A 54,965-nucleotide genomic window follows, 5' to 3' on the forward strand; every position below is an offset into this window, starting at 1 on the left:
GCTCCGCAGGACGGCTATGTCCTCGGACTGAAATTCTTCACGGCAGGCGCAGTCGTCGGCGCCGGGGCGCCCATCCTGGACATCGTCCCGGACAACGAAACTCTGGTGTTGTTTGCCAAGGTCAATCCGCTGGATATCGACGTCGTGCATGAAGGGCTGCCGGCGCAAGTGCGGCTCATCGCGTACAAGCAGCGCATCGTTCCGACGCTCCCCGGGCTCGTGACGCAGGTCTCTGCCGATGCAGTGACGGATGACAACTCGAAAGGCCAGTTCTATACGGCGCGAATTGAAGTGAAACCGGAGGAGCTGTCGCGGATACCCGGCGTGAAGCTTTATCCCGGCATGCCGATCGAAGCGGTCATATTGACTGGTGAACGAACATTGCTGGACTACCTGCTGCGGCCTCTGCTGGACAGCTTCAGCCACTCGTTCCGCGAGCAGTGAAATAGAGGACCAGCGGGCGGCGCCTGGAGGCGCCCCTCGATCCATGCTCTCGCACTCACCTTAACCGCACGCCGACAGTTCACCTCTGCGGAGGGATTATCGAACCTGACTTCAATGAGTGGGTTGCTGGCCTCACCGTGCCGATCTATCAGGCCGCGCCGTAGCAGGTTCTCACTCGGCTTTCTTCCGTGCGATGCTCGCGGCAAACGCCTTCATCAGGTCCGCATCCACCGCCTCGCCTGGCGCGTCCGCGGCGAGATGCTCGAACCAGCGCGCAAAGCCCTCGTAGATCTGGCTGGCGGGATGATCGGGGCCGAGGAAGCCTGATATCTCCCGCATCTCCGCGACCCAGCGATAGGCTTTTGGAAGCATGTCCGGCAGCGCGACTTCGAGCCGGGCCAGAATCGCGGGCTGGCTCAGCGCCAGCTCCTCGCGCAGCGCATCCGCCGCGCCCGCTTTCGTGGCCGCGACCACCATGGCCGAGCCGATACCGGCGAGACCCTTGACGATGCCGGCGTAGGACATCTTCAAAGCCGACGCCGCGCCGACCGGACCCGCGACGATCCGCACGTCGAGGCCGAAATCCCTGAGCACCGCGAGGTCCCTGGCGTGCTCGCCGGACATGTAGAAGGCCGGGCTCTTGCCGCCCGGCTGCGGCGGGAAACCGATGATGCCGCCATCGACGAACGGCGCCTGCGCCGAGCCGATGATCTCCTCGATTCGTTGCACGGTATCGACATTGACGGCGTTGCAATCGACCACGACCGGCTTCTTCTCGCGCCTGACGATCAGCCCGGCCAGCCGTTCGGCCAAAGCCACCGCTTCGCCCGGCGGCACGATCGAGAGAATGATGTCGGCGTCTGCGATCGCGTCGTCCTCGACGCCGACCATGCCGGCGTCAGCGGCGCGTTTGCGCGTCGCTTCACTCCGCCCTTTCAATGACGTCAGCACGCGCGCGCCGTTTTCGCCGAGGCGGCGGGCCACGGCGCTTCCCATGGCACCGGGGGCGAGGATCGCAATAGTCTTGGACATCATGCACTCCAGGTCGAACTCCGAGCGACGCACTCGATTCAACTGGAGACTAGCAGAGGATGCGAACGCCCGCGTGACCGGCGGCCATCCCGCAGAGGAATGGCCCTACTCCACCTTCGCAGGCTGGGGCTGGAGCGTGGACGCATTGGCGATGCGCGCGGCATTCGCCATGCCCGCAAGCGCCGCCGCCTTCTTCGGGTCGGGCGCCGAGCCCGGCTGCACCACGCCGGCCGACATGATCAGCGTCGCGGCGTCCTCGGCGGTGAGGTCGACCTCGATGATCTTGCTCTTGGGCACGTAGAAGAAGAACCCGGTGGTCGGGTTCGGCGAGCACGGCAGGAACACCGAGACGTGCTCCTCCTGGCCCGGCAGGCTGCGGGCGATGTCCTCGTTCGGCGATTGCGAGATCAGCACGATCGACCACATGCCAGGCGAGGGAAACTCGACCAGGCCGACTTTCCGGAAGCTCGAGCCCTTGCCGGAGAACAGCGTCTCGAACACCTGCTTCAGGCCGCGGTAGATGGCGCGCACCGCCGGGATCCGGCCGAGGAAGGTCTCGCCGACATCGACCAGGGTCCGGCCGATCAGATTGGCGGCGAGGAAGCCGACCAGTGTCAGCGTGAAGAATGCGACAACCAGTCCCCAGCCGGGAACGACGTAGGGCAGATAGGTTTCGGGCCGATAGGCCAGCGGCACGAACGGCCGCACCACGCCGTCGACCCAGGTGACGAACCACCAGACCAGATACAGGGTAATCGCGATCGGCCCCGTCACGACGAGGCCGGTCAGGAAATAGTTGCGGAAGCGGCCCATCAGGCCGGTATGCGGTTCCGGCGCGGGATCAAGCGGCGCAGGCGCGTCGTCGCGGGGGGTCATTCGGGTTCCAGGTCGGTCGCTACACTCAAGCTAGGGTCTTCTAGCAGGTTTTGGAAGACCACGAAGCGAGCGCCCCTTGTCCCTTCTGCCTATTCCACGGTCACCGACTTGGCGAGGTTGCGCGGCTGGTCGACGTCGGTGCCCATGATGACAGCCGTGTGATAGGCGAGCAGTTGCACGGGAACGGCGTAGACCATGGGCGTGAACGCCGCCGCCATATCGGGCATGACGATGGTCACGAGCGACTCGACAGTTGCCTCCTCCGCGCCCTTGGCGTCCGTCATCAGGATGATGTTGCCGCCGCGGGCGGCCACCTCCTGCATGTTGGAGACGGTCTTCTCGAACACGCGGTCATAGGGCGCGATCACGACGACCGGCATGGTCTCGTCGATCAGCGCGATCGGCCCGTGCTTGAGCTCGCCGGCGGCGTAGCCCTCGGCGTGGATGTAGGAGATCTCCTTCAGCTTCAGCGCGCCTTCGAGCGCGAGCGGGAAGCTGGTGCCGCGGCCGAGATAGAGCACGTCGCGCGATTTGGCGATCTCACGCGCGAGCTTCTCGATCTGGAGCTCGGTGGTGAGCGCATCCGACATCAAACGCGGAATCTCGACGAGGCCATGAACGAGCTTGGTCTCGTCCTCGTCGGACAGTTCGCCGCGGGCCTTGCCGGCCGCGATCGCAAGGTTTGCCAGCACCATGAGCTGGCAGGTGAAGGCCTTGGTCGAGGCGACGCCGATCTCGGGGCCGGCCAGCGTCTGCAGCACGGTCTCGCTCTCGCGCGCGATCGTGGAGGTCGGCACGTTGACGACGGCGACCGTGTGCACGCCCGCGGCCTTGGCATAGCGCAGCGCGGCCAACGTGTCGGCGGTCTCGCCGGACTGCGAGATGAAGATGGCGAGATCGCCCTTGCGCAGGGGCGCTTCGCGGTAGCGGAATTCGGAGGCGACATCGACCTCGACCGGCACGCGCGCAAAACGCTCGAACCAGTACTTTGCGACGAAGCCGGCATAGCTCGCGGTGCCGCAGGCGGTGATGTTGATGCGCTGGATATCCTTGAAGTCGAACGGCAGCTTGACCGGCAGCGAGACGCGCTCGGTCGCCATGTCGACATAGCGCGCCAGCGTATGGCCGACCACTTCCGGCTGCTCGTGGATCTCCTTCGCCATGAAGTGGCGGTAATTGGCCTTGTCGACCAGCGAAGTCGAGGCGGCGTGCTTGATCTTGTCGCGCTGGACGGCGTTTCCGTCCTTGTCGAAGATGGTGGCGCTGTTGCGGGTCAGCACGACCCAGTCGCCGTCCTCGAGATAGCTGATCGTGTCGGTGAACGGGCCGAGCGCGATGGCGTCGGAGCCGAGATACATCTCGCCGTCGCCGTAGCCGATCGCCAGCGGCGGGCCGTTGCGGGCGCCGATCATGAGGTCGGCGTCGCCGGCGAAGATGAAGCCGAGCGCGAAGGCGCCGCGCAAGCGCGCCAGCGCCAGCTTCACCGCTTCGACGGGCTTGTTGCCGCGCGTGAGCAGATCGTCGACGAGATGCAGTACGATCTCAGTGTCGGTCTCGGTGTGGAACACCGTGCCGTTCTTCTCGAGCTCCTCGCGCAGCTCGCGGAAATTCTCGATGATGCCGTTGTGGACGACGGCGACGCGCTCGGTCGCGTGCGGATGGGCGTTGTTGACGGTCGGCTTGCCGTGGGTGGCCCAGCGGGTGTGACCGATGCCGGTCGTGCCCTTCAGAGGCTCCGCTTCGAGCCGCTTCTCCAAATTCTTCAGCTTGCCCTCGGCGCGGCGGCGCTCGAGATGCTTGCCTTCGAGCGTGGCGACGCCCGCGGAGTCGTAACCGCGATATTCAAGACGTTTGAGCGAATCCACCAATTGCTCTGCAACCGGCTCGCGCCCGAGAATGCCGACAATCCCGCACATGCGGATCAATATCCCCCAAATCGTCGAAAAATCGCCTAAACGACACGCTCGGTTTTTAGCGAAGTTCCCAACGAACCAGATACTCAATAATTATTGCTGATTGAGACAGCACCTCGTCGCGCGACGCTTCGACTGCGTCGAATTGGCCGGCTTTAAACCGCGCGCGTTAACTTGTTGTCAACAAGTTTGGCCAACGATTCCGGGCCAGGAGACCAAGGCCATGAAGAGCTCGTCCGACCGCAAAGGTCTGTCATCGACGTCCGTGCGCGCGAGCGAAACCACCGGCACCCACCTTGCGCATTGGCCGCCGCCCCAGCGCGGCAAGGAAAGCAAGCCGGTCTTCGTCAAGCACGTGCAAGGCGAACCGGCCAAGCGCGCAAAACCGCGCGGCTGGCGGCTGACCCGCGCCATCTTCTCCGAATTCGCCGACGACGAATAGCTACCGCCTCACCACTTCAGCACCAGGGCGAAGACGAGGAAAACGACGAACGCCCAAAACGCCAGTCCGGTGACCAGTGAGGCGATTTCGCTTGGGCGGGGATCGCCGACCTGTTCCAGCACCCATCGTCCCGGCGGCATGATGACGCGCTTGACGAGAAATGAGATCACATCGTCGATGTCCTCGTCGTCCATCAGTGCGCCGCCCTAACAACACCGATCAGGGACCGACACGCAGCCGCTCACTTCTCCGGCTTCTTGCCGCCCGTCTTCATCTCCCGATAGCGCGCAGCGCCGCCTTCCCGGATGGTCTGCTGGTTGCGCTCCAGCGCCATGGCATCGTCGGGCACGTCCTTCGTGATCACCGAGCCGGAGCCGATATAGGCGCCGTTGCCGATTTTCACCGGGGCGACGAGTGAGGAATTGGTACCGACGAAGGCGCCCTGCCCGATGATCGTCTTGTGCTTCTTGAAGCCGTCGTAGTTGCAGGTGATGGTGCCGGCGCCGATGTTGGAATTGGCGCCGACGGTGGCATCGCCAATGTAGGAGAGATGGTTGACCTTGACGCCGGCCTCCAGCGTCGCGGCCTTGGTCTCCACGAAATTGCCGATCCGCGCGCCGTCGCCGAGCGAGGTGCCGGGCCTCAAGCGCGCATAGGGACCGATCGAGACGTTCTTGCCGAGCGTGGTCTGCACGATGTGCGAAAAGGAATGGATCACGGTGCCGTCCGCGATCGACACGCCCGGGCCGATCACCACGAACGGTTCGATGGTGACGTCCTTGCCGAACACGGTATCGGCAGACAGATAGACGGTCTCGGGCGCGATCAGTGTGACGCCCGCCTCCATCGCCGTTTTCCGCAACCGCGCCTGCATCACGCTTTCGGCCTCGGCGAGTTGCGCCTTGGTGTTGATGCCGCGCACCTCGTCCTCGCTGGTTTCGATCACCACGGCGTTCCATCCCTTGTCGCTGATAATGCCGACCGCGTCGGTCAGATAATATTCGCCCTTGGAATTCGCATTGCCGATCTTGCCCAGAATTTCGAGCGCGCGGCGCCCGTCGATCGCCATGACGCCGGCATTGCACAGATCGATCTTGCGCTCCTCGGCGCTGGCATCGGCCTGCTCGCGGATCGCGACCAGGCGGTCGCCCTCGACGATGAAACGGCCATAGCCGGTGGGATCGGCAGCGCGGAAACCGAGCGCGGCGATCGCCGCACCGTTCGCGAGCGGCGCGCGCAGCCGCGCGAAGGTCTCCGCCGAGATCAGCGGCGTGTCGCCGAAGGCAATGAGCAGATCGTCAACGCCCCGCGCGATCGCCTCGCGCGCCGCCAGCACCGCATGCGCGGTGCCGAGCCGCTCGCTCTGCACGAAAGTGAGCGCGTCGGGGCGGATGCGCCTCGCCTCGTCCGCCACCGCCTGATGGTCGGGACCGATCACGACGGCGAGCGAGGTGCCGGTTCCCTCGGGGGCGGCGGCGAGCACATGCGCAAGCAGGCTCTGGTGTGCGACGGGATGCAGCACTTTCGGCAGGTGTGAGCGCATGCGCGTGCCTTCGCCGGCGGCGAGCACGATCGTGAGGCTGGAACGGGCGGTCATCAAGATCCTGTCAAAATACGGCCGAATCGATTGGCGCGGCAGGCCGATGCCGTCATGAGCTACCCCGTCTTGCTACCCCCGCAAATGCCCGGAATTCAAGTGCGACAGGGTTTTCCTGTTAATGTTCCCTGATTGATTCGGGGAAGCTGTTCGGGGCTGGGCACTTAACGTTCATGGCAAAGGATTCCGACCCACTGGCGGATGCGTTCGGCGAAAAGGAGACCGGCGGGCTGTTCTCCGGGCTTGTAGCCGAGGAAAGCGCGCAGGATCGCCGCGCCACGATGTGGCGGCTGGGCTCGTGGGGCGTGGCCGCCGTCGGCGCCGTCGTGCTGGCCGTGATGGCCAACCAGGCCCAGCTCGGCTGGCGGCGCGACCAGGTTGCGTCGTCCGATCTGTCGCGCCAGGCCGACCGGCTCCAGATGCTGACCAAGGAGAGCCAGAACGAGGCCCGGCGCCTCGCCTCCGCCATCGAGACGCTGAACACCGATCGCGACCGGCTCTATTCGCGCGTCACCGTGCTGGAGCAGGGCATGGATTCCGTCACCGGCGCCATCGCCAAGCAGAGTGCGGCAACACCGCAGGCGTCCGCCGTGAAGCCGCAGGACGCACCAGGTTTGGTCGGGCCACCGGCACCCAGCGTCGCACCGGTCGCCTCGACGCCGGCGCCAGTCAACGACAAGCCGCGCACCGAGGCTGCAAAAGACCCCTCGAAGGATTCCGCCAAGGAGCAGTTGGCCCCGCAGACTGCTGCCGCGGCCTCGCTGGTGTCGCAGTCGCCGTTGACAAATTCGCCTCTGCCGACGCTGCCGCTGGTGCCCTCCAAGTCGATCATGGCGCCGCCCGATCCGGCCGCATCGAAACTGATGCAGCCCGAGACCAATGCGAAGGCCATTGAGAAGACGACCGAGGGGGCCGTTGAGAAGAAGCCCGAGCCAGCGCCCGCCCCCACCGACGTCGCAGCGGTAGCAGCCAAGCCTGAGACGACTGAAAACGAGTCACCGGCGATCGCAGTCCAGCAGACGCGCTTTGCGATCGACCTCGGCGGCGCCAACTCGATCGACGGCCTGCGCGCGCTCTGGCGCGGCCTGACCAAGTCCAATCCGGAAGTCGCAGCGCTTCGTCCGATCATCATGATCAAGGAAGGCAACAACGGTTTCGGCATGCAGCTTCGCTTGGGGGCCGGCCCCCTGATCAACGCCGCTGCCGCCGCAAAGCTCTGCGCGGGCCTCGCCGAGAACGACCGCCATTGCGAGACCACCGTGTTCGACGGCCAGCGGCTGTCGATGCGCGGCGGAACAGACAAGGGGCAGGAGAAGGGACAGGAGAAGTCCCAGGACAGGGTTCAGGAGAAGAACGCCGAGAAGACCCAGGACTCGACACCGCAAGCCGAGACTGCGCCGGTACCTGCGCCGACTGCAAAACCGGACAAGCGCCGCCGCAGCTACTCCTCAAAGCGCTCCTCAAAGCGCGAGGAGCCCGCGCCTGCACCACCTCCGGCACAGCCGCCGGCCGCACAGGCAAAGCCGGAGACGGCATCGGCGGGATCGACGTTGTCATCGTTCTTCAGGCGGTAGCGGTAGCGGTAGCGCTTGCGGCTCACCCGGATCGAAGCGCCCCCACCTGAATGCGCGATGAATGCCTGCGTCGTCTTGCGCGCGCAGATGGCCCCAATTTTCGCTCAGCCAGAGCAACCGCCCGCCGATTGCCAAGTTATCCCGGTCGTGAACCGGAGCAGCCGACGCGCAATCGTTCGTGCTCGTCTCCATGACCAAGGGAGATACATACGTGAAGAAATTCATCATCGCGGCGGCCGCGCTTCTGGCCGCATCTTCGGCGTTCGCGCAAACAACCAAATCGCCGGGTGCGTCGAGCAACGCGCCGGGTCAGCAGATGCAGAACACGACGAAGCCGTCGACCGGCCCCGGTGCCTCGGAATATACACCTGGTCACCAGACCAATACCACCGCCGGACCCGGCCATTCGGAAAGCGCACCCGGACAGAAGACGCGCCACACCACGGGCTCGAGCACCAGCAAGAAGTAAGCCGCCAAGCCACGCATCTGCGACAGCCGGCGCCCTGAACAATGCCGCGCCGGCTGTCCCTCGTCTCAACCATCACAACACCAATATCGTCGGGCAAATCCGCAGGAAACCTGCACCTCCCCTGTTGCCCCCTCCCGTCATCTCGACCATATTGCGCCCATGACAAAAAAGCCCTTCCGCCTCACGCCCTACCAGGTGCAGTTCCTGATCGTCGTCGGCTTCGTATCCGTCGGCTATGCGATCTATCTTCGCTATCTCGGCATCGAGAACTCGACCGTCGGGCTCGCCTGCGATGCCGGCTTGCAGACGCTGATGTGCAAGGCGCGCTCGGTCTCGACCGTGCTGTTCAAGAATTCGGTGTTCGGAATCACCGCACTGGTGGTTGCGACGCTGAACCTGATGCGGCCGTCGATCGTGCTGCTCACCGTCGGCATCATCGCCGCCGGGCTCGGCATCGTGCTCTACAACGTCGTGCTGTCGGGCCTTGCGATCGGCCTGTTCATTCTTGGATTTGCTCGGCCCGCGCCCGCCACAGCGTGAGCGCGAACAGCAAATAGATCGCGCAGGTCCACAGCGACTGCCAGTTCTCGCGGCCCTCGTTGAAGAGCACAAAGACGGCCGACAGCGTCAGCACGCCCGCGAACACCGCTTCCGCGATCGGACGCTGGCCGATCTGGGGCCGGTTCAACATCAGCAGCGCAAACGGTACCACCGCCATCGTCAACGCGGCGTAGGGGAAATCCTTGTAGCGCGGGTCGAACACGAAACCCAGCGCGGTCTGCGCTGCGATCACCGCGGTCACCGCCAGCGTCAGGCCGAGCACGGCGGTGAGCTTCGACCATTTGCGGCCCTCACGCGGGCCGAGGAGATCGAGGAAGGTCGGAAGGCTGCGGCCGATCACCATCGCCTGCGCGCAGAAGATCGGTGACAGAATGCCGGCGAGCAGCAGCGCGCCCCACAGCAGCCAGCCGCCGATGCCGTAGCTCTCATAGTACATCTTGTCGGCGCCGACCCCGAGCAGGCTGCCCGCTGACGTCGCCGAGATGGCGACGCCGAGCCAGGCCGAGAAGCGCGGCGTCCACGGCCGCCGGCGCAGCGTCAGGCCGGCGACCGCGAACACCAGCACGCAGAGGCCCATGCCCGCGCCCATGTACCATTTCCAGTACGGGAAATTGCTGATCGGCTGCCCCGGCGGATATTTCAGGTTCCGGCGTACGGAGTCATAGAGCCCCCAATAGCCACCGACGGTGCCCTCCAGCTTGCGTTTCCACGGCTGGTCGTAGGACTCGATCAGGTTGACGCGGAACTTGTTCGCTTTCGCCAGGCCCAGGATTTCCGAGACGACGCGCGCCTGGTTGGTACGCGACGGCAGCGCGCCCTCGCGCATGCGCCCTTCGCTCGGCCAGCCGGTCTCGCCGATCAGGATTTCCTTGCCGGGGAACGCCACGGCCATGCGCTCGCGGATCGCCTCGACATGGCTTGCCGCGAATTTCGCGCGGACCGGAACGTCTTCCCAATAGGGCAGGATATGGATCGTGACGAAGTCGACGGCGTCATAGACCTCGCGATTCCTGAGCCAGTACTCCCAGACGTCGGCATAGGTGACGGGCACGCTGACCTGCGCCTTCACCGAGCGGATGATGGAGACGAGGTCGGCCGTCGTCATCTCGCCGCGCAGCAGCACCTCGTTGCCGACGACGAGCGAGGTGATGAGGTCGGGGAATTGCTTGGTGAGGCGGACAGCGAGCGCGACCTGCTCGAAATTCTTGCTGCGGTTGCTGGAGAGCCAGATGCCCTGGAGCACCTTCAGCCCGCCGACCCTGGCGGCGATCGCCGGTACCTGGTCGAGCCCGTTCTCCATCGAATAGGTGCGGACGCAGCCGGTGATCTCCTTGAGCTGGCGCAGGTCCTGCTCGATCTGGTCGGCCTCGATATGGGTCCATGCGTCCAGCGGCGATTGCTCGCCGCGGAACGGCGCGTAGGACACGCATTGGACCTTTTCGGCGGGATCGATCGGTGCGCGTGCGAGCGTGATCGGCGTCGCCAACCACCACCACACGGCAGCAATCGCGCCCAGTGAAACGAGCAGAAGCGCCAGTGGCGTACGAAGAGAAATCGGTTCCGTCCTCCGCGAAGGGTCAGTCGATTACCTGCTCGCACGCCATCTGCCAAGGGGTGATGACCGCGCGGATCCGCTCCTCCCCCAAAAGGAATTTGGCTGCGGCCGTTCGACAGAGGCCTAGGATCGTGACTTTGCTGGACAAAATTCGAAATTCAGGTCATGGACTCGGAAAGACTTTTCCGCCGCATTGGAGACCCATTTGGACGCCATCACCGGCGCGTCCGCGGGATCCGGACGCGGACGGTCAGCGGATATATTGGGGAATTCATGCGGCAACGGGTGTTCGAGTCACGAAATGCGGTCCTGCGGCTGTTCGCCGCCACCTTGGCCGTTTCCTCCCTGGTCCTCCTGATCGGTATCGCCGGCGCCTCCGCCCAGAGCGGCACCCCCGCCCCGGACCAGGGCAAGGCCGCCGCCCAGCCCGCCGACGCTGCCGCCAAGGACGCCGCCCAGAACCAGCGCCGCACCGACGAGTTCGCCGAGGCTGCCCAGGTCATCAACGGCCCGGCCGGCAACCCCGAATGCGTTTGGCTCGGCCGGCGCGTGGTGCGCTTGATGTGGCGGGATGACCTCGATACCGCGTTCCGCCATCTCGACCTCTACGACCGCTTCGGCTGCCCCGGCGGCCACATCCAGGCTGCGTTCCGCTGCCTGACCCGGTTTGGCGGCCAGATCGATCCCAAGGTTGCCGAGACCCTGGACAGCCGCGTGCACGCCTGCTGGATCAATCCGGCATCGCAGCCGCAGCAGGCGGCAGCGAGCGCCTCGCAAGCCCCGGCGGCGCCGACCACCGGCAACTCGCAGCCGCAGCCGGCCGCGAGCCCCTCGCCTGCGGCAAGCCCGACACCGGCGCCCCAGAAATAACCTCGGGTCGTTTCAGCCGCCGTTCAGGAACGATCGGCCATAGACACGGTTGGCACTGCCGCACATTCCGAAACCGGTCACGCCCTCATAAGGTCATGAGGCCATGACAGTTGAGAAACCGCGCGGCAGAGGTATGCTCCATTTGCCGCGGACTTGGTCGGATCTCGGGGTCGGATCCGCTTCCCTGCCCCCTCAGCCCCTTTTGGTTTAGCCGCGATGCGCGTTGTCGCCGCCGTTCTGTTGCTCGTGTCCGCGCTCCACGCCGGCCTCTGGGGAGTCCTGCGCGACAAGGAACCCGCGCCGGACTTCAAGGGCCTATTGCCGAGCCTTTCGTATACGCCGTTCGAACCGGGACATGTCATCGACACCAACGTCGATCCCGACAAGATTCGCGCCGATATGAAAAAGCTCTCGACCCTCACGCGGGCCATCCGGTCTTACTCCGCGACGGAAGGCAACGAGTTGGTGCCGCCGATCGCCGCCGAGTTCGGTCTCAAGGTCACGGTCGGCGCGTGGATCGACAAGGACGAGGATCGCAACAAGCGGGAGATCACGGCCGCCATCGAGCTTGCCCGCAAGAACAGCAACGTGAACGGCATCGTGGTCGGCAATGAGGTGATCTTCCGCGGCGAGCAGAAGGTCGACGACCTCATCGACAAGATCAAGAAGGTCAAGGGCGCGGTCCGCGTGCCCGTGACCACCGGTGAGATCTGGAACATCTGGCGCGACAATCCCGACCTCGGCTCCAACGTCGACTTCATCGCCGCCCACGTGCTGCCTTACTGGGAAAACTTCCGCTCGGACCAGGCGGTCGACCAGGCCGTGGACCGCTACAATCTGTTGCGTAACCTGTTCCCCGGCAAGCGCATCGTGATCGCCGAATTCGGCTGGCCGAGCGCGGGCTACAATCTGCGCAATGCAGACCCCGGGCAGTTCCAGCAGGCGCTGACTCTGCGCAACTTCGTCAGCCGCGCCGAGGCCCTCGGCATGGAATACAACATCGTCGAGGCCATCGATCAGCCCTGGAAATTCTTCGAAGGCGGCGTCGGTCCGTACTGGGGCATCCTCAACGCCAACCGCGAGCCCAAATTCGCCTGGACCGGGCCGGTGGAGAATCTCGACTACTGGAAGCTGATGGGTGTAGCGCTGCTGGTCGGCGTCCTGCTGTCGCTGCCGATCCTGCGGCTGGAGCAGCCGACCGCGAAGCAGGCGTTCCTGCTGTCGGCCACCGCCAACGGAGTCGGCGCCTGGGCCGCGACCGTGTTCGCGTTCTGGAACGGCCACTATTTCATCTTCGGCTCGGCCTTCGCGCTGACGCTCGGCATGATCCTCCTTGTTCCCCTCGTGCTGATCGCGATGGCGCGCATCGACGAGATTGCGGCGGTAGCTTTGGGCCGGCCGCCGCAGCGGCTGCTCTCCAAGGGCAAGCCGGTCGAGAACGTGCCCGAGAATTACTACCCGAAGGTCTCGATCCACATCCCGGCTTATTTCGAGCCGGTCGAGATGCTCAAGCAGACGCTCGATGCGCTGTCGCGGCTGAACTATCCGAACTACGAATGCGTCGTCATCATCAACAACACGCCCGATCCCGCCTTCTGGCAGCCGATCCAGGACCATTGCCGCGCGCTCGGTGAACGCTTCAAGTTCATCAACGCCGAGAAGGTGCAGGGCTTCAAGGCCGGCGCGCTGCGCATCGCGATGGACCGCACCGCGGCCGACGCCGAGATCATCGGCATCCTCGATGCCGACTATGTCGTCGATCCCGACTGGCTCAAGGACCTCGTGCCGGCCTTTGCCGACCCGCGCGTCGGCCTCGTGCAGGCGCCGCAGGAGCATCGCGACGGCGACCTGTCGATCATGCACTACATCATGAACGGCGAATATGCCGGCTTCTTCGACATCGGCATGGTCCAGCGCAACGAGCTCAACGCCGTCATCGTGCACGGCACGATGTGCCTGATCCGCCGCGCCGCGATGGACATGGCCGGCGGCTGGTCGTCCGACACGATCTGCGAAGATTCGGATCTCGGCCTTGCGATCCAGGAGCTCGGCTGGACCACCCACTACACCAACCACCGCTACGGCCAGGGCCTGCTCCCCGACACCTACGAAGCCTTCAAGAAGCAGCGGCACCGCTGGGCCTATGGCGGCCTCCAGATCGTCAAGAAGCACTGGCGCCAATTCCTCCCCGGCCGCAGCCGGCTGACGCCCGACCAGAAGCGCGAATACGGTCTCGGCTGGCTGAACTGGCTGGGGGCCGAAAGCCTCGGCGTGGTCGTGGCGCTGCTCAACCTCGTCTGGGTGCCAATCGTCGCCTTTGCCGACATCGCCATTCCCGACAAGATTTTGACACTGCCGATCATCGGCGCCTTCATCGTCTCGCTGGCGCACTTCCTGTCGATGTACCGCCTGCGCGTCGCGATCAAACCCGGCCAGATGCTGGGCGCGATGATCGCGGCGATGAGCGTGCAATGGACGGTGTCGCGCGCGGTCGCGCAAGGACTGATCACCGAGCACATCGCGTTCGCGCGCACCTCCAAGGGTGGCCTTAGCCGGATGTCGATCGAGTTCCAGGCGTTCTGGGAGGCCGTGATCGGCACCCTGCTCCTGATCGGCGCCGGCGTGCTGGTCGCCTCCAACTCTTTCCGCCAGATCACCGAGATCTACATCTTCGCCGGCGTGCTGGTGCTGCAGAGCCTGCCGTTCCTGGCGGCGGTCGCGATCGCCATCCTCGAGCTCAGCCGCATCAACTCGTTCCAGTTCTGGCGCGACAGCGCGATCCGCTCCGCCGAGCTGATCGGCCTTCGCCCCGTCGCCCTGCCGACCCACGCCGGTACGCCGCAGCCGGTGCCGAACGAGGTGCGGCGGGAGACGAAGTGATCAGCCTCTGCGCCAGCCTTTGACCTCGTGATTAAAAGTCACGTGGTCTTTGGCGTGGACGACGGCCCGCCAATCGGGTTGAGAATTCCGCCCTAAGCTGCGGATGCCACGAGCAAATCCCCGCTCCTGCCACGAGTTTCGGCAACCACCCCCGCTATTGACCTCCGCAGCCACTCCCCCTACACAGCGCGGGCCGACAGCATGATCCGGAAACAGCCGGTTTTCCCCGCGACGCAAGTTTGAGCGCAGCGGCAAGACATGCTTCTCGAATGTCCGAAGTCGATGGCGACTCTTCAAAGCCATCAGCGGCCATGGGAGCGCGTAGCTCAGCCGGTAGAGCACGTGACTTTTAATCACGGGGTCCTGGGTTCGAGCCCCAGCGCGCTCACCAAAGCCAGGCACTCAGAACTTAGTGCAAGAACTCTACGGTCAATCCCCGTCCCCTCGCATCTGCGACGCGCGGCGGCCGGCTAAGCGCTATCGGCGAGAGTGCGCCAGTGGTGAACCCGCGGGCCAGATAGCGCGGACATAGTCCCAAGCGATTTTTCTTGCCCTATCCTCAGCTCTCCGGCGCGGCCACCGTCGCCGGCGCACTCAGCGGAGCGCCCCCCACCGAAACCGGCCCCACCGATGTCGACGGCCGAACCACCATCCGCTTGCGCATCGCGGCGGAGAGTCCATAGCGGGCGTTCGCCTTTCGAATGGAGGACGTGACGTCCGACATCATCACGTTTTGCAGCGAGTCGACCTTCGCGATGAGCGTGGACAGCTGTGACGATATCTTCCTCACATCGACCCGTTCGTCCGTGATGCTTTGGCGCAGAGACAGGAGCACCATCGAATCCTGCTGATGCAGAGCCGCATTTTGCTGCAAGGCGTCATTGCTCTCCTGGAGCGAGGCCGTATGTTGCTGCTGGGCCGACTGGATGTCCTTCAGGGCAGCGATAACCGGATCCGGCTTTGGCACGGGAGCGTCCCGGCGCGGAAGCAGTTCAGCCAGGCTGCCGACGGCCCTGGACGAGAAATCAGATGGCAATGTGGAGATGGCCGCCGCGCCGTTGATGGCTAGCGCACACACCGACAATGCCAGGACCCGGCTGGACCGCTTGAGCGGTGCCGTAGCTTCCACGGCTGCCGGTTCAGGCGCTGCGGCGAGCGCGAGTGCTGCGGGGTCGAGTTCTTCGACGAGGCCCTGTTGTTCGACGAGGCCCTGCGCTTCGGATGTCGTGGTCATCTGCATTGACCTCAATGAGCGGGCAAAAGGAGGCCATCGCCGGAACGTCCTCGCGACGCCTCCTTTACGCAGCACTCACTTACGCAACTGCCTAAAATTGTGAGCTTTTTGGCTTAATTCCACGTTAGCGACGCGGCCACCCGGCCACCCCGGCCGAATACGGGGTCCATGCGGTGGAACAGCCCTACAAGGCCGCAGACAGCTCCTTCAAAAGGTGTAAGATTCAGGAAAACAGGGAGGAACGGCATGTTTGAAATCAGCGGTTTCGACACGGCAGGCGTCGTCAGCCTCAAGCGGGATTCACTTGCGGCCGCCCTCAAGAAGGCCAGAGAGCTGATCGAGGACGGCTGCTGGGACGTTCAGATCGTCGATCCCGCCGGCCGGGTCTACACCTCGTTCGAGGAGCAGGCCGCTTAGGCCGCCCCGCCTCCGGCGGCGATCCAAATGAAAACCCCGGCGCCTGGTAGGCAGCGCCGGGGTGTTTTCAAAATATCAATCAGTAAGGCAATGCGGCGTTCATAGCAGCGGCCGCGGCGATCGAATGTGAACTGGTTCACACGGCGCCGCCGATCTTTCGACATCGCTATGGCTGTCCGTCCCGGCCGACATTGGACGAGACGTTATTGGGCCAGCGCTGCGTTGCTTTGGGATCGCTGACACGCGCGCGGTGCACCTCGGCGCTTGCCGCGCCGTTGCCAATCAACCGGTTTGGGCGCACGCTCTCGCCATGCGCGCAGACGCCGCACAGGGACATCGCGACAAGGATGGCGGCATCAGCAAGAAGCACGGCAACACGCTGGTCGGCACCTTGCGCAAGATCTATGGAAAGGGTTTGCGGCCGGGTATCCGGATACGACCCCGCTCAGTGAGGTCTTGCTTCAATTGAACGAGACGTCGCTGAGCCAGTTGCGCCGCGATCACGACACCGGGCATCTCGGGCACAAGATCGACCACGCTGCGAAGTAGCGGACGTCACTGGTCCAACTTCAGGTCGTCGAAAACCAACTCCGCCGATAGCCTCGGCGACGCGGGGTCTGACAGGCTGCGCTGTCGCCTCACCGCACTTACCGTTTGAGCCCCCGCAGTCCACGCGCTAGCATGAGCCTTTTTACGGAGGCTCATTTTGAAACCGATCATTTTTATCGCGGCCGTCGCATTGCTTGCCGCAACTCCCGCCCGCGCGCAGGCGCTGGTCGATCCCAGCAAGGTTGCTCCCGAATATCGCGAGGCGGCCGAGAAGCGCCGGGCCGAGCAGATCCGGCAGCGCGAATGCGGGCTGAAGGCGGATCTCGAGAAGGTGCTGCCGAGGGATCGCACCGCCTATCTCAATCACTGCCTGGACACGCTGGCGGCCAAGCAGTAGCGCCAGGACAATCTCGAGCGCACATCCTCAGCGTCGCTGCTGCCCTCCCTTTGTCGCAGGGTCGGCCTGCTGCTTGAATCTCACGCGCGGATTTATGTCGCAATACGTGTTCCAGCGGCCGGATGCCGATGCTAGACATTGCTCTCTGGTCTGGTATGAACAGTCGCCGGAATAGCCGAGCTGCCCGCCAAAGACACACCACGGATAGTCGCGTTCTGCGTTCGCCGCGAGCGTAGATCCCAGGAAGATCAATAAGGCTACAATTGTCGTTCGCATCTCGATGCTCCATGCATGGCGCGTGTCAAGCAAGGCCTTGGCGCGGGCCGAAGGTAATGGCAGGTCCGGACCTTGGTTCCTGCGGGAAGCCACAGCTCGCCAGGCGCTGAACTCCTCCGAAGAGGCGGCGCTACGACGCAGCTCGATTGAGCATCCTGAGGAACATCCTTTTGCAGGCCCTGTTAGCCACACACAATCAATAGGAGCCTTGGTATGCGAAAGACAATCTTGTCGTTGCTGACGTGCGCTGTGCTGGCAGGTGGATCCGTGGGGCTTGCTTACGCCCAGGGCGCGGGCGGAGCAGGTGCTGGGTCTGGCGCCGGTACGGGCGCCAGTGCAGGAAACGGAGCTGGCCCCGGCGGAACGGGCGCATCCGCAGGCACGGGTGGCATGGGCAGCTCGAGCGGAACGTCAGGAACCGGAACAGGAGCATCGTCCGGCACCGGCAGCGGTTCAGCCGGCGGCCCTCAGAAGGGTGCAATTCGGCCCGGCAAGAGCGATGATCCCACCCGGCGGTAACGCGCGGCACATAAGGGCCCCGGTGGCGCGAGCCGACGGGCCCCGCTCCGCACGTCCAAATAGACGTCCGAACGTTCGTCCCAACTGACGGCCTGGACTCAATGGCGAACGTTCAACCTTTCTTCAGGACCTCCGAATTAACGTGACGATCCATTTCCATCAGTCATTGTCGATCGCGCATGAGCTTCGTCCAGATTCAGTGCACGCGGTGCAAGGGCGTGTTTCGCGATCGCGCCGGGCGGGTGCAGGACGGCTATTCCAGGCAATGTCCGAGCTGAGAGGTGGTGCTGTTCTTCGCCGAGGACTCGCAGCATCCCTTCCTCAAGCGCGCGATGCGCGATGCGCGCAGGGTCCGCAAGCAGCAGCACGAGGCCGAGGCGGCAAGGCGTCTCGTGCCGGAGCCGCGCGCGGCAAGGTCGAAGTCGTTCGCCGGGCGGTCGCCATCAGCGGGGCGAGAGGAGTAGCTCAGCTCCGCCGCTGTTTCCTCGGAAACAGGCGATCGCGGATGTAGCGCGAGGTCGGCGTCAGGCGAATGCCGCGCGGCTTCTGCCAGGCGGCGCGGTCGATCTCCTTCTTGTCGCCGATCGCAAGCCTGCCTTTGGCGCCCTTGGCGATGAAGATCGCGTCGCTCATCTTGCGGCCGGAGCGCTTGTTCCTGGCCGTCACTTCCTTCCAAAGGCTGATCCTGCCGAGCTTCAGCTTGGGCAGCTCCTCCTTGATCTCCCGCCGCAGGCAATCCCTCTCGGTCTCGCGCGGACGCTTGCGGCCGCCCGGGAACATCCACAGGCCGTCCGACCGGCGTCTGACCAACAATACCTTGCCGCGCTTCGCTGCAACCAGCTTGGAAGACTTCGCCATTTACGATCGTTGGCTCGAAAACAGAATCTCGCCTATCGTAACTTGTCTAGCTCAATAGACAAGTTCGGCAAGGACGTTGACCACAGCCCCGGCGGGAGGCTCAGCCTTTGCTCGCCCCTGCCGCCGCCCGGTCCTCGGTCCTGATCCAGGCCATCATCATCTCCCAGGCCACCGACAGGATGATCGGTCCGATGAACAGGCCGACGATGCCGTGGGCGAGCGTGCCGCCGATCACGCCGACGAAGATCACGATGGTGGGCGTCGTCAGGCCGCGGCCCATCACCAGCGGCTTCAACATGGTGTCGATGAAGCCGACCAGGACGAGAAATACGGTGAGCAGCAGCGCCGTGGTGACGTCCTTGGCGGTCCAGATCCAGATGATGACCGGCAGCAGGACCAGGAAGGCGCCGATCTGGACGATCGAGAGCAGCAGCACGATGAAGGCAAGCAGGCCCGCGCTCGGCACGGCGGCGAGCTTGAAGCCGATGCCGGCCAGCAGCGCCTGCACGATCGCGACGCCGATCACGCCCTGCGCCACGGCGCGGATGGTCGCGCCCGCAAGCCCCAGGAAATGCTCGGTCTGCTCCGGCACGATCCGGAACAGGAAGCCGCGGCCGGCCTCGACCAGCCGCGGCCCGTGCGGAAACAGGAAGCCGGCCACGAACACCGAGACCAGAAACTGGAGGGTGCCGACGCCGGCATCGCCCGCGAGCGACAACAGCGGTCCCGCCAGCGGTTGGAGATACGGCGCCACCTCGCGCAGCACCGCGCGGATGTTGGTGTAGGCCTGGTCCCAGAGGTCGAACAGCCAGGGGCCGACCAGCGGCCACGATTTGAGCTGCTCCGGCGCCGATTGGAGCGCCAGGTCGCCGGTGCCGAGCTGATGCGCCAGCTCGCGCACGCCGTCGACGGCACTGAGGCCAAGCCAGGTCGCGGGGCCGATGACGATACCGAGCGTGATCAGGGTGAGGATCGCGGCTGCGGTCTTCGGCCGTCCGCCGAGGATTCTGGCGACCCAGCTGAACACCGGGTAGAACGCCACAGCGAGCACGCCGCTCCAGGCCAGGATCGGCACGAACGGGCGGATGATCAGGAAGGTCCAGATGATCAGCAGGCCGAGCAGGCCGACGCGGATGACGAGCTGGATGATGTCCTCGCCCGTCAGGAGCTGACGGAGACTTTTCACGGGCACGGCTTTCCTTGCGGCATTGACGCGGGTTCCGGCACTTGCGCCGCTCAGCGTTATTGCCAGCCCCGCATCCGGCGTCAAGACGACGGGCCCCTCGCCGCCCTCCGGGGATGAGGCTCGCTTCGGCCCAAGGCGCATTTCGCGGGGGCGAATCCGGCTGCCGGATCAAGGGCGCGCTTGCACCAGCGGGCGGCACGACCTGGACTGACGGGCGCTGCTTGCCGCCCGCGCGCCGGGATTGGCTAACGGCGATTAACCGGATTTCCGCAGGGCCATTTACGCGGCTGCAAAGGCTCGCACCTACGCTTCTCACAACGCATCCAAGAACACTGAAGTGCAATGGCCAACAGCATCTGGACCACCGAAGAATTCACCTGCACCGGTTGCAGCATGAACTACACCGCGACACGCGAAGAGCACAGCGAAGCGCACACCGGCAGCTTCAAATGCAGCATCTGCAGCAGCGTCGTGCACGAATGGTCCGGCAAGCACCACTTCTTCGGCTGGCAGGCGGTGAAGACAAAGCCGCCGGTGTTCGGCAGGCGCTGGGCGGGTGTGGAATATTAGACTGCCTCCGCTCCGTCATTGCGAGCGCAGCGAAGCAATCCAGAGCCTTGCCGCGGAGACAGTCTGGATTGCTTCGCTGCGCTCGCAATGACAGTCTGTTAGAGCAATCGCTTGACGCGCCAATGTGCTCCTGGCGCACACAGACCCGCTACTCCGATCATTGCTGCCTGCGCGAGCTGCGGCTTCTGCTACGTTGCGACACCAGCTAAACTCTCCCTCCCCCGCAACTGAAGCCGATACGCAATGACCGCTCCTTTCGTTCCCCAGATCGCCCTGTACCGCAACTGGCTTGCCGAGCAGCGCGGCCTGTCCTTCTCGAATTACGAGGAGATGCGGCAATGGTCGGTGCGCGATCTCGATGCATTCTGGCGCAGCATCTGGGACTATTACGATCTGCAATCGCCGACGGCGTTTGAGGCCGTGATCACCGAGCGCAAGATGCCCGGCGCGGTGTGGTTTCCCGGCGCGCAGGTGAACTACGCACGGCAGGTGTTTCGGCATGTCGACGCGGCGCATGCCGCCGGGCTGCCCGCGATCATCAGTTGCGGCGAGGACGGCAAGCTCAGCGAGACGAGCTGGCCGGAGCTGCAGCGCAAGGCGGCCGCGCTCGCGCTGCATCTGAAGGACAACGGCATCAAGCCCGGCGACCGCGTCGCGGCCTACCTGCCCAACATTCCCGAGACCATCATCGCATTCCTGGCGGCCGCCAGCATCGGCGCGGTCTGGAGCGTGTGCGCGCCCGACATGGCCGCGCCCGCTGTGATCGACCGCTTCAAGCAGATCGAGCCAAAAGTGCTGATCGCCTGCGACGCCGTCACCTATGCCGGCCGCAAGCACGATCGCAAGGACGTCGTCGCGGAGCTGCGGCGATCGCTGCCGACGGTCGAGCATGTCATCCTGCACAGCGAGGCCGCGCTCGCAGTACCGGACGCCCGGCTCGCCGACATCGTCGCAAGGACGGGCGCTGCGATCGACGCGTTCGAGCCGATGTGGCTGCCGTTCGATCATCCGCTCTGGATCGTCTATTCCAGCGGCACCACCGGCCTGCCGAAACCGATCGTGCACGGCCATGGCGGCATCGTCATCGTGGTGCTGGCCCTGCTCGGCCTGCACAACGATCTCGGCTGCTCCTATCATGAGAATTCGTTCGGCGAGCGCTATCACTGGTACTCATCGACCGGCTGGATCATGTGGAATAGCCAGGTCGGCGGCCTGCTCAGCGGCACCACCTGCTGCATCTTCGACGGCAGTCCCGGCGGCGCCAGGGACAAGCCGGACTGGACCACGCTGTGGCGCTTCGTGGCGCAGTCGAAATCAACCTTCTTCGGCGCGGGCGCGGCGTTCTTCGCCAATTGCGCCAAGGCCGAGATCGATCTTCGAGCCGCCGGCGATCTCTCGCGCCTGCGCTGCCTTGGCTCCACCGGCTCGCCGCTCAGCGCCGACACGCAAGCCTGGTTCAATGACCGCTTCGCACGCCTGTCGAAAATCAACGGCAGCACGGCGCAGGCCGACATCTGGTGGGCGAACATCTCCGGCGGCACCGATTTCGCCGGGGCCTTCATCGGGGGTAACAGAGAATTGCCGCAGACGCCGGGCGCGATGCAATGCCGCTCGCTGGGAGCCGCCGTGGAAGCCTTCGACGAACAGGGCCATGCCGTGATCGACGAGGTGGGCGAACTGGTCTGCACCGAGCCGATGCCGTCGATGCCGCTCTACTTCTGGAACGACAAGGACGGTGCACGCTATCGCGCCAGCTATTTCGAGACCTATCCGGACAATTTCGACGGCAGCGGCCGCGGGCCGGTGTGGCGGCACGGCGACTGGCTCAAGGTCAATCCGGACGGCTCCTGCATCATCTACGGCCGCAGCGATGCCACCATCAACCGCCACGGCCTGCGCATGGGCACCAGCGAGCTCTATTCCGCGATCGAGGCCTTGCCGGAGGTGCTCGATAGCCTCGTCGTCGACCTCGAATATCTCGGCCGCGACAGCTACATGCCGCTGTTCGTGGTGCTGCGCGAGGGCGTTACCCTCGACGGCGCGATGCAGGCGAAGATCAACAAGGCGATCGAAGCCGGTCTCTCCCGCCGCTTCCTGCCCAACGAGATCTTTGCCGTCGCCGAGATCCCGCGCACGCTCTCCGGCAAGAAGCAGGAGCTGCCGATCAAGAAGCTGCTGCTCGGCCACGAGGTCGAGAAGGTCATCAACAGGGAGGCGATGGCCAATCCGGCCTGCCTCGACTGGTACCTTGCATTTGCGCGGGATTATCTCGCCAGAACTGCGGCGTGACGGAGATCAACCCAATTGCATCAATGGCGTTTGGATTCCGTTCACCGATCGCCGCTAGATCAGGATGGATCCTCCGCGACGAACAGCAGCAATGGCCGACCTCAACGCCGTCCTCACCAGGCTCAACGACCGTCTGCTCCGCCTCGAGGGCGAGCTGTTCGTGCTGCGCTCGCTGGCCCGCGCGACGCTGACGGCGGGCGACGACCACGCGGCGCGGATGCGCAAGCTGGTCGAGGCCGCAAAGGTCGCGCTCGACGACGAGGCCAAACGCGAGCTCGACAAGCCGACGCGCAAATATGTCGATGCAGCCACTGCGCTCGTAGACGAATTGCTGGTGGAGCCGACCCAGGCGCGGCCGCTGTTCACCGTGATCGACGGCGGCCGGCGCGACTAAAGCGCGATGAGATTATCGCGCTTTAGGTTGTTGTTTGAGCATGATCTTTTCGGAAAACCGCTGCGCACTTTTCCGGATCATGCTTGCGCGTCAGATCGGACGTGTCTTACCGGAATCCGCGGAGTCGGCCTTCAGCCGGCTGAGACCCGCCTCGATGATCGCGATCTCCTCGTCGATTTTGCCGATCGGCAGGCTGAAATCGTAACCGGACCTGCTCTTCAGGTCGACCGCGAGCCGCTGTCTGTGCATCATCAGCTGGTCGAGGCCGCGGCGGTTCTTCAGCCGCACATAGGCGTCCACGATCTGCTCAATTGCGCTCGGCATGACATTGGTCCCGGCAAAAAAGCCCGCGCGGCGCACCCGCACCGGCGGGACATTCTTGGTGTCGCGGTACGCAATACAAATCCGCGACGGCTTCGTCGATACGACAGGCTGGTTGAGAACGTATTACCATCAGGTGATTTTGTGATGCGCGGCATGAAAAAGCCGCTGGCGATCACGCCAGCGGCCAAAGCCGGGTTCGAAAACGGATCCGGAATGAAATTTGGCCAGCCCCGGTGCGCACCTTCTAACGGCACACACCGGATTCCTTCCGTTAAAAACGACACACAGGAACCGACGGATACATCATTTGCCGCCGACCGTGGCCGCGCGGCAACGCTAATCCGTGACGCAGAGATATTTGCGCGGCAGCCTGCGGTACGCGCTGTAGCGGTAATACGGCCTGTAGGCGTAGCCGCGATAGAGCGCCGGCGGCTCCTCGCCGTAATAGGCACCGTGGTAGAAATTATAGACCGGTCCTTCGGCGCAACGATAGGCATCCCAGGTCGGACCGATGAAGGGTGCCACCCCGATCTCGGGCGGCACCGCGGGGTATGGCCCGCCGGCCTGGGCTGGCGCTGTCGCGATCCATGTCGCGAGAAGGAAAAACCACGCGCTGCGCATCTGCTCGCTCCTGATACGGTGCAACGCACGCATGGAAGCACCCGGACGGCGGCCTGCGCAATCGCGCAGTTCAGCCGTCCCGCCCCGGCGCATTGTTGATAACCGGCCCAAACGCTGCGCGGGTGGTGACAGGGCTCACCGACGTGTTATCGGGAAGACGACGCAGTTGCGAGACGGATCGGACACCCATGCGCATTACCCTCGTCGGCTCCCGCCATTTCGGCGTGACCACCCTGAACATGCTCCGGGAGCACAGCGTCACGATCGTACGGGTCGTGGTGGCCGATGCCGAGGATCGCCTCGCAGCGACCGCGAACGCGGCCGGCATCGAGGTGGTGGTCCAGGCCAATCCGAAGCTGGTGGTGGCCTCCGAGATCGCCCCCGACACCGATTTGATCATCACCGCCCACAGCCACGCCCGGATCGGCAAGGACGCGCTCGCCGCCGCCAAGCTCGGCGGGATCGGCTATCACCCCTCGCTGCTGCCGCGCCATCGTGGCAAAGCCGCTGTGGAATGGACCATCAAGGAATGCGATCCGATCGCCGGCGGCACGATCTATCATCTCGCCGATCGCATGGACGCCGGCGCCATCGCCGCCCAGGACTGGTGCTTCGTCAAGAAGGGCGAGACCGCCCGCGAGCTGTGGGAGCGCGCACTCGCCCCGCTCGGGCTCAAGCTGCTGGCCGACGTGATCGACTACGCCAAGGTCCACAAGGCGCTGCCGTCCAGGGTTCAGGACGAGCAATTCGCGACCTCGGCACCGAGTCTGTCCTGACGTTAACGATTAACGGGACGCCGCATTGATTCTGCTTGGAAAATTGAAGCGGGAAACGCAAATAAACCATTGTTTCCACAGGAACAATTTTCGATTTGGCATTGCAACAAATTTCCGTCACATTTCGTCCGAATAAGCGTCAGCATATCAGACAAGTTCAAGGACGGAATTCATGCGTTTTGGTCGCATCGTGGCGTTCTGTGCCGCTTCAATTGTCACCCTCGCCGCCCCCGCTTTCGCCCAGACCCCCTATGACGGCAATTGGCAGGTTACAATTGTCACGAAGACCGGCTCCTGCGAGCCGACCGCAAGCTCCATGCTGACCGTCGCCGACGGCAAGATCACCGCGCCCGGCGCTAACGTTTCCGGCACCATCGGTAGCGGGGGTCTTGTGAAAGTTTCGATCAATGGTGCATATGCCAACGGTCAACTCAACGGCAACGCCGGATCGGGGAAGTGGAATGGAGCATCTGCAGGCATACCATGCAGCGGGCGGTGGGAAGCATCGCGCCAGTAAACCAGTCGAGGCTCGCGCCCGGAACCGGCGGCTGCTGATTGCGGCCGCCGTTTTGTTTGCGGCGGGGATCGCCAACTCTGACAGCAAGGCCCAGTCGGGCCCGTTCGCGCCGCTGGCGGGAAGCTGGAGCGGTACCGGCACCGTTACACTGGACGACGGCTCGACCGAGCGGATCCGCTGCCGGGCCAAATATGCCCCGATCGGACCGACCATGGAGATGTCGCTGACCTGCGCCAGCGACGCCTACAAGTTCAACCTCGGCGCCAGCGTCAAGGCTGAGGGCAGCGCCATCGCCGGAAGCTGGTCCGAGGCCAGCCGCAACATCTCCGGCTCGCTCCAGGGCCGCGGCGCCGGCGGAAGCTACGAGCTGATCGCCTCGACTGCCGGCTTCAATGCCAACATCTCGCTGAAGACGTCCGGCAACAAGCAGAACGTCACGATGCGCGCGGACAGCCAGTTCCGCGGCGCCAGCATCCAGCTGTCGAAATAAGACGACAGCACGGTGACACGATAATGGACCCGGCGATTTCGCCGGGTTTTTTATGAGCCCGGGACGAACGCGGTCACCTCGATCTCGACCTTGGCCCGCTCGTCCACGAGACCGCCGATATAGAGCAGCGTCGAGGGCGGGAAGTTGCGTCCCAGCGTCTCCTTCCAGGCTGCGCCGATGCCGGCCCCGGCCGCCTCATATTCACTGCGGCTGGTCAGGTACCAGGTCAGGCGGACGATGTGCTCGGGGCCGGCGCCGGCCTCGGCCAGCAGCTTGATGATCCGCTTCAAGGCGGTCCCGACCTGCGCCGCCATGTCGGGCGCGTAATTGCCGGCCTCGTCGCCGCCGGTCTGTCCGGCCAGCACCACCCAGCGGCCCGGCCCTTCCACCACCACGCCATGAGAGAAGCCGCGCGGTTTTTTCCATTCGGCCGGCTGCAGGATCTGCATGAGCGGAGCTCTCCCTTTTTGTCGTTGTTGGCTGAAGCCTTAGCACGTCGCCCGGCATCGCTGCATCCGCAGATTTGGCCGTTGCAAACGGCGTCGATGTCGCCGATACCGGCGCTCCCTCAGGATTTTGCTCTCACGCCCGATGAGCACGACACCGTCCAAAACGATGGCCGCACTGTGGATGGCCGGCTGGCTGTCGCTGACGCTCGTCATGGCCGTCGCGGGACGCGAAGCCGTGCGCGAGATGAACGTATTCCAGGTGATGGAGGTGCGTTCGCTGATTGGTCTCTGCCTGCTCTATCCGATGATCCGGCGCGCCGGCGGCTTCGCGAAGCTCGAGACCAGGCGGCTGCCGCAGCACATCGCGCGCAATTTGATCCACTATGTGTCGCAGCTCGGCTGGTTCTTTGCGCTGACGCTGATCCCGATCGGCCAGGTGGTCGCGATCGAGTTCACCATGCCGATATGGACCGCGATCCTCGCCGCGAGCTTTCTGTCCGAGCGCATGACACCGTGGAAGATCGCGGCGATCGTGCTCGGGCTCATCGGGGTCGTCGCCATCGTGCGGCCTTCGACCGGCGAGATCAATCAGGGCCAGTTGATCGCACTCGGCGCGGCGATCGGCTTCGGCGTCTCGATGGTGCTGGTCAAATCGCTGACCCGCACCGAGAGCGCGCTCGCGGTGCTGTTCTGGATGCTGGTGGTGCAGTCGGTCGCGGGCGCCCTGCCGTCGCTCTACGTCTGGGCCTGGCCGCCCGGCCACGTCTGGGGCTGGGTGATGGTCATCTCCGTCTGCGGCACGTTCGCGCATTACTGCCTCGCCAGCGCGATGCGCTATGCTGACGCAACGATCGTGGTTCCCATGGACTTCCTGCGGGTTCCCCTCACCGCGACCGCCGGCTGGCTGTTGTATTCCGAGCGGCTCGACGCCTGGACCGTGCTCGGCGCAGCGCTGATCCTGTGCGGCAATCTCCTGAATTTGAAGCCGGCACCGCAGGTTCCCGCCCGCGCGCCGTGAACCTCGCGCCGCCTCGCGCGACAAAACCAAGTGGTCGTGTGATTTGGATCACGTTGGAGGGGCATTCCATCGTGCACATTCGGCCACACAGTAGCGGGTTGAATGCGACGTACGGCCGTTTTGGTGGCGCGAGGTCGGGCACTTCGTGTAAGTACGTTGCCAATTCGTTGCTGCCTGCAATTTCGATTCTGTTGGGGAATTCAGATGCGCACTCTCACCCTCCTCGCTTCGCTGATGTGCATGGTATTGTCGATCAGCGCCGCGAAGGCCGACCGCCGTGTTGCTTTCGTCGTCGGCAACGGCTCCTACAAGAACGTCGCACAATTGCCGAACCCGCCGATCGACGCCAAGGCGATGGCAGCGACCTTGCGCAATGTCGGTTTCGAGGTGATCGAAGGATCCAATCTCACCCGCGACCAGATGACCGAGAAGCTGCTGGACTTCGGCCGCAAGGCGCAGGGCTCCGATGTCGCCGTGTTCTATTACGCCGGCCACGGCATCGCGGTCAGCGGCAGCAATTATCTCCTGCCCGTCGACGCCGACATCAAGTCGGAGATGGACGTCAAGTTAGGAGCCGCCATCAACATCGATCTGACGCTCGAGCAGACCATGGGCGATGCCAAGGTCAAGCTCGTGTTCCTCGATGCCTGCCGCGACAATCCGTTCGCCGCCAAGATCAAGTCGAACTCGGCAACCCGTAGCGTCAACGTGCAGAGCGGCCTCGCCGAGATGAAGTCCGGTGAAGGCACGCTGATCGCGTTCGCGACCGGCCCAGGCCAGACCGCGCTCGACGGCCAGGAGGGCAACAACAGCCCCTTCACCCGCGCGCTGATCGACAACATCACCAAGCCCGGCGTCGAGATCCAGCAGGCGATGACGTCGGTGCGCGCCCAGGTCAACGAAGAGACCCACAAGGGCCAGCTGCCCTGGGGCCACACCAACCTGATCGGCGCGGTCTATCTCAACCAGGCGCCGACGACCCAAGTCGCCAATGCGGCGCCGACCGCGGCCGGCACGGTGCCGGCGGCGAGCGGCAGCAATGATGGTGTCGAGCTCGAGTACTGGCGCTCGGTCAAGGAGTCGAACAAGCCGGAAGAGCTCAACGCCTATCTCTCGGCCTATCCGAACGGCCAGTTCAAGGCGCTGGCGCTGGCGCGGCTCGCTGCGATCAAGAGCGGTCCGTCGACGACGACCCGTAACCTCAACTCCGGCATCGATCCCGCGACCTTCACCGACGATGCCAGCCAGCTCACCGAGGACCAGATCGGCCTCGACAAGGGCCAGCGCCGCGACGTGCAGCGCCGCCTGACCGGCCTCGGCTTCGACACCAAGGTGACCGGTGCGTTCAGTGACGAGACCCGCTCGGTGCTGAAGCGCTGGCAGGCCGCCCGCGGTTATCCGTCGACCGGGTACCTCAACAAGCTCCAGCACAAGGCCCTGCTCTCCGAGATCGTGGCGGCCGCCCCGGCGACCGCGAGCGATGAGAGCCAGAAGCCGGCCCGGCGTGCTGCCCCCGCCCAGGCCCAGAGCGCACCGGCTCAGCACCGCAACAGCGGCGGCAACGATGCCGGCGCAGCCTTCGTCGGCGGTGTCGTCGGCGGCATGATGGGCGGCATGTTCCGCCGCTGAGGTCCGACCAGATACCAAATACAAAAGCCCGGCTCGCGCCGGGCTTTTTCGTTGGTCGTCCTCGCAGCGATGACGAATGGAGCTTACTTCCCCGCCGCCTTGCGCAGCGCCTCGTTGATGCGGTCTTGCCAGCCCGGACCGCCCGACTGGAAGAATTCCAGCACGTCCTGGTCGATGCGCAAGCTGACCTGCTCCTTGATCCCCGGCGCCACGTTCGGCTTCGGCGGCGCCACGGCGACCTTGGCCGTCACCTTCTTGAACGCCGCCTCGGCCTCTGACCTCGCATCGCCCAGCGTGCGCGGCCGTCTCGGTTGATCCGCCATGTCCTAGATTCCCTCAAACAGCGCCGTCGAAAGATACCGCTCGGAGAAGGACGGCACTATAGCCAGAATGGTTTTTCCCGCAGCTTCCGGCCGCTTGCCGATCTCGAGCGCCGCCGCGATCGCCGCGCCTGAGGAGATGCCGCCGGGAATGCCCTCGTGCCGCGCCAGTGCGCGGGAGGTCTCGATCGCCGTCGTCGAGTTGATCTTCACGATCTCGTCGATCACGGAACGGTCGAGAATGTCTGGCACGAAGCCGGCGCCGATGCCCTGGATCTTGTGCGGCGTGTGCTGGCCGCCCGAGAGGACAGGACTCTCCTCCGGCTCGACCGCGATCACCCGCAGCGAGGGCTTGCGCGGCTTGAGCACCTGGCCGACGCCCGTGATGGTGCCACCGGTGCCGACGCCGGCGACGAAGAAATCGATGGCGCCGCCGGTGTCGTTCCAGATCTCCTCCGCGGTGGTGCGGCGATGCACCTCGGGATTGGCGAGGTTCTTGAATTGCTGCGGCATCACCGAGTTCGGCGTCGTCTTCAACAGCTCCTCGGCGGTCGCGATCGCGCCCTTCATGCCTTGCGCGGCGGGCGTCAGCACCAGCTCGGCGCCGAGAAAGGCCAGCATCTTGCGCCGCTCGATCGACATCGATTCCGGCATCACCAGCTTGAGCCGGTAGCCGCGCGAGGCGGCAACAAAGGCGAGCGCGATGCCGGTATTGCCGGAGGTCGGCTCGATCAGCACGGTGTCGGGCTTGACGATGCCGGCCTTCTCCATCGCGATGATCATGGCCGCGCCGATGCGATCCTTCACGCTTGCGGCGGGATTGAAATATTCAAGTTTTGCCAAAATCGTCGCGTTCACGCCCTGCATGCCCGGCAGCCGTTGCAGCCGCACGATCGGCGTGTCGCCAAAAGCCTCGACGATCGAAGAGTAGATCCGGCCGCGGCCGGGTTGGTGCGCTGCACCCGTCTTTGCGGCCTTCTCGGACGATGCGTCCATGATGAACTCCCTGTGGCGATTATTAGGCTTCTGTCGCAGCTCTTGCGCAGTTACAGACAGCCTGCGACGACACGCAAGCGACAATGCAGCACATGTTAAATACGCTGCATCGCAAAACCGCGTGAGCTTTAATTATCAGAAAACCAACGCATTTGTGTTGCGATCTCGTCAACTGATTCTGCCTATGTTAGACTTAGGTCTCGAAGCAGGAGGTCACCACGATGTCAGCAGTTGCTGAAGTGCTGTCGACCGTTGCGCACCACCGCGATCCGCGCTGTAGCGAGTTGCCCACCTGTCCCGTCTGCGCCGACTCCATGGTCGCAGCCGAAGCGTCTGCGTATGTGTCCGACCACATGATCAGCTATCTCTGGACTTGCGACACCTGCGGCTACGGCTTCGTGACCAAGCACGCCGTCAAGCAGCGGATCGTGTGCAACTAGCATAGTTGCCCTAGCGTGGGGCAATGTCGCCCCTCGCCCAGTCTTCTCGCGTACGCTGATAGAACTCTTCGAACTTTCCCTGTGCGATCGCGTCCCTGATGCCCTGCATCAGGCACTGGTAGTAAGCGATATTGATTTCAGACAGCAGCATCGCCCCCAGCGTCTCGCCGGCCTTGACGAGATGGTGCAGGTAGGCGCGCGCGTAATTGCGCGCCGATGGCCAGGAGCTCGCTTCATCCAGCGGACGCGGATCGTCGGCGTGGCGGGCGTTGCGCAAATTGACCTGGCCGAACCGGGTAAAGGCGACGCCATGCCGGCCATTGCGCGTCGGCATCACGCAATCGAACATGTCGATACCGCGCTTCACCGCCTCCAGAATGTCGTCGGGCGTGCCGACGCCCATCAGGTAGCGCGGCCGGTCGGTCGGCAGCGCCGGCGCGGTCTCGTCGATCATCGCCAGCATCACCGCCTGCGGCTCGCCGACGGCAAGGCCGCCGATGGCGTAGCCGTGGAAGCCGATCTCGACGAGCCCTTCGGCGCTCGCATGACGAAGCTGCGGGATGTCGCCGCCCTGCACGATGCCGAACAGCATGTAGCCGTCCGGCGCGCTTTCGAAGGCGCGCTTGCTGCGCTCCGCCCAGCGCAGCGACAGGCGCATCGCACGGTCGATGTCATCGCGCTCGGCCGGCAGCCGCACGCATTCGTCCATCTGCATCGCGATGTCGGATCCAAGGAAACGCTGCACCTCGATCGAGCGCTCCGGCGACAGCTCGACCTTGGCGCCGTCGATATGCGAACGGAAGGTCACGGCCTGCTCGCTGACCTTGCGCAGGTCCGACAGCGACATCACCTGGAAGCCGCCGGAATCCGTCAGCATCGGCCCGTTCCAGCCGGTGAACCGCTGCAAGCCGCCGAGCGCCGCGATCCGCTCGGCGCCGGGCCGCAGCATCAGATGATAGGTGTTGCCGAGCACGATGTCCGCGCCGGCGTCGCGCACCTCGCGCCAGTGCATGCCCTTCATGGCGCCGGCGGTTCCGACCGGCATGAAGGCCGGCGTGCGCACCACGCCGTGCGGCGTGGTCAGGCGGCCGGTGCGCGCGGTGCCATCGGTGGCGAGCAATTCGAAATGATTGGGTAGATTCATGCGGTGCTTATTGCGTGTCGGACAGGGACGATCAACCCGCTCAGGCCATGCGATGCCTCAGACTGGGACATATTTGACGCGGACGTGATGCCACCGCATCTTGCAAAATAAAACGATACAGTATAGTTTCGACGTGGGGGCTGGATGAAATGCCGCTGGCGAATTTGCCGGCGGCGGTAGATGCGTGATCGCCAGCCACCGACGATGCCCCCCGCTTCATGTTCGACCGAAATGTCCGGCCCCTCGCGTGGGTGGATCAGGCAGACAGGCGCCCGCCTGATCGGATCCCTCGTCCTGACGTGCAGCCTTGCGCTCGGCGCCTGCACCTCCCTGCCCCGCACGCCCTATACGGCGGCTGAAGCCAGCACATCGCGCGTGCTCGATATCGACGGCCTGCGCCGCTACGCCGACGAGCCCGTCACGAAATTCAGCTTCGAGAAGGACACCAGCACCGCAACGAAGTCCTACCTGGCGCTCTCCGGCGGCGGCGCCGACGGCGCTTACGGCGTCGGCGTGCTCAACGGCTGGACCGCGGCACGCACCCGTCCCACCTTCTCGGTTGTCTCAGGCGTGAGCACCGGTGGGCTGATCGCGCCCTTTGCATTCCTCGGCTCGCAATATGACGACACGCTCAGGGAGGTCTACACCAGCGGCATCGCGGAGAGCCTGCTGAACGATCCCAGCATCATGCGCGTGCTGTTCGGATCCGGCCTGTTCGGCAACACGCGGCTGCGCGAGCTCGTCGCCCGCTATGTCGGGCCGGAGCTCATGGCACAGGTCGCGCGCGAGAAGGCCAGGGGACGGAAGCTGCTGGTGGTCACGACCGATCTCGACACCCAGCGCACCGCGATCTGGGACATGGGCAAGATCGCCGCGGTCGGCACGCCCGAGGCGCTCAAGCTGTTTCGCGACGTCATGGCGGCCTCCGCCAGCATTCCGCTGGTGTTTCCGCCGATCATGATCGACGCCGAAGGCCAGGGCCGCAAATTTCAGGAGATGCATGTCGACGGCGGCGTGACGGCGCCGGTGCTGACGCTGCCGGAAGCCCTGCTCACGCAGGACCGCTTGCCGGGCAACGCGCGGTTGAACATCTACATCCTCGTCAACAAGAAGATCGAACGCAATTTCGAGCTCGTCTCCAACAGCACCATCGACGTCGCCTCGCGCAGCCTGTCGGCGATCACGCAGTCGCAGACGCGCTCGATCATCTTCTCGACCTACGACTTCGCCAAACGCAACCGTCTCGGCTTTCATCTGTCCTACATCGCGCGTGATTATCCGGCGCCGCCCTCGGAAGGGTTCGACACCGCCTATATGCGGGCGCTGTACCAGTACGGATATGAGAAGGCCGCCTCCGGCCAGGCCTGGACCTCGACGCTTCCGTGATCCCTCGTGACGGAACGACGCCCTGCGGAAACCGTTGACGATACGGCCAATTCGGCCAGATTCGCGATGACGCCCCCGCTCCTGCGCGATATAGAGCGAATGACCACGATTGGACACGCGCAGGAATCATTGGGCATGGGATTGACTGCGACCAGGACAAGAACCGCCGCGCCACGGCGCGAGGTGCCGAAATCGCGCGGCGGCCGGCCGACGAAGTCAGCCGCGATCGAGCGCGACCAGCGGCTGATCGAGGTCGCCACCCGCCTGTTCCTGGATCGCGGCTTTGACGCGACCTCGCTCGATGCGGTCGCGGAAGCGGCCCGCGTGAGCAAACCCACCGTCTATTCCCGCTATGGCGACAAGCGTGGCCTGTTTGCGGCCGTGTTGAGGCGCGAGATCGCGCGCTGGCTTGCACCGCTGTCGGCGGCGGCAGAGACGCAGATATCGAGCGCCTCGGATATCTCCGTCGAGCAGCGGCTGGTCGAGATCGGGCGGGAGATGCTGAGCTTCACCTGCGGGCCGGACGCCGTCGCCTTCAGCCGCATGATGACGTCACAGGCCATCAACTTCCCTGACGTCGCCAAGCTCGGCAAGGAGGAAGGCTGGCTCAAGGCGGTCGCCACCACGGCGCGCTTCTTCGACCATCTGGTGGCGCAAGGCGCGCTCGACATCGAAGACACCACGATCGCCGCCGAGGTGTTTCTCGACGTCGTCGTCGGTCACACCCACCGCATGGCCACGTTCGGAATGGCGCTGGAGCTGAAGGCCGCGGAAAAGCGGATGCGCGTCGCGATCAAGCTGTTCCTCGCTGGAGCGCTGGGACCTGCGGACCGCATCCAGAGCGCCGCAAAGGGCACGTCGCGGCGGCGCCCGTCCCGCTGACAATTCCGTGAGATCGCGACCTTTCCCCAAGGGACGCCATGCCCGCGCCATTGACCAAAATAAAACGATACGGTATGGTTTAGTTATAAGCGATACGGACCGCTTTTTCACCAGCCCCAAAGTGGCCCGTACCGCTAAGATCGCCGTGCCGGGTACAGCCCGTCGCGACGCTCCGCGGCCGGCCGATGCCCAAGGCCGGCCGCGACTTTCTTTCGGATGACCAGGTCAACGTGCCGGCCGGAGGTTTCGAGCATGAAGACGACCAAACGATGGATCTTGCCGTTGCTGGCGATCAGCCTGTCTGCGTTGCTCCTCGCGGCGCCGGCGCGGGCGATCGTCACCACGGGCACGCCGACCGCCCTTCACAACGATACAGATGGTGATGCCGAGGCCGACCGCCAGGCCGTCAGCCGCGAGATCGAGCGCTTCCGCAGCTCTTCGATCTCGATCAGCCAGGCCATGGCGATTGCGGAAGCCCGCCATGCCGGCGCCACCACCGCGGATGTGAGCTTCGACGGAGGCTCCGGTGTGCCGGTGTACCGGGTGAAGACGCTGCACAACGACCGGATCTGGCGCCACACCATCAATGCCGCGACCGGCGAGCTCGTCGGCGGCGAAGCTGCCCTCCCCCTCGCCGAGCTCGACCACGACGACCGCAGCAATCTGGCGGCGCTCGGTTCGATCAGGCACCGCCTCGCGGACGCCGTGCGCGTTGCCGAGCGCGCGGCCTCAGGCAAGGCGATCAGCGGCGGGCTGGTGCGCGAACGCGGCCGGCTGAATTTTGCGATCGTCGTCATCAGCGGCGACGACCTCAAGGAGGTCATCCTCCAGCCGCCGGGCGCCCGGGCCAAATAGGTCCCGGCCCGCCGCCACATTCCAGCCGAAAAGCCATTGACGGGCGCGAGACTCTCCCGCATAAGTCGCCGCCATGTTCACGACCACCAAACGCACGACCAAAACCACCACGGCCTTCGGGGCCCGGGGAGGCGTGCGCGCGTAGTCGTCGACTAGAACGCATCAGCTCTGCCGAAGCCCCGCCCTCGATGGTCCGGGGCTTTTTTGTTGTCTGGATTTCAACGCAATGGAGGACAAAGTGAGTAACGATCCCGTCGTCGCGATTGTCGGCGTCACCGGTGCGGTGGGCGCCGAATTCATCGCCACCATGGACAAGCGCGGCTTTCGCGTCGGCAAGCTCAAGGCGCTCGCCAGCGCCCGCTCGGCCGGCAAGAGGGTGTCGTTCCGCGGGCAAGACGTCGTCATCGAGGAGCTGACCGAGCGCGCCTTCGAGGGCGTCGACATCGCCCTGTTCTCCGCTGGCGGCAGCATCTCCAAGAAGTTCGCGCCGCTCGCGGTCAAGGCCGGCGCCGTCGTGGTCGACAACTCCTCCGCCTTCCGCATGGATCCGAACGTGCCGCTGGTGATCCCGGAGATCAACGCGAACCGTATCCGCGACCACAAGGGCATCATCGCCAACCCCAACTGCGCCGCGATCACCGCGCTGGTGCCGCTCTGGCCGATCCACCAGAAGAACCGCATCAAGCGCGTGATCATCTCGACCTACCAGGCGGCCTCCGGCGCCGGCGCCGCCGCGATGGAGGAACTCGTCGAATCCACCCGCGCCAATCTCAACGGGCAGGTCTATACGCCCAGGGTGATGCCGCACCCCTACGCGTTCAATCTCTTCAACCACAACACGGCGATCGACCCTGAGACCGGCTACAACGATGAAGAGACCAAGGTCATCAACGAGACCCGCAAGATCTTCGAGGACGAGACCATCGCGATCGGCGTCACCTGCGTGCGCGTGCCGGTGCTGCGCGCGCATTGCGAGGCCATCACCTTCGAATGCGAGAAGCCGATCACCGAGGACCAGGTCCGCGCCATCATGGCGCAGGCGCCGGGCGTGAAGGTCGTCGACAACCGCGCCAAGAACTACTTCCCGATGCCGATCGACGCCTCGGGCCAGGACGACGTCCTGGTCGGCCGCATCCGGAAGGATCTCAGCGATCCCTCAGGGCATTCGATCTCGATGTTCGTGGCGGCGGATCAGCTCTTGAAGGGCGCCGCGCTGAACGCGGTGCAGATCGCCGAGCTGTTGCCGCAGCGGGTGATGGCGTAAGCGCTGTCGTACTGGTCGGTATCGTAGGGTGGGCAAAGCGAAGCGTGCCCACCACCTGTCTCGATCATGAAAAGATGGTGCGCAAGGCGCTCTGCGCCTTTGCCCACCCTACGGCACCGGCGCTAGCCGTTCGCCCGAAACAACAGGCACGCATCCCCGTACGAATAGAACCGATACCCGCCCGCAATCGCGTGCGCGTACGCTGCCTTCATCGTCTCCAGCCCTGAGAACGCCGACACCAGCATGAACAGCGTCGACTTCGGCAGGTGGAAGTTGGTCATCAGCACGTCGACGGCGCGGAAGCGATAGCCGGGCGTGATGAAGATCGAGGTCTCCGCCGCAAACGGCTGAATGCTGCCGTCCTCGCTGGCTGCGCTCTCGAGCAGCCGCAATGACGTGGTGCCGACCGCGATGATGCGGCCGCCGTTCTTCCGCGCGGTGTTGAGCCGCTCTGCAGTTTCGGCCGAGATCGTGCCCCACTCGGCATGCATCTTGTGGCCTTCAGTGTCGTCCACCTTCACCGGCAGGAACGTCCCTGCCCCGACATGCAGCGTGACGCGACTGACACTGACGCCGCGCTCGCGCAACGCCTGCTCCAGCGCGGGCGTGAAATGCAGGCCCGCGGTGGGAGCAGCGACCGCCCCTTCATTCGCCGCGAACATGGTCTGATAGTCGGCGAGGTCCTGATCGTCGGGCGTGCGCTTGGAGGCGATGTAGGGCGGCAGTGGCGGGCTGCCGAGATCCGATATCGCCTGGTCGAGCGTAGGCCCGTGGAACGAGAACGACAGTGTCACCTCGCCTTCGGCGCCCTTGGCCTCGACCTCGGCGTCGAGATGGCCGAGCAGGCAGACCTTGCCTTCATTGCCGAAGCGGATGCGGTCGCCGGCCGTGAGCTTCTTGGCGGGCTTCACCAGCGCCTGCCAGCGCGAGCCGTCGAGCCGCCTGATCAAGGTCGCCTCGATCTTCGGCTCGGTCTCGCGGCCGATGCGGCGGCCCTTCAATTGCGCCGCGATCACCTTGGTGTCGTTGACGACGAGCTGGTCGCCCGGCCTCAGCCATTGCGGCAGGTCGGCGATGGTCTGGTCGCGCAGCGCCCCGCCGTCCACGACCAGCAGTTTGGCGGAGTCGCGCGGGCTCGCCGGGCGCAATGCGATGCGCTCGGCGGGCAGATCGAAATCGAAGAGGTCGGTGCGCACGTTTGGTACCTTGTCGTGCCCCGCCGAAGCGGGGCACGACCGCAGGCGTTATTCCTTGTCCGCCGCCATCCGCGCCTTGACGATCTTGTCAGGGTTCTGCACCGGCTCGCCGCGCTTGATCTTGTCGACGTTCTCCATGCCCTCGGTGACCTTGCCCCACACCGTGTACTGGTTGTCGAGGAAGCGGGCGTCGTCGAAGCAGATGAAGAACTGGCTGTCGCCGGAATCGGGGCTCGCGGCGCGGGCCATCGAGGTGGTGCCGCGCACATGCGGCTCCTTGTTGAACTCGGCCTTCAGCTTCTGGCCGGAGCCGCCGGTGCCGGTGCCCTGCGGGCAGCCGGTCTGCGCCATGAATCCCTCGATCACGCGGTGGAACACGATGCCGTCGTAGAAGCCCTCGCGGACCAGCTCCTTGATGCGCGCGACATGGCCGGGCGCGAGGTCGGGACGCATCTCGATGGTGACGGGGCCCTGCGTGGTCTCGAGGATCAGGGTGTTTTCGGTGACGCTCATGCTCGTCTCTCTTGCGTTGGAGGTGAAGTCTTGTCTGGTGAAGTCTTGCGATTGCGGAACTGGATCGCGAATGGACGTCCCGCGGCGGCGCCGGCCATTGCATCGGTAAATGGCATCGGCGTGCAGCGTTGCAACGCCTCCATCACCGCGACCCGGTATTGCAGCCGGTCATTGTCGGAGGCCTCCGCGGATTCATAGGTAATCCTCGGATGGCCCAGAATGTTTCCAGACCGGTTAAAGCTCACGACGACGGTGATGTCGAGGGGGCGGGCCTTGCTGGCCGGCGGCGGCTTCCAGCAGGTGCGCAGGTGCTTGAAGATGTCCTGGATGGTGTTGACCTCTGCGTCCGCGGCGGCCGCGCCGGAGACGCCGAGCAGCAGCACCGCGGCAGCCAGCAGGAGCCTCTCGCCACGACGCACCATCGTCTCATCCTATTTGATGTCGGAGGCGACCTGGACCTTCACCATCTTGTCGGGATCGGTGACGGCGCCGCCGGACGAGCCGGGCGGTGCCTTCTTCAGCTTATCGACGACGTCCATGCCCTGCACCACCTCGCCGATCACCGTGTACTGATTGTCGAGGCTCCCGCCGTCGGCGAACATGATGAAGAACTGCGAGTTGGCGCTGTCGACGCTGTCGCCGCGCCGGGCCATCCCGACGATGCCGCGCGCAAAGTGCACCTTGGAAAATTCCTGCTTCAGGTTCGGATATTTCGAGCCGCCGGTGCCGTTGAATTTCTCGCCGTCGCCGGTCTGCGCCATGAAGCCGTCCATGACGCGGTGGAACGGCACGTTGTTGTAATAGCCCTCGCGTGCGAGCTGCTTGATGCGCTCGGCATGCTGGGGCGCGATGTCGGTCCGCAGCTTGATGACGATGCGGCCCTTGGTGGTGTCGATGACGATGGCGTTGGCCTTGTCGAGGCCCGCCGGCAATTGCTGCGCCACCGCCGGCACCGCGAACAGGATCGCGGCAAGAACTGCGAGAATTCGGATCATGACAACTCCGGATCAGATGAGAGAGGACGTGCGCCGTATCAGGCGAATTTTGCCTTGAGCTGTGCCGCGACCTGCGGCGGGACGAAGGCCGAGACGTCCCCGCCCATGCCGGCGATCTGGCGCACCAATGTGCCGGTAATCGGGCGGACCACCGGAGAGGCTGGCAGGAAGACGGTCTGCACGTCGGGCGCCATAGTGCCGTTCATCCCGGCGAGCTGCATCTCGTAGTCGAGGTCGGTGCCGTCGCGCAGGCCCCGAATCATGATGGTCGCGCCGTACTTGCGGGCGGAGGTGACGGCGAGATCGTCGTAGGTCACGACCTCGAGCGTGCAGCCGGCTTGAGCTGCAACAGGCCCGCAGACGTCGTGGAGCATCTGGAGCCGCTCCTCGGTCGAGAACAGCGGTTTCTTGCCGGGGTGCACCCCGATCGCGACCACCAGCCGGTCGCACAGGGACACACTGCGCCGGACCACGTCGAGGTGGCCGTTGGTGATGGGGTCGAAGGAACCTGGGTAGAAGGCAATGCGCGGCATGGCCCCGTCCTACCGCGCCCGGCCCGGCCGGGCAAGCCGGGCAGGTTCCCTGGCAGTTTTCCCGCAAAACCGTGTCGGAATTCTCCGAATTGTTTCGTCCTCGGGACGGCCACGAAACAAAACGGACCGCGAACGAAACCATTTCCCGCGTCCGCGAAGACGTCCGGAAACTGGCCATGGTTAGTAATCCACCCAACGAATGACGGGCCGCACATCGGGCGTAGCGGCCGCATCACAGGGGACCGTCAATGATCAAGACCATCTCGGCCATCGCGATCGCTGCGTTCGTCGCTGCTGCCCTCACCGTCCTTCCCGGCTTTGCTCCGACCGTCGAAGCGAGCGTCCCGCAACCGCTGGCCAAGAGCGACCGGCTCGACATCCGCGCCATCGGCAAGGACTGCTCGCAGCAGGCCTGGCCGAACTTCGAGGCGTCTTGCCTCCGACGGGCCGGCACCAAGACCAATATCCGCGAGGCGCGCCTCGTGACCGCAAACCGCACCCCGTAGTCGGGGCTGTCAGCTTCGCGTCAGGAAGCTCTCGCCAGATCCCCATGGCTATTTGCGACGTCCCGTCGCAGACTGTCTGATGTTCGCGCCCGTCGGAATGGCCCGCCGGGCGCGATTCCATCGGGGGGTCGACCTTGTCCAGTACGCCGGCAGTCGCTTCCAGCCATCATCCAGATCCTCTACCGATCGCGATGACCATGGGCGCCCTCGGGGTCGTCTATGGCGATATCGGCACCAGCCCCCTCTACGCCCTGAAGGAAGCCGCCAAGGCGGCTGCCCATGGCAGCACACTCAGTCACGCCGCTGTCCTCGGGGTTGCCTCGCTGATCCTCTGGGCGCTGCTGCTGATCATCTCGCTAAAATACGCGCTGCTGATCCTGCGCGCGGACAATCGCGGCGAAGGCGGCATCGTCGCGCTGCTGGCGCTGCTGCATGCCCGCAACGCACAAGCAGGTACCTGGCGCGCGCATCTGCTGGTCGTCGGTCTCGTCGGCGCGGCGCTGCTCTACGGCGACGGCGCGATCACGCCGGCGATCTCGGTGCTCAGCGCCATCGAAGGCCTCAAGGTCGACGCGCCCTCGCTGGCGCCGGCGGTGGTGCCCATCACCATCGCCATCCTGGTCGGCCTGTTCATGATGCAGAAGCAAGGCGCCGGCTTCATCGGCCGCATCTTCGGCCCGGTGATGCTGGCCTGGTTCGTCGTGCTCGCCGCGCTCGGGATCCACGGCATCGTCCAGGCGCCGGCGGTGCTGGCCGCCCTCAGCCCGCTCTATGCTTTCGACTTCCTGATCCATCAGGACTTCCACATCTCGTTCGGAATCCTCGGCGCCGCCTTCCTCGCGGTGACCGGCGGCGAAGCCATGTACGCCGACATGGGACATTTCGGCCGCCTGCCGATCCGGCTGGCCTGGTTCGCGATCTGCCTGCCGGCCCTCGTGCTGAACTATTTCGGCCAGGCCGCGCTCCTGATCACCGATCCCACGATGATCGACAACCCGTTCTTCCAGCTCTGCCCCGACGCCCTGCACTACCCGCTGGTCGCCTTCTCCGCGGTCGCGACCGTGATCGCCTCGCAGGCGATCATCTCCGGCGTGTTCTCGCTGACCCAGCAGTCGATCCAGCTCGGCTTCCTGCCGCGCATGCAGATCCGCCACACCACCAGCGATGCGATCGGCCAGATCTACGTGCCGCTGGTGAACTGGCTGCTCGCCGCCGCGACGTTAGGGGCGGTGCTGAGCTTCGGTACCTCGGACGCGCTCGCCGGCGCCTATGGCATCGCGGTGTCGCTGCTGATGGCGATCACGACGCTGCTCGCCGCGCTGGTGGCGATCCAGTGGGGCTATTCGCCGTGGCTCGTGGTTGCCGTGAACGGCTTCTTCTTCGTGATCGACGTGATCTTCTTCTCCGCCAATTCGATCAAGCTGTTCGAGGGCGGCTGGTTTCCGCTGCTGCTCGCCGGCTTCGTCGCCTTCCTGATGCTGACCTGGCGCGCCGGCGTGAAGCTCGTGGAAGCGGCACGCGCAAAACTGCGCCAGCCGGAGGAGGACCTGATCGAGACCGCGGTCAACAAGTGCAGCGCGAGGCTGCCCGGGACCGCCGTATTCCTGGCGTCCGCGCCGCGCGGCGTGCCGCTGGCACTGACCCAGTTCGTCAAGCACAACCGCGTGCTGCACGAGCGCATCGTTCTCGTCACCGTGCTGATCGAGGAGCTTCCGCACATCACCGACGAGGACCGTGCCGAGGTGATCGAGATCATCCCCGGCATCACCCGCGTCATCCTGCATTACGGCTTCATGCAGAACCCGACGATCTACGAGGGACTGGGGCTCGTCTGCCGCCAGGGCAAGCTGCCGGGCATCGACCTCTCCGACATCACCTATTATGTCGGCCGCGAGACCATCATCCCGAGCGAGGACATTCCGGGCATGTGGGTCTGGCGCGAAGGCCTGTTCGCCTTCCTCCAGCGCAACGCCGAACGCTCCGCCGCGTTCTTCGGCGTGCCCACCAAGCAAGTGGTGGAGTTCGGGACGGAGCTGGAGATCTAGCTCGACTTCGTAGCCCGGACGGAGCGCGAGCGTAATCCGGGATTCCAAGCGTTCGACGAATGCGTTCCCGGATTGAGCTGTCGGTCGGCGCTTCGCGCCTGCCATCCGGACTACGGAGTCGGTCCTATGACCCGTTTTCCATCCCGCTCTCCGCCCCCTTCCCTTGCAACTCGTGGTAGCCGCCGCTGTATCGAGCGCGTACACTTCTGCAACCCCAGTGGCGGTGCGGCATGATCGAAAATCCTGAAGGTCGGACTGCCCCTCTGCCCACCAATCCGGGCAGCGCCCTGGACGCCATCGAGCGCATTTCGCGCTTGGCGTCGATTGCGGCGATCCCCATCGTTCTGGCAGTTGGAGGCTGGATCATTCAGAGGCAGTTGCAGAGTCAAACCATATCCCGAGACTACGTTCAGCTCGCGCTGACGATCTTGCAGAATCCTGACCAGTCCAAAGTGCCTCCCGAGCTCAGGGAATGGGCCGTCGACCTATTGAACGACAACTCGCCGACCAAGCTCAACGAGAAGGCCATGGCCAATCTCAAATCCGGCACGGTGATACTCCCTTCGTCCTTCAACTTCGTGGCGTCCAAGGCCCTCACCCCGGAGCTGAAGTCCGAGCTCGAACGCTCGCTGACGTCGTTTCAGTCCTATATGGGACGGCTTGGATTTCCGGTCGGAACGCGTTCCATCTCCGTGGAAATCATGCCCGGAACAGACTATAAGGGAATGGTTGCAAGCTGGAGCGCGGACACCGCTTCGATCATCGTCGCAAGTGCGTTCGCTAGCGACAAAGTATCCGTGCTGCGCCAGCTCGCCCATCAGACGCTCAGCGTCAGGAGCACAGAGCCCTCGGAATATTTAGCCATCGAATCCGGCCTCGCTACCTATTTTCCCTGCAGCTTCGCGAACCATTCCCAAATGGGTGACCAAGCCACTGCGGCGGGAAAAAGCGTGTACCCACCTCAGGACCTCTCGAATCATCGGCGCTTCAGCGAGATTCGGCTCGACCAATTCGCTTCGGTGGAGAACGACGGCAGCGAAGTTTGGGGAGCCGCATTCTGGGAGCTTCGTCAACTCCTCAAGCAAGAAGATGCAGACCGCGTTCTGGCAAAGACGTGGCAGACCGTTGGTCCGCAAGAACGTCACGCGGGTGGCTTCTACGCCGGATTCATCGAAAGTCTGATCGAGAGTTCAAGGAGCATCGACAACGGATCGAAGGAGGAAGGGATCCGCGCCATTTTCGCACGACGAGGCATCGAGGTGCCGCGTCATCGCAAATAGCAACGAAGAACTCAAACCCATCGGTGAGATCGGGCTCTGTCACCCGTGGTCGCAATATGCGCCCCGGATTGCGGCATCGGTCGGCGCTTCGCACCGACCGTTTGCTCCATCCGGGCTACTGGCTACTCCCCATTCGCCCCGTTGCCGCTCTCGGCCTCTTCCGTGATGTGCTCGACCGACACCACATGCTCGTCCTCGGCGGTGTCGAACACGATCACGCCTTGCGTCGAGCGGCCGGCGATGCGGATGCCTTCGACCGGGCAGCGGATCAGCTGGCCCTTGTCGGTGACCAGCATGATCTGGTCGGCGTCCTCGACCGGGAACGACGCCACCAGGTTGCCGTTGCGGTTGTTGACGCTCATGGCGACGATGCCTTTGCCGCCGCGGCCCGTGGTGCGGTACTCGTAGGACGAGGTCCGCTTGCCGTAGCCGTTGACGGAGACGGTGAGCACGACTTGCTCGGCCGCCGACATCTCGACATAGCGCTCCTGCGGAAGCTGGAAGCTGCCTGAGGTCTCCTCGGCCTCCGCATCCGCCGGAGCCTCTTCAGCCGCAGCCTCGCCGGCCACCGCGCGGCGCATCTTCAGGTAGGCCGAGCGCTCGTCCGATGAGGTCTCGACGTGGCGCAGGATCGCCAGCGAGATCACCTTGTCGCCCGCGCCAAGCGCAATGCCACGCACACCCATCGAGGTGCGCCCGGTGAACACGCGCACGTCGGTGACGGGGAAGCGGATGCACTGGCCGGCGGCGCCGGTCAAAAGCACGTCGTCGCGCTCGGTGCAGATCTGAACGTCGACGATCGCCTCGCCGTCGTCGAGCTTCATCGCGATGATGCCGGAGCGGCGCACGTCGACGAAGTCGGACAGTTTGTTACGCCGGACGTTGCCGCCCGTGGTGGCGAACATCACGTCGAGCTGGGCCCAGGTCGATTCATCCTCGGGCAGCGGCATGATGGTGGTGATGCGTTCGCCCTGCTCCAGCGGCAGGATGTTGATCATCGCCTTGCCGCGCGCGTTCGGCGCGGCCATCGGCAGACGCCAGACCTTTTCCTTGTAGACCTGGCCGCGCGAGGAGAAGAACAGCACCGGCGTATGCGTGGACGCCACGAACAGGCGGCTGACAAAGTCCTCGTCGCGGGTCTGCATGCCGGCGCGGCCCTTGCCGCCGCGACGCTGCGCCCGGTAGGCCGATAGCGGCACACGCTTGACGTAGCCGGCGTGAGAGACGGTGACGACCATGTCCTCGCGCTGGATCAGGTCCTCGTCCTCGACCTCGCCTTCCTGCTCGATGATCACGGTGCGGCGCGGGGTCGCGAACTCGGCCTTCACCTCGGCGAGCTCGGTCTTGATGATGCCCAGCACGCGGGCGCGCGAGCGCAGGATGTCGAGATAGTCAGCGATCTCACCGGCGAGCTTGTCGAGCTCTTCGCGGATTTCGTCACGGCCGAGTGCCGTGAGGCGTTGCAGGCGCAAGTCGAGAATGGCCCTCGCCTGCTCCATCGACAGCCGGATCGTGCCGTCCTCGCTGATGCGGTGGCGCGGATCGTCGATCAGCGTCAGCATGTCCTCGACGTCCCGGGCCGGCCAGTCGCGCGACATCAGGGTGTCGCGCGCGGTGGTCGGATCGGGCGAGGTCCGGATGACGCGGATCATCTCATCGATATTGGCAACCGCGATCGCCAGACCGACCAGGATGTGGGCGCGATCGCGCGCCTTGGCCAGCAGGTACTTGGTGCGCCGCGTGACGACCCGCTCGCGGAAGTCGACGAAGATCGCCAGCAGGTCCTTCAGATGCATGATCCGCGGACGGCCGCTGTCGAGCGCCACCATGTTGACGCCAAAACTCGTCTGCAGCGGCGTGAACCGATACAGCTGGTTCAGCACCACGTCGGGCACGGCATCGCGCTTCAACTCGATGACGACGCGGTAGCCGTCGCGGTCGGATTCGTCGCGCAGATCGCCGATGCCCTCGATCTTCTTTTCCTTCACCAGCTCGGCGATGCGCTCGACCATCGTCGCCTTGTTCACCTGGTAGGGGATCTCGGTGATGATGATCGCCTCGCGCTCCTTGCGGATGGTCTCGATCGCGACCTTGCCGCGCATGACGATCGAGCCGCGGCCGAGGTGATAGGCGGCGCGGATGCCCGCCCGCCCGAGAATGACGCCGCCGGTCGGGAAATCCGGTCCCGGCACGATGTTGATGAGTTCGTCGATGGTGAGCGCCGGATTGTCGATCAACGCGACGCATGCGTCGATGACCTCGCCGAGATTATGCGGCGGGATGTTGGTCGCCATGCCGACCGCGATGCCGCCGGCGCCGTTGACGAGAAGGTTCGGGAACTTGGCCGGCAGGACCGAGGGTTCGGTCTCGTTGTTGTCGTAGTTCGGCTGGAAGTCGACGGTGTCCTTGTCGATATCGGCCAGCAGAGCCAGCGCCGCCTTCGTCAGCCGCGCTTCGGTGTAACGATAGGCGGCCGGGGGATCGCCGTCGACCGAGCCGAAATTGCCCTGGCCGTCGATCAGCGGCACGCGCATCGAGAAGTCCTGCGCCATGCGGACCATGGCGTCGTAGATCGACTGGTCGCCGTGCGGATGATACTTACCGATGACGTCGCCGACCACGCGGGCGGACTTGACGTACTTCTTGTCGGGCGTGTGCCCCTGCTCGTTCATCGAGTACAGGATGCGGCGGTGCACCGGCTTCAGGCCGTCGCGCGCATCGGGCAGCGCGCGCGCCACGATCACGCTCATGGCGTAGTCGAGATACGACTTCTTCATCTCCTCGAAGATGGAGACGGGGCGAATATCCGAGGGTTGCGCCGGCTGGTCGCCGGGCTTGTCGTCGTCGTCAGCCAAGGGGAAATCCGGTGAGGTTTATCTGGGAATCATATAGCGCATCGAGCCCCTGATAACCACCCTCGCAAGGGTCTGTGAAGGGCTTTTTCCGACTGTTTTTCCAGAGACTTACGCATTCCGCGCCGGCACCGGAACCAAGCTCGAAATCGGCCGCCGCAAACAGCCCGTCAGGCCCCGAAAATCACTCGGTGCATGATGCGCCCGGGCACCAGTGTGAACAGCCCCGCCACCACCAGTGCGCCGGCGAACAGCAAGATCATCATCCGCCGGTGATCGGCCACGCGATGGACGTGCGCGCGCCACACCGCGAGCGGCAGCACCACCAGTGTGAAGATCGACAACAGATGGATCGGGCTGAATGGCCCAACCAGGCGGATCTGGTGAATCCAGAACGAGGATGCGGCCACCATGGCCATCAGCGCCACCCAGATCCAGCCGATCGTCCGGTGCGGCAGCGTGCCCTTGGGGGCCGCGAATTGCACGAGTCCCAGCACGAAGGCCGCCATCGCCGCGAAGGCATGCAGCGGGATCGCCGGAGCGGCGTCAAGCAGCGGCGCGAGGCTCATGCGGCCCTCCGGCCGGCAGGAACCGACCATGTGAATAGGATTAACATCAAGTTAATATCATTCACATCGAGCATCGTCAAAGGCTCACGCAAGGGATTAGGCAAGCCCGGAAAAGCTGAGGTTTAGCCGCTAATTGGTAAGAAATCCTGTCGTTTCACGCGAGCAAGCCGATTCCGCGCGGTAGCGTCTGGCGGCCCGGCCGCAGAACGAGATGCCGCAGGGTCCATCGCCTATCGGAAGGTGCGCACGTAGCTGGGGATGTCTGGAACCCGGCGTCGAAAACCACTATTCCCGGGTCGTCGCCCTGGAGCGGTCAAGTGACCAACGTCCTGTTTGTCTGCAGCGCCAACCGCCTCCGCAGCCCAACTGCCGAGCAGATCTTTTCGAGCTGGCCGGGGATCGAGACCGATTCGGCCGGCATCGCGAACGGCGCGGAGGTGTTGTTGTCCTCCGAACAGATCGAATGGGCCGACATCATCTTCGTCATGGAGAAGGCGCACCGTAACAAGCTGAACCGGAAATTCCGCTCCAGCCTGAATGGCAAGCGGGTCATCTGCCTCGACATTCCGGACGACTACGAATTCATGGATCCTGCCTTGGTCCGGATGCTCGAAAGCCGGGTCGGCCGCTTCCTGTCCCGACCCGGGTCGACCGTTTCCAGACCTTAGAACGGGATATCGTCGTCCATGTCGCTGTTGCGGCCACCGCCGCCGGCGGCAACCGGACGACGCGGCGCGCTGCTGACCGGACCCGAGGAGCCGAAATCGCCGCCCGGCTCGTCGCCGAAGCTGCCGCCTCCACCGCCGCCGCCACGACCGTCGAGCATGGTCAGGGTCGAGTTGAAGCCCTGCAGCACGACCTCGGTCGAATACTTCTCGACGCCGCTCTGATCAGTCCATTTGCGGGTCTGGAGCGCGCCCTCGATGTAAACCTTCGCGCCCTTCTTCAGATACTGCTCGGCGACCTTGCAGAGCCCTTCATTGAAGATCACGACGCGATGCCACTCGGTCTTTTCCTTGCGCTCGCCGCTGTTCTTGTCACGCCAGGTCTCGGAGGTGGCGATGCTCAGATTCGCGATCGGCCGCCCGTCCTGGGTGCGGCGGATTTCAGGATCCTTGCCGAGATTTCCAACCAGAATGACCTTGTTGACGCTTCCCGCCATCGCCGCTCTCCACTCCGAATGCCATTGAATCAAGAAGGCCGGTCCGCTCCCCGCGTTCCGCCGCGCCCCTGTTGAGGCGACCCTATACGCTCGCCGGACACTTGCGGGCGCCGATCAGCCCGTCCCCCCTCGGGTTATCCCCACATATAGCATCGACCATCGGTTCGTTCCAGATTTGTTCTTTGTGAATCACGACGCCGAATGTGGGGGGGGCCGATCGGCCAAGGGGCGGCAGAAGGACACGTGCCGGATGGAACCTTTCCATACGCCCGCAAACGAGAAAAACAACTTAACATTCATCAAGTTAGTAACGCCTCCGCAGCCAAGGAAGTGTGGCATTTCGGAGACGGACTCTCCCCATCGATTCGGACTACGCTCGCCTCGGAATTAATTCATTTGGGCGTCGCGTCTAATCAAACCGCTTCGGGGATTTCCAGAAGCGGATGAACCTGGGGAGACTGGCAATGAACAAGATCCTGATCGGTGCAATCGGTGCAGTGGCGTTGGGCCTGTCGGCTCCCGCGAGCGCGGCGGACATGGCCGCGCGTCCCTACACCAAGGCTCCGCCGCCGATGGTTGCCGCGATCTACGATTGGAGCGGCTTCTACATCGGCATCAACGGGGGCTGGGGCTCCAGCCGCAATTGCTGGGACTTCGTGACCCCAGTCACCGGTACGCTGATCGATGACGGCTGCCATAACGCAACGGGCGGCACAGTCGGTGGTCAGGTCGGCTATCGCTGGCAGTCGGCCAATTGGGTGTTTGGCGTGGAAGGCCAGGGCAACTGGGCTGACTTCAGTGGAAGAAACATCAGCCCGACCGCGCCAGGTCAGCAGAACCGTACGCGGGTCGATGCCTTCGGCTTGATTACCGGTCAGATCGGTTATGCCTGGAATAACGTTTTGGTCTACGTAAAGGGCGGCGGCGCCGTGGTGGACGACAGATACGACCTCATCGTCGCGCCGGGCTTTGTGGGTGCTGGCACGATCTTCGGTTCGGCCGACGGAACACGCTGGGGCGGAACGGTCGGCGCGGGGGTCGAATTTGGCTTCGCCCCGAACTGGTCGGTGGGCTTCGAGTACGATCACATCTTCCTCGGCACTCGAAACGTCGACTTCACCCTTGGCGGAGCCTTCGTTCAGACCGAACGCGTCCGTCAGGACGTCGATCTCGCCCTCATCCGGTTGAACTACCGTTGGGGCGGCCCGGCGATCGCCAGGTACTGATCGCAAGCATAGTCTTTTTGTGACGAAAGGCCGGCCTCGTGCCGGCCTTTCTGCTGTCTGTGAGCGAAGGAAACAATCAGTCAGCGATTGTGACGTTTTGTGAATGTTGTGGCTTTTCGGAGACACAACTTGCGGCTTCAATGGTGTAGACCGTCAGCAGTTGGACCACAGCGTCCGATGTCCTTCCAAGCTTAAGGAAGGCAGAAACAGAAACCGGGACTGGGATTAGGTTGAAATGAAAAAGGTTTTGTTGGCTTCGGCCTGTTTGTTCGCACTCGCTGCTCCGGCTTCGGCCGCTGATCTGGCAGCTCGCCCCTACACCAAGGCTCCGGTGGCTGTTGCCTCGGTCTACAACTGGACCGGCTTCTACCTCGGTATCGTCGGCGGCGGCGCCTGGGAAAATTCCTCGACCGACCCGAAGATGAAGGGCGGCTTCGTCGGTGGCACCGCCGGCTACAACTGGCAGACCGGCAATGTCGTGTTCGGCATCGAAGCCGATGGCGCTTGGGCTGACGTCAGCGCCTCGGTCACCGGCCCCGTCATCGTTCCCGGCTTCGGTGTTGCCACCGCCACGCTGAGCTCGAAGACCGATGCAATGGGCACCGTGCGCGGCCGCATCGGCTACGCCGTCAACAACGTCCTGTTCTACGGCACCGGCGGTTACGCCTGGATCGACAACAAGCTCAGCGCCTCCGCGCTCGGCGTGACCATCTCCGACAGCAAGTGGCACTCCGGCTGGACCGTCGGTGCGGGCGTCGAAGCGTTCTTCGCGCCGCAGTGGTCGGTCAAGGGCGAGTACCTCTTCCGCAGCCTCGGCGGCGAGACCTACTTCTCGGGCGCCCTGCCCACCGGCACGCTCGAGTTTCACACCGTGCAGGTCGGCGTGAACTATCACTTCGGGGGCCCGGTGGTCGCGAAGTACTGAGCTTCGCCTCCAACGCCATCCGCGTTACGAAAGGCCGGCCTTGTGCCGGCCTTTTTGTTTGACGGGCACGTTCCCGCACAGTTCCAGATGCCCTGCTCCTGCCAGATGCCGCCAGCGCGCCAACAATCCGTTGACGATTCGCAAGTCCCACTGGAAATCCGTCTCCGTTCTTCCTACGTTCGCTGACAACCCCATCGGCGCCGATCCCGGTTCCGGGCGAAGCGCGCCTTTTACACTGGCGCGATCACGCACCTTTGGGATTGCTTGAGGGCAACTCGGATGGATGAAGTGATCAAGGCGAAGCGCCAACAACAGAACGCGGGATCACACCTGCGCGCAATTACGATCCGTGGCGCGCGCGAGCACAACCTCAAGAACGTCGATGTCGAGATTCCCCGCGACAAGCTCGTGGTGTTCACGGGACTGTCCGGCTCCGGCAAATCCTCGCTCGCCTTCGACACGATTTATGCCGAAGGCCAGCGCCGCTACGTCGAATCGCTGTCGGCCTATGCGCGCCAGTTCCTGGAGATGATGCAGAAGCCCGACGTCGACCAGATCGACGGCCTGTCGCCGGCGATATCGATCGAGCAGAAGACGACCTCGAAGAATCCGCGCTCGACCGTCGGCACCGTCACCGAGATCTACGACTACATGCGCCTGCTCTGGGCGCGCGTCGGCGTGCCCTATTCGCCGGCCACGGGACTGCCGATCGAGAGCCAGACCGTCTCGCAGATGGTCGACCGGGTGCTGGCGCTGCCCGAAGGCACCCGCCTCTATCTGCTCGCGCCGGTCGTGCGCGGCCGCAAGGGCGAGTACCGCAAGGAGCTCGCCGAATGGCTCAAGAAGGGCTTTCAGCGCGTCAAGATCGACGGCACCTTCCATGAGCTCGCGGAAGCCCCCACGCTCGACAAGAAATTCCCGCACGACATCGACGTCGTGGTCGACCGCATCGTGGTGCGCGCCGACATCGGCCAGCGCCTCGCCGAAAGTTTTGAGACCGCGCTGAAGCTGGCCGAAGGCCTCGCCGTCGTCGAGTTCGCCGACGCGCCGGCGGCAGCTCCCGCGGAAGAGAAAAAGAAGACCGCGAAGATCCACGACAAGAGCGGGCCCGAGCGCATCCTGTTCTCGGAAAAATTCGCCTGCCCGGTCTCGGGCTTCACCATTCCGGAGATCGAGCCGCGACTGTTCTCCTTCAACAATCCCTATGGCGCCTGCCCCGCCTGCGGCGGCCTCGGCGTCGAGCAGCATGTCGACGAGGACCTCGTCATTCCCGACAAGGAGCTCGCCATCGGCAAGGGCGCGATCGCGCCCTGGGCCAAATCGTCGTCGCCCTATTACATTCAGACGCTGACTGCGCTCGGCAAGCACTACAAGTTCACGCTGACCACCAAATGGAAGGATCTGCCCAAGAAGACGAAAGACGCGATCCTCCATGGCTCCGGCGAGGACGAGATCAAGTTCTCCTACGAGGACGGCGTTCGCTCCTACGACACCAAGAAGCCGTTCGAGGGCGTCATCACCAACATCAACCGCCGCTATCGCGAGACCGAGAGCGAGTGGGCGCGCGAGGAGCTGGCGAAATATTTCCACGACGTGCCGTGTGGAGGCTGTAACGGTTTCCGGCTGAAGCCCGAGGCGCTCTGCGTCAAGATCGGCACCAAGCATATCGGCGAGATCTCGGAGCTATCGGTCAGGAAGGCCGGCGAATGGTTCGAGACCGTGCCTGATGCGCTGAACGCGCAGCAGAACGAGATCGCCGGCCGCATCCTGAAGGAGATCCGCGAGCGCCTCACCTTCCTGCTCGATGTCGGCCTCAACTACCTCACGCTGTCCCGTTCCTCCGGCACGCTGTCCGGCGGCGAGAGCCAGCGCATCCGCCTGGCCTCGCAGATCGGCTCGGGACTGACCGGCGTGCTCTACGTGCTGGACGAGCCGTCGATCGGCCTGCACCAGCGCGACAACGCCCGCCTGCTCGACACCCTCAAGCGGCTGCGCGACCTCGGCAACACCGTGATCGTGGTCGAGCATGACGAGGACGCGATCCTGCTCGCCGACTACGTGCTCGACATCGGCCCCGGCGCCGGCATGCATGGCGGCAACATCGTCGCCGAAGGCACGCCCGCCGAGATCATGCGCAACCCGAAATCGCTGACCGGCAAGTACCTGACCGGCGAGCTCGAGGTCGAGGTGCCGGAGCGGCGTCCGCCGAACCATCGCCGCACCATCAAGGTGGTGAACGCGCGCGGCAATAACCTCAAGAACGTCACCGCTGAAATTCCGCTCGGCCTGTTCACCTGCGTCACCGGCGTCTCCGGCGGCGGCAAGTCGACGCTGCTGATCGATACGCTCTACCGCGCCATTGCCCGCAAGCTGAACAATGCCAGCGAGGGCGCAGCTCCCCACGACCGCATCGAGGGCCTCGAGCACATCGACAAGATCATCGACATCGACCAGTCGCCAATCGGCCGTACGCCGCGCTCGAACCCCGCGACCTACACCGGCGCCTTCACGCCGATCCGCGAATGGTTCGCGGGCCTCCCCGAGGCAAAGGCGCGCGGCTACGAGCCCGGCCGCTTCTCCTTCAACGTCAAGGGCGGCCGCTGCGAGGCCTGCCAGGGCGACGGCGTCATCAAGATCGAGATGCACTTCTTGCCCGACGTCTACGTCACCTGCGACGTCTGTAAGGGCAAGCGCTACAACCGCGAGACGCTCGAAGTCCTGTTCAAGGGCAAGAGCATCGCCGACGTGCTCGACATGACCGTGGAAGAAGCCGCCGAATTCTTCAAGGCGGTGCCGCGCGTGCGCGAAACCTTCCAGACCCTGCACCGCGTCGGCCTCGACTACATCCATGTCGGCCAGCAGGCCACGACGCTCTCCGGCGGCGAAGCCCAGCGCGTCAAGCTGGCAAAGGAACTGTCCAAGCGCGCCACCGGCCGCACGCTCTACATCCTGGACGAGCCGACCACCGGTCTTCATTTTCACGACGTCAAGAAGCTGCTGGAGGTGCTGCACGAGCTGGTCGCGCAGGGCAACACGGTCGTCGTCATCGAGCACAATCTCGAAGTCATCAAGACCGCCGACTGGGTCATCGACCTCGGCCCCGAAGGCGGCGACGGCGGCGGCGAGATCGTCGCCTGGGGCCCGCCGGAAGACATCGCGAAAGCGCCGCGGAGCTACACGGGCAAGTTTCTGGAGCCGGTGCTGAAGAAGGCAAGGAAGCCGAAGCGGCGGAGCACGAGCGAGGCGGCGGAGTAGGCTGGGCACCACGAATGCGCCGACGTACATGTCTGAGGGAGAATGAGCTTTGCCTGCTGGACTTGTGCAAACCTATCGTGCGTTCGCCCATAATAATGCCTGGGCGAACCATCGGCTGCTCACCGCCTGCGCTGCCCTGAGCAAGGCAGATTTCGAAGCCGAGCGGACCGGCTTCTTTCCGAGCATCCAACGCACGCTGAACCACATCTACGTCATCGACCTCTTCTACATCGATGCGCTCGAGGGTGGCTGGCTCGGGCCACGCGCCTGGGAGAACGAGGTGCCGTACCCCTCACTTTCGGAGCTGAAGCCGGCCCAGGCCGCAATGGACAAGCGCCTGCTCGCCATCTGCGATGCGCTGACGCCTGAACGTCTTGACGGCTTCGTCCGGATCAGCCGCGACACCAGCGTCCAGACCGAACGCCACGACCGGCTGCTGATGCATCTGTTTCAGCATCAGATCCATCACCGCGGTCAGGCGCACGCGATGCTGTCCGAAACGAACGTCGCGCCGCCTCAGCTCGATGAGTTCTTCGCCGAGGGAGAAGCTCCGCTTCGTGCTGGCGAGTTCGCCGATCTCGGATGGACCGAGGAGACCGTTTGGAAATCCTGACGGTGTAACGTCCTCTCCATGCCCTACGCCCTCGCCATTTTCGATCTCGACGGCACGCTGGCCGACAGCTTTCCGTGGTTCCTGCGCACCATCAACGATGTCGCCGACCGCTTCGGCTTTCGCCGCGTCGCGAATGAGGACATCGAGGGGCTGCGGCATGCTTCGTCCCGTGAAATCCTCGCCCGGCTCGAGGTGCCCATGTGGAAGCTGCCGGCGATCGCGCGGCATGCGCGGCGGCTGAAGGCGGAGGCAGCTAGCGAGATCTCGCTGTTTGCCGGCGTCGAGGCGATGCTGCAGACGCTCAACGAAAGCGGCGTGCAGCTCGCGCTGGTGACCTCCGACAGCGAAGCCAATGCGCGCGAGAAGCTCGGCGAGGCCGCCGCGCTGTTCGCGCATTTCGACTGCGCGGCATCGCTGTTCGGCAAGGCCGCAAAATTCCGCCGGGTCATCCGGCGCGCGGGCGTCGCGCCGGGCGAGGTCATCGCGATCGGCGACGAGGTCCGCGACATCGAAGCGGCGCGCGCGGTGGGCATTGCTTGCGGTGCGGTGTGCTGGGGCTATGCGGCGCCGGCAGCGCTGCGGGCGCTGGGGCCGGACCACGCCTTTGAGCGGATGGACGAGATCACCGATGTGCTGTGCCCCAGTGTCGTGGCCCGGATGAGCCACGCGATATCCGGGAACGCCGGTGGATGAGAGTGGGTCTGACCCGCATGTCGCTCCCGCCTCCGCTCTTCGAGCTACGGCGGACATGTCGCCCGTGCGGGCTACGAGAACATCCGACCCACCCCTACTCGGTCTTCCGCAAAAACGCCCCGAACGCGCGCGGGCCGTCGCCGGTCTTGATCTCGCCCACGACCTTCAGCTCGATGGCATCGATGATATCGAGCGTGTTGCTCTCCCAGCAGGCGACGATGATACGCTTGCCATCCGCGGTCGCGGCAATGCCTTCGGGATAGTCGCCGACATTGATGCGCTTGATCGGCTTCAGGCTCGCCAGGTCGAACACACTGACGGTGCCGCCATACTGATCGGTGACGAAGCCGCGGCCCAGCGTCAGCGCCACCGCATAGGGGCGCATGCCGACCGGCACGCGGCCGATCTCCCGGCCTGCCGCGATGTCGATCACGGAGACGTCGTCGGAGCCGACATTGGCGGTGTAGGCGCGCCTGCCCTCGGCATCGATGGTGACGCCGAAGGGACGCGTGCCGACCTTGATGATCGCCTTGCGCTCGCGCGTCGCGGTATCCACCACCGAGACGCTGTCGTCGTCGCGGTCCGCCGA

Annotated in this window: 57 protein-coding genes, 1 tRNA gene and 1 pseudogene (2 of these 59 cut by a window edge); 34 read left to right on the forward strand and 25 right to left on the reverse strand. The window is 64.5% G+C overall.

Annotated features, from left to right (window positions below; translation table 11 throughout):
- Positions 1–444, forward strand: the final stretch of a protein-coding gene (locus tag I3J27_RS19650) for an HlyD family type I secretion periplasmic adaptor subunit (RefSeq protein ID WP_270160086.1). Its footprint begins 903 nt before the window's first position; 444 of the gene's 1,347 nt are visible here — the last part of the coding sequence; its start codon lies off the left edge, out of view; its stop codon occupies positions 442–444.
- 171 nt (positions 445–615) lie between these two features.
- Here I3J27_RS19650 and I3J27_RS19655 read toward each other — a convergent pair whose 3' ends face one another.
- From I3J27_RS19655 to glmS, 3 genes are all read right to left on the reverse strand, one after another.
- Positions 616–1,476, reverse strand: coding sequence for an NAD(P)-dependent oxidoreductase (locus tag I3J27_RS19655; RefSeq protein ID WP_270160087.1), 861 nt, complete (start codon positions 1,474–1,476; stop codon positions 616–618).
- Between the two features lie 105 nt (positions 1,477–1,581).
- Positions 1,582–2,352: a DUF502 domain-containing protein gene (locus I3J27_RS19660; RefSeq protein WP_270160088.1), complete on the reverse strand. Its 771-nt coding sequence runs from the start codon at positions 2,350–2,352 to the stop codon at positions 1,582–1,584.
- 89 nt (positions 2,353–2,441) lie between these two features.
- Positions 2,442–4,268, reverse strand: coding sequence for a glutamine--fructose-6-phosphate transaminase (isomerizing) (glmS, locus tag I3J27_RS19665; protein WP_270160089.1), 1,827 nt, complete (start codon positions 4,266–4,268; stop codon positions 2,442–2,444).
- Positions 4,269–4,488: 220 nt separating this feature from the next.
- Here glmS and I3J27_RS19670 point away from each other — a divergent pair, with 220 nt between their 5' ends.
- Complete coding sequence (locus tag I3J27_RS19670) at positions 4,489–4,707, forward strand: hypothetical protein (RefSeq protein ID WP_270160090.1); 219 nt, start codon at positions 4,489–4,491, stop codon at positions 4,705–4,707.
- Between the two features lie 8 nt (positions 4,708–4,715).
- Here I3J27_RS19670 and I3J27_RS19675 read toward each other — a convergent pair whose 3' ends face one another.
- Positions 4,716–4,901 (reverse strand): hypothetical protein, encoded by a 186-nt coding sequence (locus I3J27_RS19675; protein WP_270160091.1) that lies wholly within the window; start codon positions 4,899–4,901, stop codon positions 4,716–4,718.
- 47 nt (positions 4,902–4,948) lie between these two features.
- Positions 4,949–6,304: a bifunctional UDP-N-acetylglucosamine diphosphorylase/glucosamine-1-phosphate N-acetyltransferase GlmU gene (gene glmU / locus I3J27_RS19680; protein WP_270160092.1), complete on the reverse strand. Its 1,356-nt coding sequence runs from the start codon at positions 6,302–6,304 to the stop codon at positions 4,949–4,951.
- 173 nt (positions 6,305–6,477) lie between these two features.
- Between glmU and I3J27_RS19685 the strand changes: the two genes are divergently transcribed.
- The 3 genes from I3J27_RS19685 (at position 6,478) to I3J27_RS19695 (ending at position 8,887) form a co-directional block, all read left to right on the forward strand.
- Complete coding sequence (locus I3J27_RS19685; protein WP_270160093.1) at positions 6,478–7,878, forward strand: hypothetical protein; 1,401 nt, start codon at positions 6,478–6,480, stop codon at positions 7,876–7,878.
- Positions 7,879–8,089: 211 nt separating this feature from the next.
- Positions 8,090–8,347 carry a hypothetical protein gene (locus tag I3J27_RS19690; protein WP_270160094.1) on the forward strand — a complete coding sequence of 86 codons (258 nt, stop codon included), beginning with the start codon at positions 8,090–8,092 and terminating at the stop codon, positions 8,345–8,347.
- Positions 8,348–8,506: 159 nt separating this feature from the next.
- On the forward strand, positions 8,507–8,887 hold the full coding sequence (locus I3J27_RS19695; RefSeq protein WP_270160095.1) for a hypothetical protein: 381 nt from the start codon (positions 8,507–8,509) through the stop codon (positions 8,885–8,887).
- On the opposite strand, the gene I3J27_RS19700 is transcribed toward I3J27_RS19695, so the two are convergent.
- The gene (locus I3J27_RS19700; protein WP_270160096.1) at positions 8,847–10,406 is read right to left on the reverse strand and encodes a glycoside hydrolase family 17 protein; all 1,560 of its coding nucleotides are present in this window, start codon (positions 10,404–10,406) and stop codon (positions 8,847–8,849) included. The two genes, I3J27_RS19695 and I3J27_RS19700, sit on opposite strands and share 41 nt — an antisense overlap.
- A gap of 330 nt (positions 10,407–10,736) precedes the next feature.
- On the opposite strand from I3J27_RS19700, the gene I3J27_RS19705 reads away from it, so the two are divergent.
- The 3 genes from I3J27_RS19705 to I3J27_RS19715 all read left to right on the forward strand — a co-directional run bounded on the left by I3J27_RS19705 (position 10,737) and on the right by I3J27_RS19715 (position 14,604).
- Complete coding sequence (locus I3J27_RS19705; RefSeq protein ID WP_270160097.1) at positions 10,737–11,333, forward strand: beta-1-3, beta-1-6-glucan biosynthesis protein; 597 nt, start codon at positions 10,737–10,739, stop codon at positions 11,331–11,333.
- A 216-nt stretch (positions 11,334–11,549) separates the two neighbouring features.
- Complete coding sequence (locus tag I3J27_RS19710) at positions 11,550–14,213, forward strand: glycosyltransferase (RefSeq protein WP_270160098.1); 2,664 nt, start codon at positions 11,550–11,552, stop codon at positions 14,211–14,213.
- Positions 14,214–14,528: 315 nt separating this feature from the next.
- A tRNA-Lys gene (locus I3J27_RS19715) sits at positions 14,529–14,604 on the forward strand.
- Positions 14,605–14,772: 168 nt separating this feature from the next.
- Here the strand turns inward: I3J27_RS19715 and I3J27_RS19720 are convergent.
- Positions 14,773–15,453 carry a hypothetical protein gene (locus tag I3J27_RS19720; RefSeq protein WP_270160099.1) on the reverse strand — a complete coding sequence of 227 codons (681 nt, stop codon included), beginning with the start codon at positions 15,451–15,453 and terminating at the stop codon, positions 14,773–14,775.
- Positions 15,454–15,693: 240 nt separating this feature from the next.
- Here I3J27_RS19720 and I3J27_RS19725 point away from each other — a divergent pair, with 240 nt between their 5' ends.
- The 3 genes and pseudogenes from I3J27_RS19725 to I3J27_RS19735 all read left to right on the forward strand — a co-directional run bounded on the left by I3J27_RS19725 (position 15,694) and on the right by I3J27_RS19735 (position 16,810).
- Positions 15,694–15,864 carry a hypothetical protein gene (locus I3J27_RS19725; RefSeq protein ID WP_270160100.1) on the forward strand — a complete coding sequence of 57 codons (171 nt, stop codon included), beginning with the start codon at positions 15,694–15,696 and terminating at the stop codon, positions 15,862–15,864.
- A gap of 310 nt (positions 15,865–16,174) precedes the next feature.
- Positions 16,175–16,413: pseudogene (locus I3J27_RS19730) on the forward strand (hypothetical protein).
- A gap of 157 nt (positions 16,414–16,570) precedes the next feature.
- On the forward strand, positions 16,571–16,810 hold the full coding sequence (locus I3J27_RS19735) for a hypothetical protein (RefSeq protein WP_270160101.1): 240 nt from the start codon (positions 16,571–16,573) through the stop codon (positions 16,808–16,810).
- A gap of 27 nt (positions 16,811–16,837) precedes the next feature.
- Here the strand turns inward: I3J27_RS19735 and I3J27_RS19740 are convergent, their stop codons facing one another.
- A complete protein-coding gene (locus tag I3J27_RS19740) occupies positions 16,838–17,086 on the reverse strand; it encodes a DUF3551 domain-containing protein (RefSeq protein WP_270160102.1) in 249 nt (82 codons plus the stop codon).
- A gap of 800 nt (positions 17,087–17,886) precedes the next feature.
- Between I3J27_RS19740 and I3J27_RS19745 the strand changes: the two genes are divergently transcribed.
- Positions 17,887–18,069, forward strand: coding sequence for a hypothetical protein (locus I3J27_RS19745; RefSeq protein ID WP_270160103.1), 183 nt, complete (start codon positions 17,887–17,889; stop codon positions 18,067–18,069).
- Position 18,070: 1 nt separating this feature from the next.
- On the opposite strand, the gene I3J27_RS19750 is transcribed toward I3J27_RS19745, so the two are convergent.
- Positions 18,071–18,463 carry an NUDIX hydrolase gene (locus I3J27_RS19750; RefSeq protein ID WP_270160104.1) on the reverse strand — a complete coding sequence of 131 codons (393 nt, stop codon included), beginning with the start codon at positions 18,461–18,463 and terminating at the stop codon, positions 18,071–18,073.
- Positions 18,464–18,563: 100 nt separating this feature from the next.
- Positions 18,564–19,649, reverse strand: coding sequence for an AI-2E family transporter (locus tag I3J27_RS19755; RefSeq protein WP_270160105.1), 1,086 nt, complete (start codon positions 19,647–19,649; stop codon positions 18,564–18,566).
- Positions 19,650–19,991: 342 nt separating this feature from the next.
- On the opposite strand from I3J27_RS19755, the gene I3J27_RS19760 reads away from it, so the two are divergent.
- The 3 genes from I3J27_RS19760 to I3J27_RS19770 all read left to right on the forward strand — a co-directional run bounded on the left by I3J27_RS19760 (position 19,992) and on the right by I3J27_RS19770 (position 22,902).
- A complete protein-coding gene (locus I3J27_RS19760; protein ID WP_270160106.1) occupies positions 19,992–20,219 on the forward strand; it encodes a hypothetical protein in 228 nt (75 codons plus the stop codon).
- A gap of 243 nt (positions 20,220–20,462) precedes the next feature.
- Positions 20,463–22,508 carry an acetoacetate--CoA ligase gene (locus I3J27_RS19765; RefSeq protein ID WP_270160107.1) on the forward strand — a complete coding sequence of 682 codons (2,046 nt, stop codon included), beginning with the start codon at positions 20,463–20,465 and terminating at the stop codon, positions 22,506–22,508.
- A gap of 91 nt (positions 22,509–22,599) precedes the next feature.
- Positions 22,600–22,902, forward strand: a complete 303-nt coding sequence (locus I3J27_RS19770) for a hypothetical protein (protein WP_270160108.1) — start codon at positions 22,600–22,602, stop codon at positions 22,900–22,902.
- A 90-nt stretch (positions 22,903–22,992) separates the two neighbouring features.
- Here I3J27_RS19770 and I3J27_RS19775 read toward each other — a convergent pair whose 3' ends face one another.
- Positions 22,993–23,226: a hypothetical protein gene (locus I3J27_RS19775; RefSeq protein ID WP_270160109.1), complete on the reverse strand. Its 234-nt coding sequence runs from the start codon at positions 23,224–23,226 to the stop codon at positions 22,993–22,995.
- Between the two features lie 336 nt (positions 23,227–23,562).
- Positions 23,563–23,880 carry a hypothetical protein gene (locus I3J27_RS19780; protein ID WP_270160111.1) on the reverse strand — a complete coding sequence of 106 codons (318 nt, stop codon included), beginning with the start codon at positions 23,878–23,880 and terminating at the stop codon, positions 23,563–23,565.
- Positions 23,881–24,035: 155 nt separating this feature from the next.
- Here I3J27_RS19780 and I3J27_RS19785 point away from each other — a divergent pair, with 155 nt between their 5' ends.
- The 3 genes from I3J27_RS19785 (at position 24,036) to I3J27_RS19795 (ending at position 25,630) form a co-directional block, all read left to right on the forward strand.
- Complete coding sequence (locus I3J27_RS19785; protein WP_270160112.1) at positions 24,036–24,623, forward strand: formyltransferase family protein; 588 nt, start codon at positions 24,036–24,038, stop codon at positions 24,621–24,623.
- A 172-nt stretch (positions 24,624–24,795) separates the two neighbouring features.
- On the forward strand, positions 24,796–25,140 hold the full coding sequence (locus I3J27_RS19790) for a hypothetical protein (RefSeq protein ID WP_270160113.1): 345 nt from the start codon (positions 24,796–24,798) through the stop codon (positions 25,138–25,140).
- The gene (locus I3J27_RS19795; RefSeq protein WP_270160114.1) at positions 25,085–25,630 is read left to right on the forward strand and encodes a hypothetical protein; all 546 of its coding nucleotides are present in this window, start codon (positions 25,085–25,087) and stop codon (positions 25,628–25,630) included. The genes I3J27_RS19790 and I3J27_RS19795 overlap by 56 nt, the downstream gene beginning before the upstream one ends.
- Before the next feature lie 50 nt (positions 25,631–25,680).
- On the opposite strand, the gene I3J27_RS19800 is transcribed toward I3J27_RS19795, so the two are convergent.
- Entirely contained in the window at positions 25,681–26,079 is a 399-nt protein-coding gene (locus I3J27_RS19800; protein WP_270160115.1) for a RidA family protein, read from the reverse strand.
- A gap of 142 nt (positions 26,080–26,221) precedes the next feature.
- Between I3J27_RS19800 and I3J27_RS19805 the strand changes: the two genes are divergently transcribed.
- Both I3J27_RS19805 and I3J27_RS19810 read left to right on the forward strand, forming a co-directional pair.
- A complete protein-coding gene (locus tag I3J27_RS19805; RefSeq protein ID WP_270160116.1) occupies positions 26,222–27,097 on the forward strand; it encodes a DMT family transporter in 876 nt (291 codons plus the stop codon).
- A 204-nt stretch (positions 27,098–27,301) separates the two neighbouring features.
- On the forward strand, positions 27,302–28,726 hold the full coding sequence (locus I3J27_RS19810; RefSeq protein WP_270160117.1) for a caspase family protein: 1,425 nt from the start codon (positions 27,302–27,304) through the stop codon (positions 28,724–28,726).
- An 83-nt stretch (positions 28,727–28,809) separates the two neighbouring features.
- Here I3J27_RS19810 and I3J27_RS19815 read toward each other — a convergent pair whose 3' ends face one another.
- Both I3J27_RS19815 and cysK read right to left on the reverse strand, forming a co-directional pair.
- Positions 28,810–29,049 (reverse strand): BrnA antitoxin family protein, encoded by a 240-nt coding sequence (locus I3J27_RS19815; protein WP_270160118.1) that lies wholly within the window; start codon positions 29,047–29,049, stop codon positions 28,810–28,812.
- A gap of 3 nt (positions 29,050–29,052) precedes the next feature.
- On the reverse strand, positions 29,053–30,042 hold the full coding sequence (gene cysK, locus I3J27_RS19820) for a cysteine synthase A (protein ID WP_270160119.1): 990 nt from the start codon (positions 30,040–30,042) through the stop codon (positions 29,053–29,055).
- Between the two features lie 221 nt (positions 30,043–30,263).
- Between cysK and I3J27_RS19825 the strand changes: the two genes are divergently transcribed.
- Positions 30,264–30,482: a hypothetical protein gene (locus tag I3J27_RS19825; RefSeq protein WP_270160120.1), complete on the forward strand. Its 219-nt coding sequence runs from the start codon at positions 30,264–30,266 to the stop codon at positions 30,480–30,482.
- Between the two features lie 10 nt (positions 30,483–30,492).
- Here I3J27_RS19825 and tgt read toward each other — a convergent pair whose 3' ends face one another.
- Positions 30,493–31,626, reverse strand: coding sequence for a tRNA guanosine(34) transglycosylase Tgt (gene tgt / locus I3J27_RS19830; protein WP_270160121.1), 1,134 nt, complete (start codon positions 31,624–31,626; stop codon positions 30,493–30,495).
- Between the two features lie 231 nt (positions 31,627–31,857).
- Between tgt and I3J27_RS19835 the strand changes: the two genes are divergently transcribed.
- From I3J27_RS19835 to I3J27_RS19850, 4 genes are all read left to right on the forward strand, one after another.
- A complete protein-coding gene (locus tag I3J27_RS19835) occupies positions 31,858–33,012 on the forward strand; it encodes a patatin-like phospholipase family protein (protein WP_270160122.1) in 1,155 nt (384 codons plus the stop codon).
- A gap of 135 nt (positions 33,013–33,147) precedes the next feature.
- A complete protein-coding gene (locus I3J27_RS19840) occupies positions 33,148–33,894 on the forward strand; it encodes a TetR/AcrR family transcriptional regulator (protein WP_270160123.1) in 747 nt (248 codons plus the stop codon).
- 252 nt (positions 33,895–34,146) lie between these two features.
- A complete protein-coding gene (locus I3J27_RS19845) occupies positions 34,147–34,749 on the forward strand; it encodes a PepSY domain-containing protein (RefSeq protein WP_270160124.1) in 603 nt (200 codons plus the stop codon).
- A gap of 226 nt (positions 34,750–34,975) precedes the next feature.
- Positions 34,976–36,013, forward strand: a complete 1,038-nt coding sequence (locus I3J27_RS19850; protein WP_270160125.1) for an aspartate-semialdehyde dehydrogenase — start codon at positions 34,976–34,978, stop codon at positions 36,011–36,013.
- 122 nt (positions 36,014–36,135) lie between these two features.
- On the opposite strand, the gene queA is transcribed toward I3J27_RS19850, so the two are convergent.
- Genes queA through coaD form a run of 5 tightly spaced genes read right to left on the reverse strand, consistent with a single transcriptional unit; the run spans position 36,136 to position 39,250 of the window.
- The gene (queA, locus tag I3J27_RS19855) at positions 36,136–37,209 is read right to left on the reverse strand and encodes a tRNA preQ1(34) S-adenosylmethionine ribosyltransferase-isomerase QueA (protein ID WP_270160126.1); all 1,074 of its coding nucleotides are present in this window, start codon (positions 37,207–37,209) and stop codon (positions 36,136–36,138) included.
- A gap of 48 nt (positions 37,210–37,257) precedes the next feature.
- The gene (locus tag I3J27_RS19860; protein WP_270160127.1) at positions 37,258–37,722 is read right to left on the reverse strand and encodes a peptidylprolyl isomerase; all 465 of its coding nucleotides are present in this window, start codon (positions 37,720–37,722) and stop codon (positions 37,258–37,260) included.
- Entirely contained in the window at positions 37,719–38,144 is a 426-nt protein-coding gene (locus I3J27_RS19865) for a UCP034077 family protein (protein ID WP_270160128.1), read from the reverse strand. Before I3J27_RS19865 ends, I3J27_RS19860 begins: the two co-directional genes overlap by 4 nt.
- Before the next feature lie 9 nt (positions 38,145–38,153).
- Positions 38,154–38,717, reverse strand: a complete 564-nt coding sequence (locus I3J27_RS19870; protein WP_270160129.1) for a peptidylprolyl isomerase — start codon at positions 38,715–38,717, stop codon at positions 38,154–38,156.
- Positions 38,718–38,755: 38 nt separating this feature from the next.
- Positions 38,756–39,250 carry a pantetheine-phosphate adenylyltransferase gene (gene coaD, locus I3J27_RS19875; protein ID WP_270160131.1) on the reverse strand — a complete coding sequence of 165 codons (495 nt, stop codon included), beginning with the start codon at positions 39,248–39,250 and terminating at the stop codon, positions 38,756–38,758.
- Positions 39,251–39,498: 248 nt separating this feature from the next.
- Here coaD and I3J27_RS19880 point away from each other — a divergent pair, with 248 nt between their 5' ends.
- The 3 genes from I3J27_RS19880 (at position 39,499) to I3J27_RS19890 (ending at position 43,081) form a co-directional block, all read left to right on the forward strand.
- Positions 39,499–39,756: a hypothetical protein gene (locus I3J27_RS19880; RefSeq protein WP_270160133.1), complete on the forward strand. Its 258-nt coding sequence runs from the start codon at positions 39,499–39,501 to the stop codon at positions 39,754–39,756.
- 191 nt (positions 39,757–39,947) lie between these two features.
- Entirely contained in the window at positions 39,948–41,801 is a 1,854-nt protein-coding gene (locus I3J27_RS19885) for a potassium transporter Kup (protein WP_270160134.1), read from the forward strand.
- Between the two features lie 230 nt (positions 41,802–42,031).
- Positions 42,032–43,081: a hypothetical protein gene (locus I3J27_RS19890; RefSeq protein ID WP_270160135.1), complete on the forward strand. Its 1,050-nt coding sequence runs from the start codon at positions 42,032–42,034 to the stop codon at positions 43,079–43,081.
- A gap of 122 nt (positions 43,082–43,203) precedes the next feature.
- On the opposite strand, the gene gyrA is transcribed toward I3J27_RS19890, so the two are convergent.
- Together gyrA and I3J27_RS19900 are read right to left on the reverse strand one after the other, a co-directional pair.
- On the reverse strand, positions 43,204–45,936 hold the full coding sequence (gyrA, locus tag I3J27_RS19895) for a DNA gyrase subunit A (protein WP_270160136.1): 2,733 nt from the start codon (positions 45,934–45,936) through the stop codon (positions 43,204–43,206).
- Between the two features lie 167 nt (positions 45,937–46,103).
- Positions 46,104–46,502, reverse strand: a complete 399-nt coding sequence (locus I3J27_RS19900) for a DUF2306 domain-containing protein (RefSeq protein WP_270160137.1) — start codon at positions 46,500–46,502, stop codon at positions 46,104–46,106.
- Between the two features lie 317 nt (positions 46,503–46,819).
- On the opposite strand from I3J27_RS19900, the gene I3J27_RS19905 reads away from it, so the two are divergent.
- Complete coding sequence (locus I3J27_RS19905; protein ID WP_270160138.1) at positions 46,820–47,170, forward strand: low molecular weight protein tyrosine phosphatase family protein; 351 nt, start codon at positions 46,820–46,822, stop codon at positions 47,168–47,170.
- Here the strand turns inward: I3J27_RS19905 and I3J27_RS19910 are convergent.
- On the reverse strand, positions 47,167–47,664 hold the full coding sequence (locus I3J27_RS19910) for a single-stranded DNA-binding protein (RefSeq protein WP_018317913.1): 498 nt from the start codon (positions 47,662–47,664) through the stop codon (positions 47,167–47,169). The genes I3J27_RS19905 and I3J27_RS19910 overlap by 4 nt on opposite strands.
- Positions 47,665–48,128: 464 nt before the next feature.
- Here I3J27_RS19910 and I3J27_RS19915 point away from each other — a divergent pair, with 464 nt between their 5' ends.
- The 5 genes from I3J27_RS19915 to I3J27_RS19935 all read left to right on the forward strand — a co-directional run bounded on the left by I3J27_RS19915 (position 48,129) and on the right by I3J27_RS19935 (position 54,376).
- Entirely contained in the window at positions 48,129–48,890 is a 762-nt protein-coding gene (locus tag I3J27_RS19915; protein WP_270160139.1) for an outer membrane protein, read from the forward strand.
- A gap of 235 nt (positions 48,891–49,125) precedes the next feature.
- The gene (locus I3J27_RS19920) at positions 49,126–49,815 is read left to right on the forward strand and encodes an outer membrane protein (protein ID WP_270160140.1); all 690 of its coding nucleotides are present in this window, start codon (positions 49,126–49,128) and stop codon (positions 49,813–49,815) included.
- A 279-nt stretch (positions 49,816–50,094) separates the two neighbouring features.
- Complete coding sequence (uvrA, locus tag I3J27_RS19925; protein WP_270160141.1) at positions 50,095–53,070, forward strand: excinuclease ABC subunit UvrA; 2,976 nt, start codon at positions 50,095–50,097, stop codon at positions 53,068–53,070.
- Between the two features lie 49 nt (positions 53,071–53,119).
- On the forward strand, positions 53,120–53,683 hold the full coding sequence (locus I3J27_RS19930) for a DinB family protein (protein ID WP_270160142.1): 564 nt from the start codon (positions 53,120–53,122) through the stop codon (positions 53,681–53,683).
- A gap of 18 nt (positions 53,684–53,701) precedes the next feature.
- On the forward strand, positions 53,702–54,376 hold the full coding sequence (locus tag I3J27_RS19935) for an HAD family hydrolase (protein WP_270160143.1): 675 nt from the start codon (positions 53,702–53,704) through the stop codon (positions 54,374–54,376).
- A 94-nt stretch (positions 54,377–54,470) separates the two neighbouring features.
- Here I3J27_RS19935 and I3J27_RS19940 read toward each other — a convergent pair whose 3' ends face one another.
- Positions 54,471–54,965 carry the 3' portion of a YVTN family beta-propeller repeat protein gene (locus tag I3J27_RS19940; protein ID WP_270172846.1) on the reverse strand. The gene runs 459 nt beyond the window's last position, so 495 of the gene's 954 nt are visible here — the last part of the coding sequence; the start codon falls outside the window, past its right edge; its stop codon occupies positions 54,471–54,473.

Origin of the sequence: Bradyrhizobium xenonodulans, from assembly GCF_027594865.1 — a bacterium.
GTDB classification, from domain to species: domain Bacteria; phylum Pseudomonadota; class Alphaproteobacteria; order Rhizobiales; family Xanthobacteraceae; genus Bradyrhizobium; species Bradyrhizobium xenonodulans.

What these genes read in the sequence shown, in the direction of transcription:
- I3J27_RS19655 (WP_270160087.1), bottom strand. Translation starts at nt 1,476, where the DNA reads ATGTCCAAGACTATTGCGATCCTCGCCCCCGGTGCCATGGGAAGCGCC.
- I3J27_RS19660 (WP_270160088.1), bottom strand. Translation starts at nt 2,352, where the DNA reads ATGACCCCCCGCGACGACGCGCCTGCGCCGCTTGATCCCGCGCCGGAA.
- glmS (WP_270160089.1), bottom strand. Translation starts at nt 4,268, where the DNA reads ATGTGCGGGATTGTCGGCATTCTCGGGCGCGAGCCGGTTGCAGAGCAA.
- I3J27_RS19670 (WP_270160090.1), top strand. Translation starts at nt 4,489, where the DNA reads ATGAAGAGCTCGTCCGACCGCAAAGGTCTGTCATCGACGTCCGTGCGC.
- I3J27_RS19675 (WP_270160091.1), bottom strand. Translation starts at nt 4,901, where the DNA reads ATGGACGACGAGGACATCGACGATGTGATCTCATTTCTCGTCAAGCGC.
- glmU (WP_270160092.1), bottom strand. Translation starts at nt 6,304, where the DNA reads ATGACCGCCCGTTCCAGCCTCACGATCGTGCTCGCCGCCGGCGAAGGC.
- I3J27_RS19685 (WP_270160093.1), top strand. Translation starts at nt 6,478, where the DNA reads ATGGCAAAGGATTCCGACCCACTGGCGGATGCGTTCGGCGAAAAGGAG.
- I3J27_RS19695 (WP_270160095.1), top strand. Translation starts at nt 8,507, where the DNA reads ATGACAAAAAAGCCCTTCCGCCTCACGCCCTACCAGGTGCAGTTCCTG.
- I3J27_RS19705 (WP_270160097.1), top strand. Translation starts at nt 10,737, where the DNA reads ATGCGGCAACGGGTGTTCGAGTCACGAAATGCGGTCCTGCGGCTGTTC.
- I3J27_RS19710 (WP_270160098.1), top strand. Translation starts at nt 11,550, where the DNA reads ATGCGCGTTGTCGCCGCCGTTCTGTTGCTCGTGTCCGCGCTCCACGCC.
- I3J27_RS19720 (WP_270160099.1), bottom strand. Translation starts at nt 15,453, where the DNA reads ATGCAGATGACCACGACATCCGAAGCGCAGGGCCTCGTCGAACAACAG.
- I3J27_RS19725 (WP_270160100.1), top strand. Translation starts at nt 15,694, where the DNA reads ATGTTTGAAATCAGCGGTTTCGACACGGCAGGCGTCGTCAGCCTCAAG.
- I3J27_RS19740 (WP_270160102.1), bottom strand. Translation starts at nt 17,086, where the DNA reads ATGCGAACGACAATTGTAGCCTTATTGATCTTCCTGGGATCTACGCTC.
- I3J27_RS19750 (WP_270160104.1), bottom strand. Translation starts at nt 18,463, where the DNA reads ATGGCGAAGTCTTCCAAGCTGGTTGCAGCGAAGCGCGGCAAGGTATTG.
- I3J27_RS19760 (WP_270160106.1), top strand. Translation starts at nt 19,992, where the DNA reads ATGGCCAACAGCATCTGGACCACCGAAGAATTCACCTGCACCGGTTGC.
- I3J27_RS19765 (WP_270160107.1), top strand. Translation starts at nt 20,463, where the DNA reads ATGACCGCTCCTTTCGTTCCCCAGATCGCCCTGTACCGCAACTGGCTT.
- I3J27_RS19770 (WP_270160108.1), top strand. Translation starts at nt 22,600, where the DNA reads ATGGCCGACCTCAACGCCGTCCTCACCAGGCTCAACGACCGTCTGCTC.
- I3J27_RS19775 (WP_270160109.1), bottom strand. Translation starts at nt 23,226, where the DNA reads ATGCCGAGCGCAATTGAGCAGATCGTGGACGCCTATGTGCGGCTGAAG.
- I3J27_RS19780 (WP_270160111.1), bottom strand. Translation starts at nt 23,880, where the DNA reads ATGCGTGCGTTGCACCGTATCAGGAGCGAGCAGATGCGCAGCGCGTGG.
- I3J27_RS19785 (WP_270160112.1), top strand. Translation starts at nt 24,036, where the DNA reads ATGCGCATTACCCTCGTCGGCTCCCGCCATTTCGGCGTGACCACCCTG.
- I3J27_RS19790 (WP_270160113.1), top strand. Translation starts at nt 24,796, where the DNA reads ATGCGTTTTGGTCGCATCGTGGCGTTCTGTGCCGCTTCAATTGTCACC.
- I3J27_RS19795 (WP_270160114.1), top strand. Translation starts at nt 25,085, where the DNA reads ATGGAGCATCTGCAGGCATACCATGCAGCGGGCGGTGGGAAGCATCGC.
- I3J27_RS19800 (WP_270160115.1), bottom strand. Translation starts at nt 26,079, where the DNA reads ATGCAGATCCTGCAGCCGGCCGAATGGAAAAAACCGCGCGGCTTCTCT.
- I3J27_RS19805 (WP_270160116.1), top strand. Translation starts at nt 26,222, where the DNA reads ATGAGCACGACACCGTCCAAAACGATGGCCGCACTGTGGATGGCCGGC.
- I3J27_RS19810 (WP_270160117.1), top strand. Translation starts at nt 27,302, where the DNA reads ATGCGCACTCTCACCCTCCTCGCTTCGCTGATGTGCATGGTATTGTCG.
- I3J27_RS19815 (WP_270160118.1), bottom strand. Translation starts at nt 29,049, where the DNA reads ATGGCGGATCAACCGAGACGGCCGCGCACGCTGGGCGATGCGAGGTCA.
- cysK (WP_270160119.1), bottom strand. Translation starts at nt 30,042, where the DNA reads ATGGACGCATCGTCCGAGAAGGCCGCAAAGACGGGTGCAGCGCACCAA.
- I3J27_RS19825 (WP_270160120.1), top strand. Translation starts at nt 30,264, where the DNA reads ATGTCAGCAGTTGCTGAAGTGCTGTCGACCGTTGCGCACCACCGCGAT.
- tgt (WP_270160121.1), bottom strand. Translation starts at nt 31,626, where the DNA reads ATGAATCTACCCAATCATTTCGAATTGCTCGCCACCGATGGCACCGCG.
- I3J27_RS19835 (WP_270160122.1), top strand. Translation starts at nt 31,858, where the DNA reads ATGTCCGGCCCCTCGCGTGGGTGGATCAGGCAGACAGGCGCCCGCCTG.
- I3J27_RS19840 (WP_270160123.1), top strand. Translation starts at nt 33,148, where the DNA reads ATGGGATTGACTGCGACCAGGACAAGAACCGCCGCGCCACGGCGCGAG.
- I3J27_RS19845 (WP_270160124.1), top strand. Translation starts at nt 34,147, where the DNA reads ATGAAGACGACCAAACGATGGATCTTGCCGTTGCTGGCGATCAGCCTG.
- I3J27_RS19850 (WP_270160125.1), top strand. Translation starts at nt 34,976, where the DNA reads ATGGAGGACAAAGTGAGTAACGATCCCGTCGTCGCGATTGTCGGCGTC.
- I3J27_RS19860 (WP_270160127.1), bottom strand. Translation starts at nt 37,722, where the DNA reads ATGAGCGTCACCGAAAACACCCTGATCCTCGAGACCACGCAGGGCCCC.
- I3J27_RS19865 (WP_270160128.1), bottom strand. Translation starts at nt 38,144, where the DNA reads ATGGTGCGTCGTGGCGAGAGGCTCCTGCTGGCTGCCGCGGTGCTGCTG.
- I3J27_RS19870 (WP_270160129.1), bottom strand. Translation starts at nt 38,717, where the DNA reads ATGATCCGAATTCTCGCAGTTCTTGCCGCGATCCTGTTCGCGGTGCCG.
- coaD (WP_270160131.1), bottom strand. Translation starts at nt 39,250, where the DNA reads ATGCCGCGCATTGCCTTCTACCCAGGTTCCTTCGACCCCATCACCAAC.
- I3J27_RS19880 (WP_270160133.1), top strand. Translation starts at nt 39,499, where the DNA reads ATGATCAAGACCATCTCGGCCATCGCGATCGCTGCGTTCGTCGCTGCT.
- I3J27_RS19885 (WP_270160134.1), top strand. Translation starts at nt 39,948, where the DNA reads ATGACCATGGGCGCCCTCGGGGTCGTCTATGGCGATATCGGCACCAGC.
- I3J27_RS19890 (WP_270160135.1), top strand. Translation starts at nt 42,032, where the DNA reads ATGATCGAAAATCCTGAAGGTCGGACTGCCCCTCTGCCCACCAATCCG.
- I3J27_RS19900 (WP_270160137.1), bottom strand. Translation starts at nt 46,502, where the DNA reads ATGAGCCTCGCGCCGCTGCTTGACGCCGCTCCGGCGATCCCGCTGCAT.
- I3J27_RS19910 (WP_018317913.1), bottom strand. Translation starts at nt 47,664, where the DNA reads ATGGCGGGAAGCGTCAACAAGGTCATTCTGGTTGGAAATCTCGGCAAG.
- I3J27_RS19915 (WP_270160139.1), top strand. Translation starts at nt 48,129, where the DNA reads ATGAACAAGATCCTGATCGGTGCAATCGGTGCAGTGGCGTTGGGCCTG.
- I3J27_RS19920 (WP_270160140.1), top strand. Translation starts at nt 49,126, where the DNA reads ATGAAAAAGGTTTTGTTGGCTTCGGCCTGTTTGTTCGCACTCGCTGCT.
- uvrA (WP_270160141.1), top strand. Translation starts at nt 50,095, where the DNA reads ATGGATGAAGTGATCAAGGCGAAGCGCCAACAACAGAACGCGGGATCA.
- I3J27_RS19935 (WP_270160143.1), top strand. Translation starts at nt 53,702, where the DNA reads ATGCCCTACGCCCTCGCCATTTTCGATCTCGACGGCACGCTGGCCGAC.